The organism is Thiohalocapsa marina (assembly GCF_008632335.1).
Classification (GTDB): Bacteria; Pseudomonadota; Gammaproteobacteria; order Chromatiales; family Chromatiaceae; genus Thiohalocapsa; species Thiohalocapsa marina.
In genome coordinates, this window is record NZ_VWXX01000029.1 from 1 (window position 1) to 49,729 (window position 49,729).

The 49,729-nt window shown below is 66.3% G+C and carries 50 protein-coding genes; 17 read left to right on the top strand and 33 right to left on the bottom strand.

All coding sequences use genetic code 11. From position 1 onward, the window contains the following. Positions 1 to 983: 983 nt before the first annotated feature. From F2Q65_RS14730 to F2Q65_RS14820, 19 genes are all read right to left on the bottom strand, one after another. A complete protein-coding gene (locus tag F2Q65_RS14730; RefSeq protein ID WP_170265750.1) occupies positions 984 to 2,381 on the bottom strand; it encodes an endonuclease/exonuclease/phosphatase family protein in 1,398 nt (465 codons plus the stop codon). A gap of 61 nt (positions 2,382 to 2,442) precedes the next feature. Then, positions 2,443 to 3,054 carry an NAD(P)-dependent oxidoreductase gene (locus tag F2Q65_RS14735; protein ID WP_150094174.1) on the bottom strand — a complete coding sequence of 204 codons (612 nt, stop codon included), beginning with the start codon at positions 3,052 to 3,054 and terminating at the stop codon, positions 2,443 to 2,445. A gap of 54 nt (positions 3,055 to 3,108) precedes the next feature. Then, complete coding sequence (locus F2Q65_RS14740) at positions 3,109 to 3,513, bottom strand: helix-turn-helix domain-containing protein (RefSeq protein WP_246156258.1); 405 nt, start codon at positions 3,511 to 3,513, stop codon at positions 3,109 to 3,111. Positions 3,514 to 3,554: 41 nt separating this feature from the next. Beyond that, on the bottom strand, positions 3,555 to 3,833 hold the full coding sequence (locus F2Q65_RS14745; protein ID WP_150094175.1) for a hypothetical protein: 279 nt from the start codon (positions 3,831 to 3,833) through the stop codon (positions 3,555 to 3,557). 993 nt (positions 3,834 to 4,826) lie between these two features. Continuing rightward, positions 4,827 to 5,234 carry a tRNA (N6-threonylcarbamoyladenosine(37)-N6)-methyltransferase TrmO gene (gene tsaA, locus F2Q65_RS14750; protein WP_150094176.1) on the bottom strand — a complete coding sequence of 136 codons (408 nt, stop codon included), beginning with the start codon at positions 5,232 to 5,234 and terminating at the stop codon, positions 4,827 to 4,829. 1,117 nt (positions 5,235 to 6,351) lie between these two features. Continuing rightward, on the bottom strand, positions 6,352 to 6,669 hold the full coding sequence (locus F2Q65_RS14755) for a YebG family protein (protein WP_150094177.1): 318 nt from the start codon (positions 6,667 to 6,669) through the stop codon (positions 6,352 to 6,354). 201 nt (positions 6,670 to 6,870) lie between these two features. Then, complete coding sequence (locus F2Q65_RS14760; protein WP_150094178.1) at positions 6,871 to 7,077, bottom strand: hypothetical protein; 207 nt, start codon at positions 7,075 to 7,077, stop codon at positions 6,871 to 6,873. A 1-nt stretch (position 7,078) separates the two neighbouring features. Continuing rightward, positions 7,079 to 7,651 (bottom strand): JAB domain-containing protein, encoded by a 573-nt coding sequence (locus tag F2Q65_RS14765; protein WP_150094179.1) that lies wholly within the window; start codon positions 7,649 to 7,651, stop codon positions 7,079 to 7,081. Between the two features lie 130 nt (positions 7,652 to 7,781). Then, positions 7,782 to 8,870 carry a DUF7146 domain-containing protein gene (locus F2Q65_RS14770; protein ID WP_150094180.1) on the bottom strand — a complete coding sequence of 363 codons (1,089 nt, stop codon included), beginning with the start codon at positions 8,868 to 8,870 and terminating at the stop codon, positions 7,782 to 7,784. 143 nt (positions 8,871 to 9,013) lie between these two features. Continuing rightward, positions 9,014 to 9,247 (bottom strand): hypothetical protein, encoded by a 234-nt coding sequence (locus F2Q65_RS14775; protein WP_150094181.1) that lies wholly within the window; start codon positions 9,245 to 9,247, stop codon positions 9,014 to 9,016. 505 nt (positions 9,248 to 9,752) lie between these two features. Continuing rightward, a complete protein-coding gene (locus F2Q65_RS14780; RefSeq protein WP_150094182.1) occupies positions 9,753 to 11,678 on the bottom strand; it encodes a VWA domain-containing protein in 1,926 nt (641 codons plus the stop codon). Positions 11,679 to 11,812: 134 nt separating this feature from the next. Next, positions 11,813 to 12,985, bottom strand: a complete 1,173-nt coding sequence (locus tag F2Q65_RS14785) for a DUF3150 domain-containing protein (protein ID WP_211354051.1) — start codon at positions 12,983 to 12,985, stop codon at positions 11,813 to 11,815. An 80-nt stretch (positions 12,986 to 13,065) separates the two neighbouring features. Beyond that, positions 13,066 to 13,455, bottom strand: coding sequence for a hypothetical protein (locus F2Q65_RS14790; RefSeq protein WP_150094183.1), 390 nt, complete (start codon positions 13,453 to 13,455; stop codon positions 13,066 to 13,068). Next, a complete protein-coding gene (locus F2Q65_RS14795; RefSeq protein WP_150094184.1) occupies positions 13,452 to 14,423 on the bottom strand; it encodes an AAA family ATPase in 972 nt (323 codons plus the stop codon). Before F2Q65_RS14795 ends, F2Q65_RS14790 begins: the two co-directional genes overlap by 4 nt. 269 nt (positions 14,424 to 14,692) lie before the next feature. Then, positions 14,693 to 15,706 (bottom strand): YqaJ viral recombinase family nuclease, encoded by a 1,014-nt coding sequence (locus F2Q65_RS14800; protein WP_150094185.1) that lies wholly within the window; start codon positions 15,704 to 15,706, stop codon positions 14,693 to 14,695. A gap of 109 nt (positions 15,707 to 15,815) precedes the next feature. Further along, positions 15,816 to 16,817 carry a recombinase RecT gene (locus tag F2Q65_RS14805; RefSeq protein ID WP_150094186.1) on the bottom strand — a complete coding sequence of 334 codons (1,002 nt, stop codon included), beginning with the start codon at positions 16,815 to 16,817 and terminating at the stop codon, positions 15,816 to 15,818. A gap of 83 nt (positions 16,818 to 16,900) precedes the next feature. Beyond that, a complete protein-coding gene (locus F2Q65_RS14810; protein WP_150094187.1) occupies positions 16,901 to 17,089 on the bottom strand; it encodes a hypothetical protein in 189 nt (62 codons plus the stop codon). A 7-nt stretch (positions 17,090 to 17,096) separates the two neighbouring features. Further along, entirely contained in the window at positions 17,097 to 17,495 is a 399-nt protein-coding gene (locus F2Q65_RS14815) for a single-stranded DNA-binding protein (RefSeq protein ID WP_150094188.1), read from the bottom strand. 68 nt (positions 17,496 to 17,563) lie between these two features. Further along, positions 17,564 to 17,785, bottom strand: coding sequence for a hypothetical protein (locus F2Q65_RS14820; RefSeq protein ID WP_150094189.1), 222 nt, complete (start codon positions 17,783 to 17,785; stop codon positions 17,564 to 17,566). A gap of 545 nt (positions 17,786 to 18,330) precedes the next feature. On the opposite strand from F2Q65_RS14820, the gene traF reads away from it, so the two are divergent. From traF to F2Q65_RS14845, 5 genes are all read left to right on the top strand, one after another. Continuing rightward, complete coding sequence (gene traF / locus F2Q65_RS14825; RefSeq protein WP_150094190.1) at positions 18,331 to 19,308, top strand: conjugal transfer protein TraF; 978 nt, start codon at positions 18,331 to 18,333, stop codon at positions 19,306 to 19,308. After that, entirely contained in the window at positions 19,308 to 20,738 is a 1,431-nt protein-coding gene (locus F2Q65_RS14830) for a conjugal transfer protein TraH (RefSeq protein WP_150094191.1), read from the top strand. The genes traF and F2Q65_RS14830 overlap by 1 nt, the downstream gene beginning before the upstream one ends. 18 nt (positions 20,739 to 20,756) lie before the next feature. Next, complete coding sequence (locus F2Q65_RS14835; RefSeq protein WP_150094192.1) at positions 20,757 to 24,488, top strand: conjugal transfer protein TraG N-terminal domain-containing protein; 3,732 nt, start codon at positions 20,757 to 20,759, stop codon at positions 24,486 to 24,488. A gap of 460 nt (positions 24,489 to 24,948) precedes the next feature. Next, positions 24,949 to 25,419, top strand: a complete 471-nt coding sequence (locus F2Q65_RS14840) for a PIN domain-containing protein (RefSeq protein ID WP_150094193.1) — start codon at positions 24,949 to 24,951, stop codon at positions 25,417 to 25,419. Then, entirely contained in the window at positions 25,409 to 25,630 is a 222-nt protein-coding gene (locus F2Q65_RS14845) for a hypothetical protein (protein ID WP_150094194.1), read from the top strand. The genes F2Q65_RS14840 and F2Q65_RS14845 overlap by 11 nt, the downstream gene beginning before the upstream one ends. A 188-nt stretch (positions 25,631 to 25,818) precedes the next feature. On the opposite strand, the gene F2Q65_RS14850 is transcribed toward F2Q65_RS14845, so the two are convergent. Further along, entirely contained in the window at positions 25,819 to 26,271 is a 453-nt protein-coding gene (locus tag F2Q65_RS14850; RefSeq protein ID WP_170265754.1) for a hypothetical protein, read from the bottom strand. Positions 26,272 to 26,480: 209 nt separating this feature from the next. On the opposite strand from F2Q65_RS14850, the gene F2Q65_RS14855 reads away from it, so the two are divergent. From F2Q65_RS14855 to F2Q65_RS14880, 6 genes are all read left to right on the top strand, one after another. Beyond that, complete coding sequence (locus F2Q65_RS14855) at positions 26,481 to 27,032, top strand: hypothetical protein (protein WP_150094196.1); 552 nt, start codon at positions 26,481 to 26,483, stop codon at positions 27,030 to 27,032. A gap of 135 nt (positions 27,033 to 27,167) precedes the next feature. Further along, positions 27,168 to 27,605 carry a thermonuclease family protein gene (locus F2Q65_RS14860; protein WP_211354052.1) on the top strand — a complete coding sequence of 146 codons (438 nt, stop codon included), beginning with the start codon at positions 27,168 to 27,170 and terminating at the stop codon, positions 27,603 to 27,605. Positions 27,606 to 27,643: 38 nt separating this feature from the next. Next, positions 27,644 to 27,898 (top strand): hypothetical protein, encoded by a 255-nt coding sequence (locus F2Q65_RS14865; protein WP_150094197.1) that lies wholly within the window; start codon positions 27,644 to 27,646, stop codon positions 27,896 to 27,898. Positions 27,899 to 28,124: 226 nt separating this feature from the next. Further along, positions 28,125 to 28,475, top strand: coding sequence for a hypothetical protein (locus F2Q65_RS14870; RefSeq protein ID WP_150094198.1), 351 nt, complete (start codon positions 28,125 to 28,127; stop codon positions 28,473 to 28,475). A 37-nt stretch (positions 28,476 to 28,512) separates the two neighbouring features. Next, positions 28,513 to 29,661: an AcrVA2 family anti-CRISPR protein gene (locus tag F2Q65_RS14875; RefSeq protein WP_150094199.1), complete on the top strand. Its 1,149-nt coding sequence runs from the start codon at positions 28,513 to 28,515 to the stop codon at positions 29,659 to 29,661. Positions 29,662 to 30,073: 412 nt separating this feature from the next. Beyond that, positions 30,074 to 32,440 (top strand): DUF4268 domain-containing protein, encoded by a 2,367-nt coding sequence (locus tag F2Q65_RS14880; RefSeq protein WP_150094200.1) that lies wholly within the window; start codon positions 30,074 to 30,076, stop codon positions 32,438 to 32,440. Between the two features lie 403 nt (positions 32,441 to 32,843). Here the strand turns inward: F2Q65_RS14880 and F2Q65_RS14885 are convergent, their stop codons facing one another. From F2Q65_RS14885 to F2Q65_RS14895, 3 genes are all read right to left on the bottom strand, one after another. Next, the gene (locus tag F2Q65_RS14885) at positions 32,844 to 33,776 is read right to left on the bottom strand and encodes a hypothetical protein (protein WP_150094201.1); all 933 of its coding nucleotides are present in this window, start codon (positions 33,774 to 33,776) and stop codon (positions 32,844 to 32,846) included. A 177-nt stretch (positions 33,777 to 33,953) separates the two neighbouring features. Continuing rightward, positions 33,954 to 35,177: an endonuclease/exonuclease/phosphatase family protein gene (locus F2Q65_RS14890; RefSeq protein WP_150094202.1), complete on the bottom strand. Its 1,224-nt coding sequence runs from the start codon at positions 35,175 to 35,177 to the stop codon at positions 33,954 to 33,956. 726 nt (positions 35,178 to 35,903) lie between these two features. Next, complete coding sequence (locus F2Q65_RS14895; protein WP_150094203.1) at positions 35,904 to 36,227, bottom strand: hypothetical protein; 324 nt, start codon at positions 36,225 to 36,227, stop codon at positions 35,904 to 35,906. Between the two features lie 45 nt (positions 36,228 to 36,272). Here F2Q65_RS14895 and F2Q65_RS14900 point away from each other — a divergent pair, with 45 nt between their 5' ends. Next, a complete protein-coding gene (locus F2Q65_RS14900; protein WP_150094204.1) occupies positions 36,273 to 36,821 on the top strand; it encodes a hypothetical protein in 549 nt (182 codons plus the stop codon). A 56-nt stretch (positions 36,822 to 36,877) separates the two neighbouring features. On the opposite strand, the gene F2Q65_RS14905 is transcribed toward F2Q65_RS14900, so the two are convergent. Together F2Q65_RS14905 and F2Q65_RS14910 are read right to left on the bottom strand one after the other, a co-directional pair. Beyond that, positions 36,878 to 37,225, bottom strand: a complete 348-nt coding sequence (locus F2Q65_RS14905) for a PHP domain-containing protein (RefSeq protein ID WP_150094205.1) — start codon at positions 37,223 to 37,225, stop codon at positions 36,878 to 36,880. Then, the gene (locus tag F2Q65_RS14910) at positions 37,206 to 37,475 is read right to left on the bottom strand and encodes a Y-family DNA polymerase (protein WP_246156259.1); all 270 of its coding nucleotides are present in this window, start codon (positions 37,473 to 37,475) and stop codon (positions 37,206 to 37,208) included. Before F2Q65_RS14910 ends, F2Q65_RS14905 begins: the two co-directional genes overlap by 20 nt. Before the next feature lie 473 nt (positions 37,476 to 37,948). On the opposite strand from F2Q65_RS14910, the gene F2Q65_RS14915 reads away from it, so the two are divergent. Then, positions 37,949 to 38,698 carry a uroporphyrinogen-III synthase gene (locus tag F2Q65_RS14915; protein WP_150094206.1) on the top strand — a complete coding sequence of 250 codons (750 nt, stop codon included), beginning with the start codon at positions 37,949 to 37,951 and terminating at the stop codon, positions 38,696 to 38,698. 50 nt (positions 38,699 to 38,748) lie between these two features. Here F2Q65_RS14915 and F2Q65_RS14920 read toward each other — a convergent pair whose 3' ends face one another. The 4 genes from F2Q65_RS14920 to F2Q65_RS14935 form a co-directional block, all read right to left on the bottom strand. Further along, a complete protein-coding gene (locus F2Q65_RS14920; RefSeq protein WP_170265758.1) occupies positions 38,749 to 39,321 on the bottom strand; it encodes a FlhC family transcriptional regulator in 573 nt (190 codons plus the stop codon). 14 nt (positions 39,322 to 39,335) lie between these two features. Next, on the bottom strand, positions 39,336 to 39,650 hold the full coding sequence (locus F2Q65_RS14925) for a hypothetical protein (RefSeq protein ID WP_150094208.1): 315 nt from the start codon (positions 39,648 to 39,650) through the stop codon (positions 39,336 to 39,338). A 134-nt stretch (positions 39,651 to 39,784) separates the two neighbouring features. Then, positions 39,785 to 40,069 (bottom strand): hypothetical protein, encoded by a 285-nt coding sequence (locus F2Q65_RS14930; protein ID WP_150094209.1) that lies wholly within the window; start codon positions 40,067 to 40,069, stop codon positions 39,785 to 39,787. Then, positions 40,056 to 41,042: a ParM/StbA family protein gene (locus F2Q65_RS14935; RefSeq protein ID WP_150094210.1), complete on the bottom strand. Its 987-nt coding sequence runs from the start codon at positions 41,040 to 41,042 to the stop codon at positions 40,056 to 40,058. The genes F2Q65_RS14930 and F2Q65_RS14935 overlap by 14 nt, the downstream gene beginning before the upstream one ends. A gap of 364 nt (positions 41,043 to 41,406) precedes the next feature. Between F2Q65_RS14935 and mobH the strand changes: the two genes are divergently transcribed. The 3 genes from mobH to F2Q65_RS14950 are packed head-to-tail and all read left to right on the top strand — an operon-like array spanning position 41,407 to position 45,465. Next, positions 41,407 to 42,948: a MobH family relaxase gene (gene mobH, locus F2Q65_RS19715; RefSeq protein ID WP_246156260.1), complete on the top strand. Its 1,542-nt coding sequence runs from the start codon at positions 41,407 to 41,409 to the stop codon at positions 42,946 to 42,948. Beyond that, entirely contained in the window at positions 42,948 to 44,813 is a 1,866-nt protein-coding gene (traD, locus tag F2Q65_RS14945) for a conjugative transfer system coupling protein TraD (RefSeq protein WP_150094211.1), read from the top strand. Before mobH ends, traD begins: the two co-directional genes overlap by 1 nt. Continuing rightward, positions 44,770 to 45,465, top strand: a complete 696-nt coding sequence (locus F2Q65_RS14950; RefSeq protein ID WP_246156261.1) for an IncC plasmid conjugative DNA transfer DtrJ family protein — start codon at positions 44,770 to 44,772, stop codon at positions 45,463 to 45,465. Before traD ends, F2Q65_RS14950 begins: the two co-directional genes overlap by 44 nt. A 194-nt stretch (positions 45,466 to 45,659) precedes the next feature. Here F2Q65_RS14950 and F2Q65_RS14955 read toward each other — a convergent pair whose 3' ends face one another. The 4 genes from F2Q65_RS14955 to F2Q65_RS14970 form a co-directional block, all read right to left on the bottom strand. Continuing rightward, entirely contained in the window at positions 45,660 to 46,727 is a 1,068-nt protein-coding gene (locus F2Q65_RS14955; protein WP_211354053.1) for an extracellular catalytic domain type 1 short-chain-length polyhydroxyalkanoate depolymerase, read from the bottom strand. A gap of 474 nt (positions 46,728 to 47,201) precedes the next feature. Continuing rightward, complete coding sequence (locus F2Q65_RS14960; protein ID WP_150094212.1) at positions 47,202 to 47,903, bottom strand: HugZ family pyridoxamine 5'-phosphate oxidase; 702 nt, start codon at positions 47,901 to 47,903, stop codon at positions 47,202 to 47,204. A gap of 637 nt (positions 47,904 to 48,540) precedes the next feature. Then, the gene (locus F2Q65_RS14965) at positions 48,541 to 48,867 is read right to left on the bottom strand and encodes a type II toxin-antitoxin system RelE/ParE family toxin (protein WP_150094213.1); all 327 of its coding nucleotides are present in this window, start codon (positions 48,865 to 48,867) and stop codon (positions 48,541 to 48,543) included. Continuing rightward, the gene (locus F2Q65_RS14970; protein ID WP_150094214.1) at positions 48,860 to 49,141 is read right to left on the bottom strand and encodes a type II toxin-antitoxin system Phd/YefM family antitoxin; all 282 of its coding nucleotides are present in this window, start codon (positions 49,139 to 49,141) and stop codon (positions 48,860 to 48,862) included. Before F2Q65_RS14970 ends, F2Q65_RS14965 begins: the two co-directional genes overlap by 8 nt. A 298-nt stretch (positions 49,142 to 49,439) precedes the next feature. Here F2Q65_RS14970 and F2Q65_RS14975 point away from each other — a divergent pair. Further along, positions 49,440 to 49,729 (top strand): helix-turn-helix domain-containing protein (locus tag F2Q65_RS14975; protein ID WP_150094221.1); only part of this gene is annotated, 290 nt, incomplete at its 3' end.

Sequence of the window (49,729 nt, forward strand, 5' to 3'; positions counted from 1 at the left end):
TCGTCAGTGGAGGACCTGCAGGCCAAAATCGCCGACTTCATCGAGCATTTCAATAAGACAATGGCCAAGCCGTTTCGTTGGACCTACCAGGGTAAGCCTCTCAAGGCTTGAGGCATTCAAACGGTCTCAGGATTTCAAAACGAATGCACTAGTGCCCCTTTAGGGCAGCCTGGGGTCGTAGCCACGTCCACGCTCGTGGCAAGGCGCATCCGACGGAGTCACGCCATAGCGGCGCGCGTCGTAGGACCAGGTGTGGCCACCACCCCGCGCCCGCCCGGCGCGGCACCCGCCACCACCGGCCGACCGCGCCACGCTTGTCGGTAGCGTGGCTCGACGAGGTGAAAACAACCGCTCGCAGCGAGGGGGGTCAGGGAATGGTATCTAAGCTGTACATAAAAACAGCCCATTAGCTCGCTGCCACACGGATGCCAACATGGCCGTCGAGTCACAGGATACCGAGCGGTTCCCGTACTGCCGCCGCTGTCCCGAGCAGACCGCCTCTCTATCAAGTCGTCCAACAGCACCTGGATGCCTGCCTCGCGCTGGCGGCCCAAGACTGCTGGCACGCTCACCGAGCAGGTGCGCCTACGGGCGCTGCGCTGATTCGCCTGCGGTGGGCTAATCGAGCCGCGTGACGTCCGCGATATGCTCGCCGACCCCGACCGCACAAGTGTCCGCTAAACGAGCGGTTGCGGTTCTTCACCGACGCCAGCCGGGGTTCCGGACCTGGGACGGAGGAGACGGGGCGACCTGCAAACCCAATGTCCGCTTTCTCCCCGCGGCACTTGTCCGCAGCTTCGCAGCGTTACCAAATCCTGGTGCTTCAACCGCTCGTCGTCCCGGTGTATCTGAATCATCCTACCGCCGGCGTCTGGTGCAGGTAGGTCAGGTCATTGACCTGCCGCAGCACGAACTCCGCGACATCGGCCCGGCTGATGCGCCCGCCCTTGTTGAAGGACCGGCGCGGCGCCGCCGCACGCGGATCAGTGTGCGTCGATTTCCGTGATCAGGGCAAAAAGCTGATGTTCGATGAACTTGCCCAAGTCCGCCCTCAGCGCCGGACTGGCGTTTTCTCCTAGCTGTTGAGCAAACGCCCGGATTGACGCAATGTCCCGTGAATCAAAAGACGGCGTGACTCCGCGCGCGGCGCTTTCCAGGTCCGGCTGCAGCATTCGGATCAACTTGAGTGCCCTCCAGGTCAACCCGGGCCGGGTAAGCAGTTGGGCGCGCACTTCATCGCTGTGGCGGTAATAGGTGTCGACGAGCTGGCGACCAACGGGCGATGTCGACAGGACATCATCACGTACCACCCGCAGCAGATCGATCCAGCTGGCCCGGTTGGGCTGCTGCGCGAGCGCTGTTTCGGCCGCACAGTCACTCGTCGAGGTTGGTATGGTCAGGTCGGCAAAGACCGGCAGGTGATCAGAGGCAGTCTCGCACACCACGGGTTCCAGTGGGGCACCCCACAGCGGTAGGCCGCCCGCGAGCCCTTCGTCGGCGCAGTCGTAGACCTGGGCCAGAGGCTCCAACGCGCGAATGCTGTCATCGGCCAGCACATAGTCGATCCGTCGTCCGGACTCCGGGCGCGTGGCATCGCTACCGTCGAGTTGCGTGGCTTCAAGGATGGACCCGTGCGGCGCAAGCCAGGCGAATGGGTCGTTCAGAAGGCCCTCATCGGCCAACATCGCCTCGATGTCGGCCCCTGTATCGAAGTCCCCGGGCAGGTCGTCCGGGATGCTGGTGAACACCTCCGGTGTCATTGGGCCGTCGCCAACATCGGCGTTGAGGTCGCCCAGCATCACGAGCGGCGCATCCGGCGCCTGGGGGTCACCCGCTGCTTGACCCATGCGATAGGATTCGATGGCGCGTCGATACTCGTCGGTGTTGGAACTGCCGGATTTGAGATGACTGACGATCATACGCAGTCGGTCGCCGTCGCCTGTGAGCTCCAGCTCGACCTCCAGGATGTAGCGCGTCAGGTCGTTGGCGAGCGGATCGCCGGAGAGTTCGGCCGAGGACCAGTCCTCACTCCAGGTGATAGGAAAGTCTGACAGAAAGGCTGTGCGTTGGCTCCCAAAGGGACCATAGGGGGCGACCACGGAGTAGGTATACCCCAGGTCGAAGGCCAGATCGCCCAGGTAGTCGACGTCATCGGCGCTGACCACTTCCTGGACGGCAACCACGTTGGCGTTGATGCGCGCGAGCACGGCGGCCGTGGCGTCGTATTCCTCGGAGCCCGGCGCCCCAACGGTTTCGACGTTCCAGGTTACGACACGGACGGCTTGGTCGGCGAGGGCATAAGCGGAGACTAGGCCGATCAGCAGGCTGATGAGCACTGCCCGGCGGAGCCGCTTCAGGGAAGGAAGACTTGTTCTGAGCATGAGACCCTCCGAAGGGCATGGGGGCGGGCAATGCATTGCCCGGCTTTTCGTGTTGGCCGCCTCAGCTCACCGCCGGCGTCTGGTGCAGGTAGGTCAGGTCATTGACCTGCCGCAGCACGAACGCGGCGACATCGGCCCGGCTGATGCGCCCGCCCTTGATCCCGCGGTCGAGTCCATGCCGGTAGCGCCCGGTGCGCGGGCCATTGGTCAGGCCGACGGGCCGGACGATGGTCCAGTCCAGATCGCTCGCCTTGATCAGTCGCTCCTGCTCTTCCTTGGCCTGCATGATCGGCTTCAGGGTCAGGTCCATGATGAGCCGAAGTAGCGGATTGAGCTGACCGCGGCTGTCACCCACCCCGAGCGAGGTGACGGCAACCAGGCGGCGCACGTGGTGCGCGTGCATGGCCTTCAGGATCTGCTCGGTACCCACCGCCTCGATCGGCGTTGCGTTGCCGTGGGAGCCGAGCACGCAGATGACGGCGTCCGCGCTCTCGATGCAGCGCGCGGTCGCCTCAGCATCGCGCACGTCCCCGAGATGCAGCACCAATCGCGGGTGCTCCGCGAGCTTACTCGGATCACGCACCAGGGCGCTGACCTGGTGGCCCTGGGCCAGGGCCTGCTCGACCACCTCGCGGCCGGTGCCGCCGGTTCCGCCAAAGACTGCGATCAGCATCAGTGTTCCCCCTTGGTTCCGCGCAATGACACGGCCGGTCCAGTTCCCGCCGCGCTAGCCCCGCAGCTTCGCCCGCGCCCGCCGCTTCCGCCGCGTGGTGTCCTCCATGCTCCCCAGCGCCACATACTCCGCCACCGCCAGCACGACATCCTGCCCGCGCGCATCGGTCGCCCTGTACGTCTCCAGCAGCCGCTCCTCGGTCTCCGCCAGGACCAGCTTCGGTTGATCTTCATCCAGGCACAGCAAGTACGCCGCCGTCACGTCCCCCAGGGCCTCCGCAAGGCTCACTGCGGACTCCACGCTCAGCCGCCTCAGCCCCTGCTCGTAGTCGCTGATTTGGACGTTGTCCACCTGGCCGCCGGTCAAGGCCGCCAGCTGCTTCTGGTTGAGCCCGTGTGCCTCCCGCGCGGCACGCAGACGCTCGGCAATCGCTGCATTCAGTTGCCCTCGTTCGACCACTCAGTCGTCTCCGGTAAGGTTCCGGTCACGCGCCCGCGGGCTCAATGCCGCGGCCAGGGGTTCGCCGGCCCGCGATGCTCGCGCAACTGCCGCTCCAGCGCCGGCCAACCGCGCAGCGCATCAGCGAGCGCCTCCGCCACCGTTCGCGCATCCGCCGACGCCGCCCAGGCCGACACGAAACCCCCGAGCCACCAGCGCTGCGCGACCGCATCGCCGAGGGGCGGGTACAGCAGCCCATCCGCGCATGCGGACAGGTAGGCCGCCTCGCCAGCCTCGAACCAGTCGAGCCCGGGCATGGCCTCGGAGACGCTTTGACGCATGTCCACGTATCCCGTCGGAACACAGCAATTCAGGTAGACTATCACCAGATGGGCGCGCTGAGTAGTCGCAGTGTTATTCGAGCGCGCACGGTGTACCGCGGCGGGGCGAACGCAGCCGCGCGCTGCGCCGGCGGCCCGGTCGCGGCCTGTTAATCTGCACCATGGCCATGTGCCGGAGATGATGAGGATCGCCGATCCGCCCCTTGCGCCTCAGCTCGATAACCACAGCGTCGTCGCGTTCTGCGAGGCCTGCGGCTACTCCGCGGTCTTGGAGTGCGCACGCATCCCTGAGGGGATCGGCACGCGGGCGCTGACGGCGCGGCTTCGCTGCACGAAGTGCGGTGCCCGCAAGGCCACCATCCGCATCTCTATACCGGCGCGGGCGGCTTCCAGTATGGCCCGCATTGACCGCGCGAACAGACCCGAACAGAACGGGTCAGACGACGGAGACGATTCTCAGAGCGGTGTCCCCGGCCGCGGCATCCCGGCGGCTTTGGCGCGAGACGCCATACCACCGAAGAATTTTCACAACCAGCTTTCAGCCGTTGTGAAAATCGCAGTGTCGGCCCTTCCCGTGCAGTGTCGACCGCACCGCGCGACATCGAACGCATCGCCCGGTTCTCCTCACGGAGGGATAGCAACAACACCGTCGCGGAGAGATGCAACGGAGAGAGAGGATGCCTTGTGGTCGCAGTCGGCACCGACGACCGCCAAGACTCATCGGACAACGCGGCTGGCATCGTCCGCATCAGGAGAGTGAGGACCAGAGCGCCGGGGGATTTGCAGGCGTTTGGTGATCGCTGACCTTGACGAAGGTTGCCCGGGTGAGGGACGTCTGGACATCGAACCTCTATATCGGCGCGTGCGTCGGGAACAGTGGATAAGGTCAACTGAACGATCGCCGATCGGCCCGGAAAGGGGCTGCCAGCTCCTTACCTGAGCAGCCAGAAGGCGGGGCGCCCGCGCGGTCAATGCCGGGCGTCTTCGAGGCGGCTAGGGCTTGATGTCGAGCACCGGCGTGTCGGGGAAGGCGTCGATGGCGTCGATCTCGATGCGGTTGCCGTCGACCGAGAGCACCCGACAGCGGCTCATGGCGATCAGATTGGGACGCACGGGCGCGCGCGTGGCGAAGACGCCGCGCAGCGGATTCTCGGGATTGCCGCGGGGGTGCACCTGCAGGATGGCGCGCTGCTGTGGGGTATCGTTGCGGTCAAACCAGTACAGGACCCAAATTGCATCGAGCGCTTCGACGCCGAGCAAGGCGGGCTGGTATCGCTCGTCGACCTCGATGAGGGTCCGGTCGTCGTCTTTTCGGATCCAGCCGATGGGCCGGATCGCGTAGACGACATCCGCTGCCCCCTCGGCAAGGCTCGCGGGACCTGGTAATGCTGCAAGGCCCATGACAAGCGCTGCATGGAAGAAGCCAATCACGCGACGCTGCGCCCGCGTGCGCCAAAGACCAATCGATCGACCTGACGACCTGTCGTTCCATGTCCGGCGTCGCCATGCCTTCATCGTGCATCTGTCCGCCATGTGCTGCCACACCGGTTCTGTTGTGGAGGTCCTGCTATACAAGCCTTCCGGGGACTTGCAGTGTCTAGGTGGTGAGAGCGCTGCCCCAAGGGCGAGGTTATCGCGAAACACCGCGCGTTCCGAGTGCAGGGACCGGGGAGATGATGCTCAAGTGTCGTCGTGAAGCCCGGTATCGACCGTGCGCCCGGACGTGATTGCAACGAATGTAGCCAATGTAGCCAGCCCTGGCGGGAAAACGTGAAATCGCGCCGCAACCACAACCCCTGGCTACATTGGCTACATTGGCTACAAACCTGTGGATAAGTACGCCCTTGGATGCGAACGGTGGTGCAGGTCGCTGATTTTCGGTCAGCATCGCTCGGAAGCGGCCTCTCCTTTGAGCTGGCTACAAATGGCTACAGTGGCTACAAACGATCAAGCGGCTCACGCACGCGTGCTCAGTCGTGCGCCATCGTCCATCAGGAAGGGTCGAGAAGAGGGCAGGGCCTGCAGTGATTCGCTACCGGCTGGACGTCGCACTCGAGGGCAGGCCCGGCGAGCCGGTCGGTTGTAGCCACTGTAGCCAATTGTAGCCAGGACCATCTGAGCGGCGATGCGCCAAAGCCCAGTCCCTCCGATAGGGCGAAATCAACTGCTTACCTCGGTCTTGGATGCGCTTGGACGACGACTGTAGCCAATGTAGCCAATGTAGCCAGGGGGTGTGGTTCCGGCGCGATTTCGCGTTTTACCGCAGATGCTGGCTACATTGGCTACAAACCTGTGGATAAGGACGCCTTCGGACATGATGGGTGTGGTGGGCTGCCAGTTCGGGGCATCATGTCGCGCACCAGGTCCGCCTGGAGGGCTGGCGACAGTCGGCGATGGTGGTCATGCCGTACCCGGCAACCGCTCGATTGGCCCAGACCAGCGCCATCAATCCGCCGCTGGCCGAGCGACAGCAAAGCCAACAGTCGTGTCGTTCCGGCCGGGACGAGCGCGCGATCGATCAGCCCGCGCTGTCCGCGGCACTCTTGATCGGCGTGACGGTCCCCCGTCCGCTCTCCGGCGGCGGCTCGGCAGCACCCTCCGGCGGCTTGCCCTTGAGGATCAGCTCCACGTCGCGCGCATGGCGGGCCAGATGCAGCGTCAGCTCCTCCAACTCGGTATCGGGCAGGTTCGGCAGCACCGAGCCTTCGCGCAGCCACTGCGCGAGGCGCTCGGCGTTCTCCAGCATGCGGTCATAGGCATCGGCGGCCTTCTTGTCGGCGGTGCGCAAACGTTCGACTCCTCGGCTGTCCTTGACGATGTATTCGATCTCGATCATGGTGGCAGTGTCCCCATGGAAAGGCACGTGAGGGGCGAGTATAGCCTGGACGGCCGATGCATCCGGTGATCCCCACCAGCGACTTACAGGCGCCGTGCTATTGCGTCGCACCTTCCTGTTCGCCAGAACGACGAAAGGCCACACCCGGCGAACCGGATGTGGCCTCGTGCGTGCGGTGTTCTGCAGACGATACTCAGTCGCTCACGCGGCCGAATCGAACGCCTCCAGTCCAAAGGGACCGAGCCGCCAATGGCGATCCTCCTCGGCATCGCGATCGCAGAGCACCGCCGTGTGCCGCTCGGGGTCCACCGACACGACGCTCAGCGCACTGTCGTTGGTCCAGTCGATACCAGCGAGAAAGCCCTGCAGGCGCTCCAGGGAATCGGACGTGATCTGTAGGGTTGCCATGTCAGATCCGACCCTCCTTGGCCAGTGACACCGCGCCATCGCGGCCCACCACCAGATGGTCCAGCACGCGGATATCGAACAGCATCAGGACCTCGCTCAGCCGTTTAGTGATCGCCACATCCGCTGTGCTCGGCGTCGGGTCACCACTTGGATGATTGTGTACTATCAAGCACGCTGCAGCGTTGCGTCGCAACGCCTCCTGCGCAACCACGCGCGGATGCACGCTGCAGCCATCAAGGGTGCCCTGGAACAGTTCCACCATCTCAATCAATCGATGGCGTGTGTCCAGGAAGGCGCACAGGAAGATCTCCCGCGGCTCGCGCGCCAGGCGCAGGCGAAAATACTGCAGACTCGTCGTGGGATCGGACATGACCGTATAGCTGACCCTGGGCTCCAGAACCTGCAGGGCGAGTTGGATCACGCTGTCCTGCTCGCGATCGCTCAGGTCAGCTGCCGCCAAGGCTGCAAAGCGGTCGGCGACCTTGGTCGTGTCGCCCACGTTGGCGTCCAGCACGCCGGGCTCGCACAGATCGGAACGGATCGGGTCGGCTTGGAACAGATCGGATTGGCGCATGGGATGTGCCTCCAGGACAGCGGGCACACGCCGCTCCCGCACGGGGAGAGGTGTCCCCGCGGGGTGAATGAAACGCCGCCAACCGCGGCGGCAAGTTATTGACGATCAGGGTTGTCGAATCACGATGCACTCAGGCCGCGATGGCCTGACAAAACGGGTTTCGCTGCAGCCAGACATCGGCCCAGTCGATCCCCTTGGCATCGGCCGGGATCGGTGCAGCGGGCAGGGCAATGCGGACCAGGCAACGATCCGCGAGCCGGTCACGCAGCGCCTCGGCGGCCGTGAGACCCGCCCCAGAGCGATCCTTGTCGGCCCAGAGTGTGAGCCGCTCGATCCGCGCAGGTGGCTGAAAGCGTGCCAGCAGCGTCGCCGAGGAACAGGCCCAGACCGGCTCCCCGGTCATCGCCTGCACGGCGAGTGCCGTCTCGATCCCCTCGGCGACACCCAGCGTCGTTTCCGCCCGGCAGAGCCGGATCGCGCCACCGGCGAGGGTGGCCGTGCCCGCATGCGGCATCAGCTTCTTCGGTGCGACCACCGGCGCCTTGCCGGCACCATCCGCCCGCAGATAGGTGCGATGCAGCGACACCGCCCGGCCATCGGCGGAGCAGACCCGCGCCAGCATGGCCGGAAAACGCCCCAGGCACTGTGGTTTGCCATGGACATCCCAAGACCAGTAGGGCAGGGCCGGATGCAGCCGGATCACACGCGCATCGAGCCCAGCGGCGTCCAGGCCACGTCCAGCCAGATAGCACCGCAATGGCGCGGCGTGTGGATGCTGGGGTGGCAGCGCCTCCGCCCAGAGTCGATGCAGTGCGATCGTTGCCTTGCCGGGATCGATTGAATGCGTCAATCGCTGCGCAGGTCGTGCAGTGATCGGCACGGGCACAAGCCGTCCGCCGGTCAGTCCAAACACGCCGGCCGTCTGCCGCAGCGCCTCGGGAAACGACCAGCCGAACAGCCACTGCAGCAGGGCCAGCCCATCGGGAAAGGCCCCGCAGGTGGCGCAGATACCGCCGCCGGTGGCATCGACATCGGCGAACAGCCGAAAGCCGTCGCCGCGATGGGAGCCAGGGCGTGGGCCATGCACTGGGCAGGGCACATGCCGACCCGGCTGTTGCAGGGCCGGTCCCAGCACATCGCCGGCCAGTGCCGAGAGCACCGCGAGCCAACCGGTTTGGCGGATAGCGGAACGGACATCCGCCGCTTGGATAGGTGACATCACAGACTCCTCTGTCGCATCCAAGTGGACCGTCGTCAGAACAGTCCCACTCAGACCAAGGAATGGCAGTGTGAAAGGGCGCCCGGAGCAGGGACCATGCTCGCGATGGAGCACAGCCACTGCAGCGGGCGTTGTGCGTCGGCTCAGGCCAATGCAGGCAGCGGACGGGCAAACCGTCTGCGCCGCGCAAGCACCTGACGGGTGCGGGTCTCGTCGATGAGCAGCCGGTAGACGGCCTTCACCAGCGAGCGGCTCTCGCGATCCGATGGCGAGGCCATCAGCTCGAAGATCACGGCCTTGGCGTCGGCCAGTTCGGCATCACTGGCGGTGTCGAGGAAGGTGTCGAGGGTGTTCCAGAACTCACGATTCAGGCGCATGGTGTGTCTCCCAAAGTAAACGGGGAGACACATCCCCGGCGGGGAGGTGATCTCCCCTTGGGGTGGTTGAAAGCCGCGCGCAGGCGGCAGGGTGAAAGGACGCGATTGACAAGCCCCGAACGGGGTGGCGACGCAGGGCGTCTTCGGTCGCCGGGTGCGTGATCGGCCGTAGGCGGATCACAGGGAAACTGAGCCCTTTCCACGACTGCCGCCTGTCGGGCGCGACAGTCGTGGAAAAGACTCGGAGCGTCGCCGTGCGCAGTGCGCAACTGCCGACAGCCGAAACGACGTCGAAGTGAGCTTGCACCGGCGCCCTGTCGCTCGCGACCGAGAAAGCTCGGCCAGTGCCCGAGGTGTCGTGTCTCATCAGCGACTGCGCAGCAGGTCAGTTGGCAGGCGCCGTAAGCTGGGCAGGTTATCGGCCCCAGATATCCGACCCCGATATCCGACCAGCAACCCCGCGGAACAGCTCCACGGGATCGCCGGCCGGGTTGGGTCAAGACGCTCAGGCCGCGAGCAACAGCTGCTGCGCCGCGCCGAACAGGGCGCGCTTGAGCTCGGTCACCTCGCTGACGCGCAGTGCCACTGGAAACAGCCACGAGACATCCACATCGATGCCGATGCCGACCGTCTCCAGGTCTGCCGCCCGGCACAGACGCAGGATCTCCCTCGTCGAATCGACCTGGTCCGGCTTGCCATCGGTGAGCACCAGGATCACCCGACGGGTCTGCGGGCGCGCGAGCAGATCGGCGGCGGCGAACCAGAGCGCGCCGGCCATCGGCGTGCTGCCACGCGGCACCTGCAGGAAGGCCCCGGCGCGCGCCCGCGGGCGCTCGCCATGGCGCACCATCAGCGTGAGCGCATCCGCATGGCCGGCCTCATTGGGAAAGGCCGACACCGCCAGCGACACGCCATGGATGCCATCGAGCGCGAGCGCCAAGGCCAGGGCTGCCTCCTGTGCGAGCATGCTGCGGGTCTTCAGTGCGCCGTCAGTGCTCCCGCCGGTGCTCCCGTGGACCGTCGCCCCCATGGAGCCGGACAGATCGAGCAGCAGGTGGAGGGCGGTATTCACCGCGACGCGCTCGCGCTTGCGCGCAAACAGCCGCGGGTCACCCAGTGCGGCCCGATACAGCCGCTTCGGCAGCAGCCGCGGGCCATCACGCCGCGGCTGCGGGCGGTCCAGGCGCGAGGCCTGCACCCGGCCATGCAAGCGCGCTGTCAGCGCGCGCGAGGTCTGCTGCACCGCCGCGAGCAGGTGCATGCCCGAGCGGGCATTGCCCGCGAAGGGCTCACCGCGCGGCAGCACGCACTGGCTGGTGCCAGCGCCGGCGTTTGAAAGCAGGTCGCGCACGGTGCCGAACAGATCACCGGGCAGGTCCGCGGAGGTTGCCGACAGCGCTTGGCGCAATGCCTCCTGCTGGGCGCCCGTCACCGGGCCTTGGTCAGGCGCGGACGGGTCCGTTGCCGAAGCCGCCGAGGTCCCCTGATCCTGGGAACGTGCGGAATGTGCCTGGTCAGGAGTCCCCTGTTCAGGCTGGGCCTGTCCGCCCGAGGTGGCAGCGGCATCACCGCCACCGGTGGCTCCGGCACCGGCGTGCTGACCGTCGGTCCGCGCCATGCGATCGGTGCCAGCGTCGTCGGTCTGCTCAGGGTCCGTCCCGGCACGCGCGTCGCTCCCGCTCGGTGCGCCCTGCGCCTGCGTTGTCTGACCGCCAGCGTCCGCCTGGTCAGCAGCATCGGTGTCGGTCGGCGGATCGCCGCCCGCCTGTTGCGGCGCGGACTGCGGCTCATCCGGTAACGGTTGCTCGGCCTCCAGCAATGCACGGATGCGTCGTGTCAGCGCGACCGCCGCCTGCGTACTGTCAAGCCGGCCGACCTCCGTCAGCAGCCCCTGCAGCCGGTGCACGTTCGGTGCGGGAAACACTGCACGCAGCACCGTCTCGGCGCGTTGTGCTTCAGCGGCCAGCGCCGCATAGCCCAGCACCCGATGACGCAGTGCAAGCAGCAGATAGCTGCTCAGGACGGTCCCCGGATGGGCGTTGGCATCCGGGGCGCTCAGCCCGCCCTGCGCCAGGAGATGCGCGCAGACCGCCTGCAGCGTCTCGCGGGTGCCCGGATAGGGGCCGGCCATGGCCTGCTCGATGCGCACATCCTCCAGGATGTTCAGGATCTGCGCGCTCAGCGCATCACCGGCGGCCGCGGCAGCGTAGACGGCGAAGTCGGTATGGCGCACATGCGCCGCCTCATGCGCCAGATAGCCCCAGGCCACCGGCAGCAGCGCGGAGTCGGCGGGCAGGCTCGGCACGACGATGGTCTGCCCATCGGTGCAGGCCGAGGTGCCGCCGACACGCACGGCGACGCCGAACTTGCGTCCCAGCGCAGCCGCCACGATCGGCATGGCCCGATGCAGGGTCGAGGGTAAGGTCTTCATCATGCGTCTCCCAGAGATGGAACGAGTGCAAAACGGGGGACAGCACGCCCCAAGGGGACGCACTGCCCCCCAGGGGGTTGTGGGAAAAGGCCGTCAGCGCCCCGGCGGGGTCCACTGACGGCGGTTCGATGGCGTCAGAACCAGAAGTCCTGCACGCCGATGGGCTCGGGTGGTCCCGAAGGCGCTGTCGCGGTGACAGGCGCCGCAGCCGACGGCTCGTCGAACAGATCATCGAAGTCGGTGACCGGCTCGGCCGCGTGCGGGTCCATCGCCAGGGCTGTGTCAGCGTCAGGTCGATGCGCATCGCCCGGATCGGCGCCACCGTCGGTCGACGCGTCAGTGTCGGCCTCGGCGTCAGCGTCGGCCACGGCAGCGCGTTGCCCAGCGGCGAGCGCCTGGGCATCGGGCATCAGCTCGCTCAGGGCGAGGATGCCGGCACCGTGCCGCGCCATGGCCTGCGCATCGCCGACCAGGCGCATCAGCGCCCAGCCTTCGAGAAACAGGCTGCCGCCGATCGGACCGCTCTGCGGTAGCCGCCTGAGCCAGTCGCGCAGCGCCCGCACCACCGGATCGATCCGATAGTCCGCGAAGCTCAGCGCATTGAGCTTGTCGTAGATGCGCCGGAAGGTTCCGACCGCCCGCTGCGACAACCCATCGCGCCCCAGGAACGATTGCTCCAGGCTGCGCGCGACCTGCTCGACCTCCGAGAAGATGGTCTCGCCGACCGCGGCCAGATCCTCTGCCAGCGTGTCCTCGGCAACCATCTCCGCAGTCTCGATCCTGAGGGCCAGCACGCGAAAGCGCAGTTGCCCGCGCACCACCTCGACCGGATCGATGGCGTTGCGAATCGCCTGCTCCCAGGTGGGATAAGCCGCGCACCAGGCATCGATGTGGCGGTCGTAGTCGGCGAGGAAGTCCTCGGCCGCCGTGCGCGCCTCGGCAGTGATGGCCGTGGCCTCGGCCAGCACCGCGGCGGCATGGGTGTTGGGCACCAGATAGCCGCTCAGAAACCGCGTGCCGACCGCCAGCAACAGCCGCTCGATGTGACGGCGCTTGCGGTGAAACACCCGCAGCGCATCCGGGTCGCAGACCTTCTTGCTCCCCAGCGAGACCAAGCCGTCGGGCGGCAGGGCGGCGCCCATGCGCAGGTCCTCCGGGCGCAGCTTCTTGCGCCCCGACCAGATGTGATAGTCGATCAGAAACAGCGTCATGGCGTTGGTCAGACGCAGTCGCTGTGCGGGTTGCTCCGGATGCATGCCGGAATCCATCTCGGTCCCTGCCAGGGACTCGGTCGTGTCAGTTGTCATCGGAGACTCCTCGCGGAGCGGCACTGGGACGCCAGGCGGCAGGCCAGACGTCGCGGCACCGACCCGTCGGTTGGGATTGCTCAGAACCAGAAGTCGTCCCGGCCGGCGGCGATGCCGGACAGATCGACCGGTGGGAGAGGCGTTGTCGGGGGCGCGTTGGCCGCCGCGCTGAAGTGCGGCGTCTGCTGTCGGCTTGAGGCGTCCTGCGGGCGCACAAACGGCTGAAGCACCCCCTCGTGCAGCACGGCATCGCCGAGGAGCCGATAGCCCTTGTGCTGCTTCTGCAATGCACGGCGCTCGATCAGCGGACCCTCGCGGGGCGGATAGACCCGCCGCTGCGCACGTGTGCCGCTGCGGCCCCAGGCCACCTCGACGCCGCCCGTGGGCAGGCGTCGCCAGGCCCAGTCCTTGGCGCTGCCATCGGCATGGGTGAAGCGATACAGGGTCCAGCGCGGAGCCTCGGCGCTCATGCCGGCGCACCCCACAAGGCCCCGAGCACATCGGCGGCGATGCGGTGGATTGCCGCGCGCTCCTCCGCCGCAGCGCGGGCCGTGAGTGCCTGATCGAGCGCATAGGCGAGCGGATTCGGCGCGCCCTTGAAGGTCACCGTCAGTCGCGCCCAGCGCACCAGCGCACGCGTGGAGAGCGTCAGCGTCAGCTCCCCGCCCGCGGGCTGGGCCATGCCGTCGGGCGACTGCTCGCCGAGAAACAGCCGCCGCACCTCGTTGGCGACGACGATCAGCTTCTCGGCGATCTCCCGTGGCAGCTCCGGCACCAGCGCATCGAGCAGCGACTGCTCCACCGCCGCCTCCGGATAGCTCACCGTGAGCACGCGAAAGCGGTCGAGAAAGGCCAGGTTCTGCCGCAGCACGCCCTGATAGAGGCCCGTCGCATCGCCGGCGCCGGCACTGTTGCCGGTGGCGATGACACGGAACTTGGGGTGCGCTCGGATCAGCTCGCCGCCGTTCTGGGCGATCGTCAGCGGCGCGCCCTCGACGATGTCGTTGAGGCCGGCCAGCTCGGCGGGGTCCATCAGATCGATCTCGTTGAGGATCAACAGATGGCCCTCGCGTGCGGCCACGGCGAGCGGGCCATGCACGAAGACCGTGCCGCCCGCGATCAGCTGAAAGCCGCCGAGCAGGTCACCGAGCTCCATGCGCCCGTGACAGCTCACCTCCTGCACCGGCCAGTGCAGCCGGGCGGCGATCTGGCGCACCAGCGAGGTCTTGCCGCAGCCGGTTGGGCCGGTCAGCAACAGGCCGTCGCCTTCGGCGGCGCGCAGAAAGGCCAGCACGGCATTGAGCCCCTGGCGAAACACATAGGGCTGCGTCACCGGCACCTGCGGATGGCCGGTGTCGGCGAAACCCTCGATGCTGAGCCCACGCGGGGCCTTGACGTCGAAGGTGCTCGCCACATCGAAGCGTTGGGTGGTGGACATGCGTCGCGCTCCTCTCAAACAGGGGAGACGCCGATCCCCCGCGGGGAGTGCATCTCCCCAGGGGGTTGAATGAAGGCAGCCAAAAACTGCCGGGTGAAAGGTCGGGTCTTGTCAGGCGCTCCGACGGGCGCACGGGGAAACCGTTGCGGTCTGCCGCAGGAGACCGAGGCTCATAAAGACTCGCTCCCCTGAGGCAGACCGCCTGCCCGGAGGCAGGACGGCCTGTTTGGGTCTCAGGTTTTTAGGGTTCAGGGTTCAGCGCACAGGCGTCAGAAAAAGAAATCCGTCTCTGCCGCCTGGCTCACCGCCCGTTGCACCGCCTGCGCATCGAAGGCGATGGTCGCCTTGTCCGCTTCGGCCTGCACCGTCACGCGTACCCGCTCGCTCGGCGCACGCCGATAGCGCTCTAGCGTCTCGCCATCGAGCCCCGGCAGCTGCGCCTTGAGCAGGGTCGGGTAATCGACACTGCCGTTGGCGCAGAAGCGCGTGATGCGCAGCCCCGCCGATTCGGCGATCAGCGCATCGCCCATCATGGCGATCAGCGCGGTCTGGATCGCATCCATGTCCGCCTTGCACGCCTTGCGCTCGGCGTCGATACGCCGGGCCTCGGCCCAGGCAGCGCGATAACGCCCGGCCAGCACCGCCCAGTCCTCGGTGAGTTGCGGCGGCGGGATGAACAGATCCCGCTGCGAGTCGCGCGGCGGTTCGTCCTTGCGCGTGATGGCCTCCCAGAAGGTCAGCCCCGCATCGACGATGAGGCGGATCGTCTCGGGATCGCGGGCGATCTCGAAGACCGTGTTGTGCTCACCGTTCTGGTGAAACACCAGATAGCCCTTCTCCGCATCGGCCACATAGAGCTGATGCTGCACTTGCGGCGCATAGAGCTGGAAGGCCTTGGCGTCACGCCCCAGGGCGCAGACCTCGCGATAGGTCTTTTCCGATGGCACCTTCAGCTCCACCGGCTCGCCGGCATCGTTGATGCCGTCAAAGGAGGCGCGCAGCACCGGTTCCTGATCGGACTCGGCGCACAGCGGCATGAGCATGGTGTCATAGGCCTGCTTGAACCACTGCCGGGCCGCATCCTCCAGCGCGATACCGCGTTGCACCTGTGGGTTCCTGGACAGATCGGCCGGGCGGGCGAGCCCAGTACGCTCGGCCCAGAGTCGCCAGGGTGTCTTGTACGGCGAGCGCCCCAGGATGATCGGCGCCTCGGAGGCTGTGATGCCTTGTGCGCGCCAAGTCAGCCAGTCCGCACTGCGCTGGGCCACATCGATGATCTTCATACGGGACTCCTCATGACAGCGGGACGCCCGGACCCCGGCGGGGCGACGGGCGCCCCAGGGTGGGGGAAGGATCGGACAGCGACTGTCCGATCCGCTTGGGTGGCCGGCCTCAGGCCGCCTGTTTCTGCTCGGTGTCGGTCTCAGGCGGAGTCGTCCCCTGCGCCCGGCTCAGCGCGGCGAGCGCATAGGCCAGATCGGCCCCGGTGCAGCGCTCGCGCAGATACTGCTCGGCCTGCTTCCAGGCCGCGTTGTCGGCCGCGCGCGCGATGACCTTGTCGATGCGTTGGCGCATGGCCGCATCCAGGCTGGCGGCATCGGGTGCGCTGGTGGGCGCCGCTGCCGGCTCGGATGCGCCGGCAATGGGCGTCTGCCGTTTATCCGTGGCTGTCTCGCTCGGCGTGGCAACCACGCTTACGACTGGCGTCGTGACCTGAGCGGGCAGCGCGGCATCGGCCTCGATGACCTTGCCCTCCATCTCCTCGGCGGTGTAGGTCGCCTCCTCGGGAAAGGCCGCCCGTAAAGAGGCCGCCTTGGCGCACTTCATGAGCTGCCCGCGCGGGCGCTTGACCCACATGTCGGTGGGCAGCTCCGAATAGCTGCCGCCCAGGCGCGCATAGGCCTCCAGCCAGAACACCGGCTCGGTGAACGGGCAGCGCTGTCCGCCGACCAGGCGATACACCGTCACCTCGCACCACTCGGGAAAGCTGACGGTGAGTTCCAGGTCCTGCCAGCTGCCATCGCGGCGCACGCGCCCGACGAAGCTGCGCTCACAGACTGGTCCGAAGCGCGGGGCGTCGAGCCCGGCCCACTGGCCGGTGCGCGCCGCGGTGGTCTGCACCTCGGCGATGCCGGGCCAGACCGTCTCCACCTCGCGGCCGATGGCCTTGGAGTACATCGACACCACATGTACCGGGCGCTTCATCACATCCAGATTGCGCGCCGCGCAGTAGTGCAGGGCGAGCACGATGCCCTCGGCGGTCTTCGCCGCGGGGAAGATCGAGTCGGTCAGCACCTTCCAGGTGCTCGGGGTCAGGTTCAGCGCGGGGTCCACCGCCGGCATCGGGATGCGCGGCTGATCGGTGGCGGCGATGGGCTTGCTGGGACGGGCCATGACAGGTCTCCTTATGATCGCAAGCGGGTACCGGCCCCGCGGGGGACCGGTACCCGACGGGGTGAATGAGCAAACGTCGTGACTCAGCGCGCCGCGCGCTCCAGACGCAGGGCGATGCGCTCCAGGCGTTGCGCGCGGATCAGATCCAGGTGCGTGCCGGCGGGATCGCTGCGGGTGCCGCGGCTGCGCATGCGCCGGGCGCGACGCTTGAGGGTGCGTGCCATCGCACGCGCCTCGCGCCGCGCCCAGACCGCGGCCGGGTCACAGGCCACGGGGGCCTCAAAACGGCAGGGCATCGTCGAACGGTGCCACATCAGCGGCGCCGTCGGCGGTCTTGGCCGTGCCGTTGAGGCCTTTGCCACCGAGCATCTTCATGCGCTCGGCGACGATCTCGGTGGAGACGCGCTCCTGGCCGGACTGATCCTGCCACTGGCGCGTCTGCAGGCGACCTTCGAGGTACACCAGCGCACCCTTGGTCAGGTATTGGCCGGCGATCTCCGCCGGGCGGCCGAACAGCACCACGCGGTGCCATTCGGTGCGCTCCTGGCGCTGGCCGGACTGGTCGAGCCAGCGCTCGCTGGTGGCGACCGAGAGGTTGGCGACGGCGCTGCCGTCCTTGGTCTGGCGCAGCTCCGGATCGCGTCCGAGGTGGCCGATGAGTTGGGTCTTGTTCAGCATGACAGGGTCTCCTGTGAAGGGGAAACGCAGGCCGGTGGTGGATGGCCACCGGCGCTGCTAGACAACGCTCAGGCGCGCTCACGCCGCGAACGGCGCAGAAACGCGGGCGTCTCGTAGGCGCCATAGGTATCCGGCGGCAGCGGTGCGGCGACTGGACGGTGCAGACGGTCTGCAACGCGCCAGATCAGCACCTTCAGGCGCCGGCGCAGACGGCGCACGAGGCGCACGCCCTCAGCAAGGCTGCGAGTGACACGCGCGGAGCGAGCGGACGGGATGAACGGCATGGACATGGGGCTCTCCTGACGCGGGAGACACACCGACCCCGGCGGGGAGGCGTGCTCCCCAAGGGGGTGGAGGATGACCGCCGGTCCATGGAGGACCGGGCGGGTGGGGGGACGCGATTGCAGACCCCGAGGGGCGAGACTCGTGGCGTCTTCGGTCTCAAGTGCTCGCTGCCAGGGCAGCGAACGAACAACAGGTCCCGGACGAGGCGGCTCACGCATGGCGGTTCCCCGGCGGCCGGTTAAAAAGGTCCGGGCCGAAGCCCGGACAAGGTCAACCTACGTTAGGAGTTGCGTGTCGGGCACGGGCGTAAGGGCACCCGACGCGCAGGGTCATTGTCCGGGGAGGCCACCGGTACCGCAGCAGTGAAAGATGACCGAAAACGGCCACTTTCCCGGCTTAAGCGCGGTTTCTCGGCGGGGGCGGGAAAGCGCGGCGCAGCGGGCACTCTTTCGGCGTCGCCGACGCACGTGCGGGGCTGGATCATGCGCGCATGAACAGTGCGCCTCTGAAGCAGCGATCCAAACGCGCGTCGTCGTGGGCAACCCGGATAATGGTCCTGGCCCTGGTGGCGCCTCCGTGGGCTTGGGCGGGCGAGGGCGTGCGCTTCTACGAGCGCAGCGCCGAGGGCTGGTTCTGGTATGCCGAGGCGCCCCCGGAGCCCGAACCGGAGCCCGAACCGGAGCCAGAGCCTGAGCCAGTGCCAGCCCCGACCCCGGCGCCTTTGGCCGAGGTGCCATCACCGCCGCCACCGGATGCCGGGACGGCAAGTGGCCCGACACCGCTGTCCGCCGCCTGGCTGCGGGCGAACCTGGAGCGCTACCGCGACAGCGCCATCGACGACCCCTCACCGCGCAACGTCGCGCTCTATCTCTATCTGCAGCGCCTGACCATCGACAAGGCCGAGCGCTTTGCCGAGGCCACCCAGCGCGCGGTCTGGGCCGATCCGCTGCTCGATGAGACCACGCGCCGCCCGCTCGCCACCTTCGCCGCCAACCTGGTCAACCGCGAGGCGGGCGAGGCGCTGGAATTGGCGCTGGCGGAAACCGCCCAGGTCGCCGGGCTCTGGTTCCTCTACCGCTCGGATTGTCCCTACTGCGAGGCCCAGGCACCGCTGCTGCAGCTGCTTGCCGCACGCTATGGATTTTCCATCCAGGCCATCGCCCTCGACGGTCGCCCGTTGCCCGGCGGGTTCTTCCCCGAGTTCCGTGTGGATCAGGGCCAGGCCAAGGCGCTGGGCGTGGTCTCCACCCCGGCGCTCTTTTTGGCCCGCCCGCCCGATGGCGTGGTCCCGCTCGCCCAGGGCGTGCTGTCGCTTGCGGAGCTCAAGTCCCGCCTCGTCCATGCGGCCGTGGAGGCGGGCTGGATCGATGCGCAGTGGCGCGCGCGCACACGTGCGCAGGTGGCCGACCTGCGCATGGACGCCACGGGCTTGGATGCAGCCGCCCTGAGCGAGGACCCCGACGCCCTGCTCGAGCATCTGCGCGGCCTGATCGCCGCACCCGCTCCCCTGCTCCCAGGAGGTCCCTGATGCGTTTTGCCTCTATCCCTGCACTGGCGGTGCTGCTCGCCCTGTCGACCGGCCTTGGCGTCGCACCGCCCGCCCGCGCCGACCTCGCCGAGGAACTCGACACCATGTTCGACGGCCTGCTCAATGTCACCGAGCCCACCGCGCACATGGGCCAGCGCCGCGGCGTGCTCGCGGGTGGCTCGGTCTATGCCCGCAACCGGGTCATGAACGCCAACCTCATCAACATCGTCCCGCCGAGCTTCGAGGCCGGCTGTGGTGGCATCGACCTGTTCGCCGGCAGCTTCAGCTTCATCTCCCGCGAGCAGCTCACGCAGCTGTTTCGTGCCATCGCCTCGAATGCCGCGAGCTATGCCTTCAAGCTCGCGCTCGATTCCATGTGCCAGAACTGCGGCCAGGTCATGGACTCGCTGCAGAAGAAGGTGCAGGCCATCAACAGCCTCTTCGCCAACTCCTGTCAGCTCGGCCAGGGCCTGGTCAACGACGTGGTCGATGCCTTCGACACCCAGCACAAGATCAAGCACTCCGAGGCCTCGCTGGTGCGCGGACTCGGCGACGTCTTCGAGACCTGGTCGAGCGTCACGGGCACCGATCCGATCGAGCAGGTGCAGCAGAGCGCGCCGGAGTATGCGCGCGAGGTGCTGCAGGGCAACCTGGTCTGGCGCGCGCTGAAGGGGGAGGGTGTGGCGGGCTGGTTCAGCCATGGCGACGATGCGCTGCTGGAGACGCTGCTGTCGGTCACCGGCAGCCTCATCGTCGGCCCGCCCGAGCCAAGCCCGGACGGGCAGGGCAGCAACAACCGCATCACCCCGCTGCCGGCGATTCTCAGCATCCGTGAGCTGCTGCACGGCAGCACCGCCACCTCCGAGGTGCGGGTGTATCGCTGCGCGCCGAGCCGTGATGTCAACGACTGCCTGCGCCCGACGATACAGACGCTGCAGTTGCAGGGCATGATCGAGCGCGTGCGTGTGCTGCTGGTGGGCGATGCCAACCGCACCGGGCTGATCGCCAAGTTCCGCCTGGGTACGGATGACTTCTCCGCCGATGAGAAGGCGTTCATGCAGTCCGCGCCGAACGGCCTGGGCGGGGCGGTGGCGAACCTTGCGCGCATCGATGAGGGCACCGCGGTGCTCTTTGCCGAGCGCGCCGCGCCGGTCATGGCGCTGGAGCTGGTGCAGCTCTTGCTGCACGACATGGCCCGCGCGGTCGCAATCGCCAGCGCCCTGGAGGCCAACGCCTATGCCCGTCCCCTGCGCGAGCAGATCCAGGACGCCCGCGAGGACCTGCGCGCCGAATACACCGTGGTCAGCGCCCAGTACGGCAGCTCCCAGGAGCAGCTCGCCTACTACAGCGACCTGATCCAGTCGGCCAAGGCCACGCCCTATATCAGCGTCGAGCAGGCCGGCGGCGGCAAGCTCACGCCCGCGCAGTAAGGCCGAAGGAGCGCGTCCATGTTCGAGATCCACTCCATCGGCGATGCCGCCTTCCTGACCCAGATCCTCAATGCCGTCGCCGCCCTCACGGGCACCGGCAACTTCCGCCAGCTCGTGGCCGTGGGCCTGGTGGTCGGCGTGATCCTCGGGTTGTTCCAGGGCATCGTCAACAACACCCTCTATTTCGGGCGCTTCTTCATTGCGCTGCTGGTCTATCTGCTCGCCTTCGGCGCCTCGGTGTCGGTGACGGTGGAGGATGCCTACACCGGCTCGGTGCGCGTGGTGGACAACGTGCCCATCGGCCCCGCGGCGGTCGGTTCGGCCATGTCCAACGTCGGCTATGGCGTCACGCGGCTCATGGAGCAGGCCTTCGCCACCCCGGCCATGACCGGGCAGGGATTCGCCGATGCCCTGCAGACCCTGACCGCGGTGCGCAAGGCGACCCTGTCGCGGGCCTCGCTGGGGGCGGCGAACGCGCCGACACCGGGCACCGATGTGGAGCGCGCCATGGTGAACTATGTGGCCGACTGCGTGCTCGCGGATGTGGATACCCACCGGCGCACGCTGGACGATGTGCTGCAGGCACCGGATATCACCACGGCGCTCGCGAGCGACAATCTGGCCTTCACGACTGAGCTCTTTGATGCCGGCCAGCCCCTGATGCTGCCCTGTGATGAGGCCTGGCGGCGGTTGGCGGACTATCTCCCCGCGAGCTTCGTGCCGGCGCTGAAACAGACCCTGGCCGCGCGCTTCGGCGTGGCCACGATCGCGGATGTGGAGACCAAGCTGCAGGCGGCCCTCGATGCCCTGGCCGGCGCCGGGCGCGATGCGCAGCAGTACATGCTCATGTCCACGGCCTTGGGCTGGCTGGAGAAGGGCATCGTGCTCACCCACGAGAACCGCCTGCAGTGGTCGGCGGCGACCACGGTGCAGCAGGCCATCGCCCAGCGCAATGCGCAGTGGTCGGCGGAGCAGGCGTTGTTCATGAACATCGTGCGTCCCATGATGACCTTCTTCGAGGGCTTTCTTTATGCCGTGGCCCCCCTCATGGCCTTTGCCGTGGCGCTCGGTCCCGTGGGCATCAGCCTCGCCGGCAAGTGGCTGCTGTTCGCGCTCTGGACCCAGCTCTGGCTGCCGGTGCTCGCCATCGTCAATCTCTACCTGATGATGGCCGCGGGGCGGGACCTCTCGGCGCTGGAGGTGAGCGCCCAGCTCGATCCCTTCTCCTTCTACGGCCTGCTGCAGATGGACCTGGTGCTGCAGGACTATCTGGCCACGGGCGGCATGCTCGCGGCGGCCACGCCGGCGATTGCGCTGATGCTGATCTACGGCAGCGCGGTGACCGCCACGCATCTGGCCGGGCGGCTGCGCGGCAGCGATCATATCGACGAGCAGGCGCTGGCACCCAAGGTGCTCTCGAGCGCGCCGGTGCTCGGCGTCAGCTCGGGCTTTCAGCACACCCCCTATGGCGGCACCGCGGCCGTGGGGTCGGAGTCAGTGCTGCCGCGCTTCGACATGGGCACCCAGGCCGCGCGCGAGAGCGCGCTCACCGATCAGGCGCTGGCGCAGTCCTCGCAGCAGTTCGTGCGCTCGCTCGGTCAGTTGGCGAGCCGCTCGGCGGGGCGCAATCAGGAATCCTTCGAACAGCGCTCGCTCGGCACCGATTACTCGGCCAGCACGAGCGAGACCGATCGCACGCTCTACAGTGCGGGCAGCAGTCTGGCGCAGAAGTACTCGGACTCCGGATTGTCGAGCAATCAGCTCACCGGTCTACTGACAACGGGCCTCGGATTCGGCGGTGCGGGCAAGTCGCGCAGTTGGATCGAGGGTGAGCTCTCCGGGCGGCTACAGAGCCAATACCAGGTCAATGAACAGCTCTCGCGCCAGATCGCCGACGACATCGCACACAAGGTCAGCAGCGACACCAGCTTCCAGTCGAGCCTTGCCAGCGCGGTCAGCCAGGACGAGCGCCAGGGCGTGCGCAGCGTCTTCACCCAAGGCCTGAGCAGCCAGGACAGCGCCCAGCTGCAGCAGAGCGCGAGCGATGTGGTGCAGGACAGCCGCAGCCATCAGCGTGCCGAGCGCCTGTCGCAATCGGCCGCCGCCTCGGGCAGCTACCGCGCCGCCGAGGTCGGCCAGCGGTTGGCCAGTGATCCCGCCTTGGCCCAGCGTGCCTATGGTGCCATCGACCGGCTGAACCTGACCGGAGACCATGAGCGCGTGACGAGCTGGTACAACGCCATGGGCGTCTTCGCCAATCCGGAGCAGGCCCGCGCTGCGGCGGCCATGCATCTGCTGGCCGGCTATGCGCGCCCGGAGCGGGAACTGACGGCGGACGAGCGACTGCAGGCGCGTGAGGCAGCCTTCGGCCTCCTCGGCGAGGCCTTTGCGGGACCCGGCGGCAGTGGGGCCGATCCCGCGGCTGGAGCGGCACTGCATGGCGGGGCAGGGGGCTTCGGCGAGACACGGGCGGCGGTGGGCGCGGCGGGGCTGTATGACCCAAGCGGCGAGACGGCGAGTCTGCGCACCCAGGCACAGGGGGACTTTGCCGATCGCAGCACGGCCACGACGGGGACCGGCGCGGTCGAGCGCCTCCACGACGGCGGCCAGACCCGGGTTGAGCAACAGCGCCTCGCCAACGCGCAGCGCCTGGCCGGGCAGCGCGCCGCGCACTGGCAGCGGCAGATCATCGCCGAGGCCAACCGCCAGCGCTCGCCCGCGGAGCTCGGCACCGACGGGATCGCCGGCGGGGTGGAGAACCTGCTGCGTCGCGGCCTGATCCAGGGCGAGCGGGCCACCGAGGCCTTCGAGGGCTTCGTCAGTGCCCTGCGCCGCGGCGAGGACCTGCCCGAGGCGACACATGCGGCCGCCGTGCGCTTTGGAGACGCCATCGGTGATCTGGCGACCTATCAGCTGCAGACCCTGCCACCGGGGGCCTTGACCGAGGCACAGGAGACCTTCTATCGCGGGCAGATGAACAATGCCCTGATCGCGCACGGCCCGCTCGGTTTTCTGCTGCTCACGAGCCCGGCGCAGCAGGCGGCCCATGACCAGCTCATGGAGACGCACGGCCCGGTGCTCGGGCGCGCCATCGCCGAGCAGCTGACGCAGGCCGCGCACAGCCTCGACAACAGCAAGCTCACCGGACTCATCGCCTACAATCGGGCACAGGCCGAGCTGGCGGGGTTGGACCAAGCCAGTGCGTCGCCCACGTCCAGTCCCGCGCCTGCTGGGCCAGGGCGTCTGATCCACGAGAGTGTCTCCGGCGGCAGCCAGGGCCAGGTGCTGGACCTGATCGCCGCCCCGGAATCGCGTGGCAACTACAACGCCCTCTACCGAGACGCCGATCAGCAAGCGGTGCAGCTCAGCGAGCTGACCTTAAACGAGGTACGCACGCTGCAGGAACAGCTGGTCGCCGAGCGCGGCGGCTCGCCCGTGGGGCGCTACCAGATCATCGACGACACCTTGGAGGGGCTGATGCAGCGCCTGGGCCTCACGGGCGAGGAGCGCTTCACGCCGGCGCTGCAGGATCGCATGGGGCTCGTGCTCGCGCGCGATGCCGGACTCGATGCCTGGCAGGCCGGCGGGCTCTCCAACGAGCGCTTCGCGCACAACCTCTCGCGCATCTGGGCCGGACTGCCGGCGGATGCGAGCGAACACAGCTACTACGAAGGCGTGGCGGGCAATCGCGCCCAGATTGGCTGGGAGCAGGTGCTTGCGTCGCTGGAGACGGCCCGACCGCGGGGTTGAGTCTCCAGGCGAAGCACGACACCGGTCAGACCCTGGCAATGTCGATCAGTTTGGCTACGGGTCGACCATGTTCGGATGCCACAGCCCTCCAGTAGCGTCGCAAGCAGCGCTGCTAGATCATCCCGGCGGGTCACGCGTCGAGGAAACGGTGTACAAGCGTCAGGCAAGCGCTGTGAGTCTTGTACAGGCTTCGTCGCCCCGTGTGGACCACGGAGCCCGATGGATATACCCTTTCTGCGCATAACCGCATGCAGAGATCGGTTTCGGCCAATAGCTTTAAAGCGCTGCCTCGGGGCGAGAACGTTTTTCGCACAAGGCCCATGGAGATGCGCGGCTACGACAGCCTGCGCCATGTTGAGCATTCGCGCTTCGGCAGGCGCGTCCCAATCGCAGGGGTTGGATGGAAACCCCAAAGGTCGATTCAGTGACTTGAGAGGCCTAGAGAGACGACAGCGAACATATGACTCAGGACAACCGTTTGCAGCGTCGGGTTTATCTCGATCTGTGTTGCTTCAATCGTCCTTACGACGATCAGCGTTTTTCGCGCATTCATTTGGAAACCGAGGCGAAGCTGTTGATACAAGAGCGCATTCGGGAGGGGCTGAATGAGTTGGTGTGGTCGTCGGTGCTTGACTACGAGAACGCCCAGAATCCCTTTCCGGAAAGGCGCTACGCGATTCAGCAGTGGCGATGGCTTGCCAAGCAACGGGTCGTGGCTGATGTGAGGGTGCGTGAGAAGGCTAAACGGCTAATCGAATATGGGATTAAGGACTATGATGCCCTGCATGTGGCATCGGCCATCATAGGCGGTGCGCAACTTTTTGTGACCACGGATGATCGACTGTTGAATCGGCTTCGAAAACAAAATGACATTGTCGCATTGCTGCCCGGCGACGCTTTGGCCCTGTTGGAGAATTGGTATGAAAACTGATGCAGAAATTCGACAGCAGGGAATGCAGGCGTTGATTCAAGCGCTTGGCCTCGTTGATGCCGAGCGCTTTCTGGCCGCGTTTGGACAAGGTCGGTTTGATTACACTGAATGGCGTCGTGCCTCCTTGCAGTGGAATGACTCGCTAGACGCGTTGGCCGATGCGGCGAACGCGTATTCCGACCGAATCGAAGCCGATCAACAAACAGTCTGAAGCAGTGGGGCCGATACGAATGGAATGATACCCGCTGCACATGCTCAAGCATTGTAGGCAGATGCTTTCACACCATTACCGCACCCCAAAGATTCGATTCCAGTACTGACCTGGCGCGTGGTCAGCCCTGCCGAGGTGGGGGCGTCACAGGCGCCGAGCGAGTCTCAAGACAGTTCTCCGGCGGACCATCAGTCCCAGGGTTCACCATCGGAGAAGGTTGTCGGCATCGAGTCATCGATGCGGTCAATGGTCTGCGGTGAGAGCCGGCTGCTGAGCCCGTCGTCCGGGTTGAACGGGCCGAGCCAGTCCGACCGGGTTGACCAACGCGGTGGAGACGATGGTCGGTGGCTGACGGGACGGCTTGTGTCCCGATTCACCCGTCGGCGAGACTGCCGCACAGGCGATGGCTCTGAAAGGTCCTGCAGAACGACCACCATCACGCGGATGATGACGATGAAGAAGAGCCAAGTGACAATCGCCTCGAAGGCCAGGCTATTCGGAAACAGGATCAGCAGCACAAACGCCAGCGCAAAGCCAAAAATGAGAATGAGCCAAAACCAGGGAGTAGGGGGAGGCGATGATAGTCGTTCTTTTGGATTAGGCATCGGCAATTCCACTGAGTGATGTTCGTTGTTCATCATGAACATTGAACGACATTTGAACCGTCGTCCCGTAGCACAGCATAGCAGACGCAATTGCCCTCTGTTCATCCTTCGTGCATCGTCGCTCTCCCACGGCATCATGAACTCTGAATCGGTTTCGGTTAGCTGTATGAAGCGCGCGCTGACGTGAAAAGTCGTCTCTTGTGAATTCAAATTCAAAGCCCGGATGTTGACCGGTCGAATGGCCTATGGCAGCAACGATTCATCAAAAACTCGCTTCCATCGTCGAGGAGATCGATCGCAAGGGCTTTGCGGAGCTCACTCGTCTCACGGTCCTGAAGAAGTGGTTCGACAGGCCCGGGCGGCTTATCGCCTTCGCCCTCTGGATCGCCGAGCAGGCTGCCGCTGAGGACGTCCCGGCATCTGACCCGGCAGCGGCCTTGTTGGCGGACGCACGCGCGCTGCTCGCGGACGTTCAGGCGCGCGGCGCGCTCACCCCAATGGCGATGCGGGCGTTGCATGGACGGCTCAAGGCCTTCCAGGACGAGCACACGAATCTGCGGTGGGACTCAGTCCGCGTGGTCAAATCGAAGGCCTTGCTGCTGATCGAGGAGGCGCTGACGATCTGTCTCTGGCATCCGCACGACGGGCGCCTTGGCTACAAGCTCGCGGCCTACTACTGCGAGTACTACGGATCGGGGTATGGCAGCAACCTCAACGGCCCGTCGCGGGCGCGCGTGCAGGCCATCGCCGAGCTCGTCGCCCAACGACAAGTGGATGAGGTGGCCTTCGCGCAATGACGGCGACGCTCGCCCCCGCTTGCGCCAACCGTGCCTGCCCCGTAGACTCATGACACACGTCAGCGGCGCCAGGACGGACGCCAGCACCCGCTGAAGGAATCAAGCACAACCAACAGTCGATTGCCGGAGGAGAAGTTGGCCATTCATACGCCTGGACGCCTGCGTCTGGCGCTGATCGCCGCAGTGATCGCCGCGCCCGCCCTGCAGGCCGAGACCCTCCTCGGCCGCGCCACCCATGTGCGTGATGGCGACACCATCGAAGTGCAGGGGGTTGCGATCCGTCTGCAGGGCGTCGCCGCACCCGAGCTCAGGGAAAAATGGGGCCGCGCATCGAAAGAAGCGATGCAGCGGATCGTCTCGGGTCAGCGTCTGCGCTGCGAACTGACGGGCGAGCGCACGCACGACCGCAAGGTTGGTGTCTGTTTTCTCGATGACGGGACCGATATCGGCGCCGAATTGATCAGCCAGGGGCTGGCACGTGACTGCCCGCGCTTTTCCGATGGTCGGTATGCCGATGTCGAGGTGACGCAATCGCGGACGCTGCCATTCCCCGGCTACTGTCGTCGAAGGTGATGATGAGGGACCCGCTCGGGTTCGTTGCTGCGATTGGGATGGCCGACGCCCTGATCGACGACGCGACCAAGGAACAGCTCGCAGAAGCGGCCCGGTTGCTCGCCGTTGCCGTGGGGTACTACGAACGGCGCTGCGGTGAAGTTCAACCGGATCTGCTGCAGAAGCTGCTTCGCTCAGGAGACCTGGACGAAGAGACCCTGTCCATAGTAACCGCTGGTATGCAGAACCTGGTCTCGGCGCTGGCGGAGGTGACGGGGAAGGTAGATGTCTTTGAAGAGGAGGTGAGGCACTGAGCGCACGCCATCGTCATCGAGTGGTCGAGATCGAAAAGGGGCGCGGTCAGGAGCAATGCGCTGAGCACGTCGGTGCTCGCGTGAATGAGAGGGCGAACGGGCTGTAGGTGCTGCCTGCGACCGCAGGTCATCAGCCAGCGCCTCCCCGCAGCCTTAACATGCCCCAGCTGAAGTGCCATCCCTTGGCCTCTTCGCGCCGTTAACCAACACGATGAGCAGGACTACGATGTTCATGATCACCGCACCGTACCGGCGTTGCATCCCGGTCCTCCTCGCTGCAGCGCTCGCCAACCCGGTCTTCGCCGCCGAGCCCGTCCTCAAGCTGACCAGCAGTTGTCCGAGCGGTTACCGCACCGACGGGACCTCGGGCTATTGCGTCCCGTTCAATCCCGCCGATACCAGGATCGTGGTCAGAAAGCTGACGACCTCCTGCCCGAGCGGCTACTTCACCGACGGCACCTCGGGATATTGTCGCGGCACCGACAACGCCCGAGCGGTCGTCCCCAAGACGGGCAACAGTTGTCCAAACGGATATCGCACCGACGCGACCAGCGGCTATTGCACGGCCACCCGTTGAGCAGCGAGCACCTCATCGATTTTACGGAGCGCCCCTGATGGAGCGTCTGCAGGATCCGAAAATCCTCGCCCTGCCGCACCCCGTGCGCATGGATGCGGCCCTGGGGCACGCGTTCGATACCGAGGTGTTCGCCAACCTGGGTCTCCTGGAGGACCTGCGTCCGTCTCTCACGGACGAGAGCGTCACCACCGAATGGCTCATCAACGCCTTGCCCGGGCTCAACGCCCTGGCCCTGGTGCATCTGGGCATGCCCGCCAGCGTCAACATGGGCACCTTCATCCTGATGCTGACGCGCGCGCGACTGCGCGCCCATGGCGATCCCATCCTGGCGGTGACGCCGGCCCTGCAGGCCCTGTTGGCCGAGACGGATCTCGTGAGCGGCTTGCCGGCACGCTTCTTCCGATGCCCGCATCCGCTCGCCTACATCGCCTTTCCCCGTCCCAGCGATCTCCGCGTGCCCAATCAGGTGTCGGGACTCCATGAGCTCGAAGGGGTCTATGTGGGCACCTACAGCGTGCCGCCGCATCACGCCCTGCACCACAAAGATGGGCGCAATCGGGCGCTGCAACTCGACCCCGATAAGCCGACGCGGGTGGTGGAACTGGTCCTGACCGGCTCGCCTGTCGGCAAGAAGAATGCCCTCGATGATGCCTCGCAGGATCTGGTGCTCTTCATCCAGGACGAGGACGAGTGCCTGAGCACGCTGCTGGAGCGGCATCTGACCTACTTCCAGCGCCCGGAGATCTATGAGGTCCCCGGCATGCGTCCCGCCAACCCAGAGGAGGTGCAACTGGTCAGGCCCATGGTCCTGGCGCTCGCCAAGGTGCTGCTCTATCTGAATCTCGCCGATGCCGAGCAAGCGCGGATCGATGAGCGCGATGCACTTGAGCGCAAGTACCGCAGATACGGCAAGCTGACGGCCGCGCGGCGGGCGAAGCTCGAGGCCACCTACAACCGGACGCTGCTCGGCCCGAACAGCGTCCCCGACGCCGGGGCGGGAGCTACACTGCACGCCCGTGATGAAGCCAAAAACCGCATTCGCCCGCATTGGAAGCGCGGACACTTCAAGCGCATCCGCTTCGGCGAGCGGCTGAGCCAGAGTCGGCTGCAGTGGATTCAGCCCTACCTGGTGCATAAGGCGGAGGTCTTCGCCACGGTGAAGACCAGGGCGTCGGCAGAGCGGTGATAGACCCTCAGGCGACGATCACGTCCCCGTGTCGCCGACATCCCTGCCGACAGCCAGCCATCAATTGTCGGTCTCGGCGAATGACTGTCCTGCTAACCAGGGCAGAAACATAGGTAAGGCATCGCGATCAACGGTGCAAGACGGCATGAGCTCGGCATACCGATGGTGGCGGGGGCGTCCAATCCCACCACGTACCTGCTGTTCCCGAAGCATCGGAGCACGCACGTGGAGGATGACGGCCAGCTGACCTTATCCGTTCCGCCCCTGATGGCGATGGATCGCTACCGCAGAAGGCGGCTGACAACCGAGTTGCCTCGACTGAGGTGGAGATGAGCACGCATCGCACGTTACGCATTGCAGTGATGGAAGACCTCCTCATGGTCCGCGCCCCCATCGACGAGGAAACCGCCGCATGAATAGCTACACCAGCGAGCCCCTCAGGGCCATCGATGGCCGCGCCCGCACCATCCGAGAGTTGCTGGACAAGGCCAAGTACGCAATCGACTTCTACCAGCGCGAATACGCCTGGCAGGAGCGCCAGGTTCGTGAGTTGATCGACGATCTCACCGGCAAGTTCCTCGACTACTACGAGGACGGTCACGCTCGACACGAGGTGGAGCGCTACGGGCACTACTTCCTCGGTTCGGTGGTACTGAGCCACAAGCGTGGCCAGCGTTTCGTCGTCGATGGCCAGCAGCGTCTGACCACACTGTCCCTGCTGCTGATCTACCTGCACAACCTGCAGGCGGATCGCGACGAGCAGGTCGATGTCCGCACCCTGATCTACTCGGAGAAGTTCGGCCGAAAGAGCTTCAACCTCGACGTGCCCGACCGCGCGGAGGTCATGCAGACGCTGTTGGAGGGACGCATGCCGGAGCTGACCGGTGAGGGCGAATCGGTGCGTAACGTCGCCGCGCGCTATGCCAATATCGTCGATCACTTTCCGGGGGAGATCGCCGCCGAGCCGCTGCCCTACTTCATCGACTGGCTACTGGAGAACGTCCACCTGGTCGCCATCGAGGCGTACTCGGATGAGGATGCCTACACCATCTTCGAGACCATGAACGACCGCGGGCTCTCGCTGAGCCTGCCGGAAATGCTCAAGGGCTACGTGCTCGCCAACATCACCCACGAGGACGACCAACGCGCCGTCAACGCCACCTGGAAGGCGAAGATGCAGGCCCTGCGGGAGGTCGGTGACGAGGAGGACGTGGACTTCTTCAAGGACTGGCTGCGCGCCCGCCACGCCCAGACCATCCGGCCCGGTAAGAGGGGCGCGGAGAACAAGGACTTCGAGCGCATCGGCTCGGAGTTCCACCGCTGGGTGCGGGATCAGAAGGACCAACTCGGTCTGGCGGACGAGAAAGGGTTCATCCGCTTCGTCAAGGGTGACCTTGACTTCTATGCCCGGCGTTACGGTGAAATCCGCCGCGCTGCCGGTACGCTGACGCCGGGCTGGGAGTCGATCCGCTACAACGCCGAGCGCGGGTTCACCTTGCAGACCCAGGCGATACTCGCCCCCCTGGCGCCAGACGACCCGCCGGAGGCGGTGCGGCGCAAGGTCGCTCTGGTCGCCGACTTTCTGGACATTTGGCTCGCCCGGCGCGTCTGGAGCTTCCGCACCATCGCCTACTCGTCGGTGCGCTACACCCTGTTCCAACTCACCAAAGAGCTGCGCCACCGCAATGTGGCGGCACTTTCTGAATACCTTCGCGACCAACTCGACGCGCAGCCTGAGAGCTTTGCCGGGGAGCCCCGTTTCCGGCTGCATCAGCAGAACTACCGCCAGGTGCGCCACATCCTGGTGCGGCTGACCCACTGGGTCGACAGCCAGTGCGGCGTCGCCTCTCACTTCGAGGATCTGATCTCCGAGGGCCGCGGACGCCCCTTCGAGATCGAGCACATCTGGGCGGACCAGTACGAGCGGTTTACGCAGTGGTTCCCGCACCCCTCGGATTTCGAGACCGAGCGCAACCGCATCGGCGGCCTGGTGCTGCTGCAGCGCGGCATCAACCAGAGCCTGGGGGATGCCGTCTACGAGCAGAAGCGCGACGCCTACGCGACCCACAGCGCGAACCTGCTCGCCCGCAGCCTGCACCCGCTCGCGTACCAGAACAACCCAGCCTTCTCCGCCCTGATTGATCGGACGGGGCTGCCGTTTCGCGCCTACGATGCCTTCGGCCCCGACGAGCAGCAGGAACGCCTGGAGCTGTATATCCGCATCGCCGAGTGGGTTTGGAATCCGTCGCGTTTGGACCTTGATGGCGAAAAGCCGCCAGAACCGTTGCCTATCGGAGTGCCTGTAGATCGAGATGACGATGCGGGTAATCAAGCGCTTATGGGTCGTCACAAGGCGCGGCTCGCGTTCTGGACCCAACTTCTTGATGCGGCAAAAGTCCGCTCGGACCTGCATGCCCGCATATCGCCCGGAAAGCAAAGCTGGCTCTGCGCCAAACGCGACGGCGTCTCCTGGTGCTACGCGGTCCAAGAGGACCAGACGAGCGCTGCGCTCTATCTGGAGTTTCCAGAAGCGAGTGAGAACAAGGCCGTATTTGATGCACTCCTGGATAGGAAACAGCAGATCGAGACCAAGCTCGGTGAGCCGCTCAATTGGTATCGCCTGGACGACAAGAAAAGCTGCTGGATTGGGGTTAATTATCCGGGCGGCTGGCGCGTCGAGAGTACCTGGGCGGCCGCCATCGAGCAGAGTGTTGAGGCGATGTGTAGGCTGTACTCAATCCTGGCCCCGCTCGTTCGCGAACTTCGGACTGAGCGCTGATGCGATCACTTGTCAGCAGCTCAATCCGGGAGCGCACGGATGTGCATCCATCAGTGTAACCAGCACATCCTCAACGCCAGGCCCATTGCAAAAGGATCAAGACCAAGAGAGGGATTGAGGGAATCAGATTCGGTTTTGCAGTATTTTGAAAATTGTGTACATTTTGCGCTCTTAGGTTTAGTGTGGGCAAGCAGTTCAGCCCCATTGCTTTAGAGTAAGTCCTTTGCAGCCACCGGAATCTTGAATGGGGAGGCAGGTCGTTGGTTCAGCTCGCCTGCGACGAGGTAAACGATGGTGATCAAATGCCGGGGGTGGGGAGTGCCATCGTCGTGCGCCCTGACCTTGGCTGCCTCCCGGGTGTGCATTTTCCGCTGGGCCTGCGGAATCACCATCGTCATCACCCTCACTGGCAGACGCGAGGATCAGCACTTGCGGTCCCGCAGACGGGCACCTGTACCTGGCGATTCAACGCCAGGCGAAGGTACTCCAGCGACGGCAAGTGACAGTAACGGACACCCCATTTTCGCGGCTCGCAGGCGCTGCCTAAGAAGCCTTGATGTCCTCCCGTGGCATTGCAGAAGGCGATGAAGTTGTCATAAGGCGGCGGGGCTGGCACGTCGTCCGGGTGGGGCGAGATGTACAGGGCGCTCGCCTTGATATGGAGGGGTCCGCCAAGAAAGGCGCGGTAGAGCACGGGATACGGGGAGTCAGGAAATCCCTCAGTCCATTGTGCGCCGCTGGCGAAGAGCGCGTCCTCGTCGAGCACCACCTGACGGCGGACCAAGCGCTGTTGCCAGCGCGGTAGACCGGTCAGTAACGTCTCGAGTGAGGCGGCGTTGATCGCTTGGCAGGGTTCGTCAATGACCCAGAGCGTGGGGTCAGTCGCTTGCAGGTAGGCTGCGTTCTTCATCTTGCAGGAGAGGATCCGCGGATAGACGCGATGGGTGCGTCCGTGCTCGCCGTACAGGATGTGCTGCATGCTGCTGAGTGGCAAATCGGGCGCCACCGGTGGGTCATAAGTGAGTGGAGTGGCGCCTTCGACAACAGAGTAGGGAGTGGCGCTGGAACCGACGAAAGCATCCCATTGATGGTAAATCAGGTTGCTGACGCTAACCTCGCTTGAGGTGATGATGCGCTGAGCCTCGCCGCAGAAACCGTTGACGGCAGCGATGGATTCGTCGCTTGACTGACCATCAAGGGCGCGAAGTGCTGGGAGCGGCTTGTGAAAAGGCTCGGCTTGCCAGACATCCCCGGTTTGAGCCAATGCACTGTCGAGAAACGAGAGCAGAACTAGAGCGACGGCAAACAGCGTCTGTGGCGCGCGAATGGACGACATGGGCGATGAGACTGCGTTGCTGGATGATGGATGGCTGCAATGAGCGCCGGTTGACTCCTCAATGGTAACCCTGTTGCACCGTGACACCGACACGATGGCAATGCAGCACGTCCTGTCATTTCAGACGTCATAGCGCATGCCGATGCGGACGCGTGCAGGTCGGTTTGAGTCTCGTCGTCAGAATGCCGTTCGGGATGTGCTATCGCGCGTGATTCCCGCGCGCAGCGTCGCCCCTGCAGCCACTGCGACGCCCGGTTGCATGCTGATCCGCACGCTGGCCTGCACCGTGACGGCCGCCTCCGAGGCGATGACCAGATTCGGCCCGAGCGTGATCGACGGGCAGACATACTGCGCTGATGTCGAAAGCGTCCGATTGGCCAGCACCAACTCGCCGCTCGGCGGACAGACGTCCGGATCGGCATAGGTCGGCACCGTGAGATCCGCGAACACCGGCAGATGATCTGATGCCGCCGGGCACACCGTAGCCTCGAGTGGGTCGCCCACGAGCGGCAGACCGAGCATCAGGGACTCGTCGGCGCAGTCGTAGACCTGCGCGCCCAGGGCTGCGATGTTCGCGCTGGCGAAGAGGTAGTCGAGGCGTCGCCCGGAGTCCGGGCGCGTGGCATAGTTGTCATCGACCTGCTTGGCATCGAGCATGGCCGCCCAGTCGGTGACGGGGGTGAAGGGATCGTTGATCAGGCCGGTGCTGCTCAACAGCGTCTCGATGTCCGCGCCGGTGTCGAAGGCCTCGGGCAGGTCGGTGGGGATCTCCGTGAAGGCCGTCGGGGTCAGCGGCAGATCGCGGATGTCTTCGTTGACGTCGCCCGTGACGATGTAGGGCTCGGTTCCATCCTCGATGTTGAGGACGACCTGACCGATCCGCGTCGACTCGATGGCACGGCGGTACTCGTCGGTGTTGGTGGCGCCGGATTTCCAGTGGTTGACGATGACGCTCAGCCGATCGTCGGCGCCGGTCACATCCACCGTCGCCGCGAGGATATAGCGCGTCAGGTCATTGGCATCGGGGTCGCCGGAGAGGTCCGCCGCCGACCAGGCCCCGCTCGTCGTGATTGGAAAATCCGAGAGCACGGCCGCGCGCAGCGACCCGAACGGCCCCGCGGGGGCGACCGTGACATTGGCATACCCGAGATCGACGGCGAGTTGCGCGACATAGGTCGTATCCGCCGCGCTGGCCACTTCCTGGATGGCGACGATGTCGGCGCCGAGGCGCGCGAGCACCGAATTGGCCGCCGCGTACTGGTCACTGCCGGGCTCGCCGATGGTCTCCACGTTCCAGGTGGCGAGGCGCACCGGCTGATCGGCCGCGGCGAGCGTTGCGGCGCAGGCCAGCAGGCAGCCGAGATTCTGGCGACCTTTCCGCTTTCGCTTAGGCTTGATCATGTTGCGTTCTCCCGCGGCGGGTGCCGCAGCGTTCGTGCCCGGTTCCCGATCGCCTGGTCGTCAACGTCCGCCGTCGTGGCGACCTCCACATCTTGACTTACGTGTATTCTTGCTCGACGCTTCGGCACTATACCGCCGTCAGTCATAACACGGATTGCGCTACGTCAATTCCAGTGGTGGTGAAGCTCGTGGCGATGGCCCCCGGGCTGCAGGTCACTGTTTGGTAAACCGTGTTCGTCATGGGTGGCCAGCTGTCGAAATCGTGGGCGCAGCGGCATACGGTCGATTGAGATCGTCCCCTCGGATCGTTACCCGAGTTCAGAGGAAGAATGACCGGCATCAGGGTAAGTCGGCAATGACCGCGTCCGCTTATGGTTCCTTTGCTGTCGACTCGCCACAGAGCGCCAACGGTCGTAGCTCGGACATTACCGTCAAGACTGGTGAAGTCACGAGTGATCGCTGACTGCTCGCCACGCGGTCGTGCAGTTGGCTAGAAAGAAATGTCGACGCGTGATGGGCATCAAAGCTTTGGCTGCGGCCTTGAGAGGGGGCGCGCGGTCGAAAAGGGGTGAGGGCTGCTGCTCGCCACAGTCCTCGGGTGCAGGCTGCGGTGCGTTGGCTGGCAGGATGTTGGCCTGCGAGCGAAGGGCAGAGCCGAATCGCCGCTACTGCAGCCGGCGATCGCTCGATCTCCTCGGCTTGAGCAGACGGGCGGCCGAATCGCCCCTACATGGACTCCAAAATGTGGCCGTTGAGGGCCCACTCCAATTCTTCAGCGGCGAGTTGCATGCGCTGCGCAGGATACGCCCGACGTGCACCTGCGTTGCAAGGCTCGCGGTCGCAAGCAGTAAGGTTGAGCCCAGGCAGGAGCAGTCGAGCCAGGAACAGGACGTTGTCGCCTTCGGTGCGGTGGCGGCCGGGCGGGGATTGATGGGTGTCTTGGACCTGCTGGCGTGAAGGAGTCACCATCGGTGGCGCGGCGGTGGCCGTCGAAGGACCGCCGAGATAGGGCGCCAGCGGATCGCCGGTGCCGAAGCGATGCAACTCCATCGAGGAAATCAGGTGCGCCTCATCAGAACAGTCTGGACAGCAGTGATGGTCGCCTGGCTTGTCGGTGCAACAGCGGCGCAAGCCGCGGAGACCTGGACGCTGACCGCGTTCGACGACGACATCAATGCCGCGACGGTGCGGATCGCCGCTGTCCGTAATGCACAAGCCTACGGCTTCAAGATCTATGCGCCGAGCCACGAGGACAGGATCTGGGCCACCTTCCTGCTACCACCGGATGGCCCGGAGACTTTCGATCAGGGGCTGGACCTGCATTGGCAGGTGTCTGGATCCGAGGAATGGTCGCTCATGGCAGTGACGGACGGCGTTGCCAGCCGCATCGGTGCCGATCCAGCCGAGCTGCGCCATGCTGGCCCCAGGTACGTCTCGCTCGTGATCGGGCATGCGCGCGAGCTTCACCGAGCGGATACCCCGTTGCGCAGCCTGCTGGCGGGAGAGACGCTGACCGTGCGCTACAGCGCCAAGGAGACGGGCGAGCGCCAAATGCGCTTCTCGCTGGAGGGGGCGGATGTGGCGATCGCGGAAGTCATGGCGCTGTTTGTGCCCGCCGAAGAGGCACACGCACCGCGGCCTTGACCCTGGTTTGCAGCGCGGCTGCAACAGTTCGCCGCCGCAACGCCTGCTAAACGGCCTCAGTCTGCGAACACGAGCGTCTCGTGAATGTCCAAGGCTGCGGCCACATGGCGCGCAACGGTCTGATTCAGCCAGTTCGGCTGATGGGCATCGGAGCCGATGACGAAGCGAAAGCGCTTGCGGAAGGGGCCGTAGAACTGCCGCCAGTCGCAGCGCCAGACATAGCGGTTGTTGATCTCCACCAGGCACTCGGGTGGGACCCGCTTAAGATCGGTCCCCAGGGCGTTCGGGTGCGCGACGATCACCGGGCGGTCAGCGGCGAGCAACCGCTCCAGTGCCCGGTAGTCCGCTGCGCGGTCATAGCAGTGGAAGATACGATAGTCACAGTCAGCGTCCAGGGCCGACACCCATGTATGCCCGTTGACGGTCGGAGGCCAGCTTCGCGATGAGCCGGTTCGGCCCCAGACCCACCGAGGCGGTCAGACCGACGGCCTCGCGGATCACCGCCTTGGCGCGACGGCCGATCACCTCGGGCGGTCCGATCAGCCGCTCCAGGCCTGAGCAGTCCAGATAGGCCTCATCGATGGAGACCGGCTCCACTACGGGCCGACCGGGCTGCTCGACCGCCGCATAGAAGGCGTCGAGATCGATGTGCATGAGCTGGCGGGGCATCGGCGGCGGAGCGGTGATCTCGGATCGGCAGTCGCGAAAGCCGCCAGTGTAGCCAGGTCCATCGGGGTTATGCTGCCCCAGTGCACTTGCCGTCCGAGGCGGCGACATCCGCTTTGATCCCGCGGGCGGACGCGCTTGGACGATGACTGTAGCCAATGTAGCCAGCCCTGGCGGGCAAACGTGAAATCGCGCCGCAACCACAACCCCTGGCTACATTGGCTACATTGGCTACAAACCCGTGGATCAGGACGCCCTTGGACGCGAGCGGTGAGGCAAGTTGTTGATTCTGTGTCGGGCATCCCACGCCCGCGGGCTCCCTGTCGAGCTGGCTACAAATGGCTACAAATGGCTACAAAGACGCGCTGTCCTGCGCATCGCCATCCGCTATGGTGGCGTATGTCTGATCCAGCGCCGACCAGGCTGTCACCGAAGACCGCGTCAGCGAGCCCCCATCGACCATGAAGACCGTTCTCGTCACCCGAACCCGGCACCAGGCGCAGCCCCTCATGACGGCACTGGAGCAGGCGGGCCTTGCGCCCATCCTCTTCCCCACCATCGAGATCAGCTGCCTGAACGACTGGGCACCGCCGGACCTCAAGCGCGTTGCCGGCGTCTTCTTCACCAGCGTCAATGCCGTCCAGTGTCTCTGCGAGCGCCTGCGCCGCGACGCGCCAGCGGTCCTCGCCGAGCTGCGCCAGAGCCGCGTCTGGGCCGTCGGGCGGGCCACCGCCGAGGCCCTGGCCGGCTATGGCGTCGGCACCGAGCCGCTGCCGACGGTGGCTGATGCGGTGCATCTGATGGCCTCCATCGACCCCGGGCGGATCATCGACCAGGACCTGTTGTTCGTGCGCGGCAGTCGCTCGCTCGGCACCATTCCGAGCGTCATTTCAGAGCGGGGAGGGCGTTGCACGGAATTGACCGTCTACGAGAACCGCAAGCCCGCGCTTGCCGATGCCGAGCGCATCCGCAGACTGCTCGATAGCGGCGGCATCGACTGCCTGTCGTTTACCAGCCCATCCACGGTGGAGCATTTCTTCGCCGCCATGGGCAGCCATCAGATCCCGGAAGGCGTGCGCATCGCCGCCATCGGCACGACTACGGCCGCGGCGCTCTCGGGCTTGGGACTGCGGGCCGACATCATGCCGGCGGTATTCGACGGGCCGAGCCTGGCCCAAGCGATCGCCGAGGCGCTTGCCCCGGCGTTGTGAGGGTGTCTCTCGGTGTCGCAGGCGTCGTTAAGCCTGCGCCTCAGGAGCAATCAGCCCGATCCAGGCGTGCGGATGACGGTTCCGCGACGTCGCCCCAGCGCCCTCACCGACAGCCCGGCGCAGCGATACAGTGCGCAGAGCGGACAGTCCTGATCGAAGCGCCCGTTGCGGGTGATCAGATAGTCGATCTCGCAGGTGGGGCAGTGGTGAAGCTCGGCATCGCCATTGCGCAGGTCGCGCGCCAGGGTCCAGCAGCGCGTCATGTCCAGGCTGTTCTCGGCCCCGAGCAAGGCGTGCAGGGCATCATGTGCGCGGATCACGGCCTGAATCGGCCGGGCCTGACGCGCGTTCGCCGGGTCCTGCTCACCCGCAGCCGGCAACTGCCGAAACCGCCGATAGGCCGTTGCGAACAACGAGGCCTGCAGCTGCAGGGAGCGGGTCGTGATCACCGTCGCCCCGGCGGCGGGTAACTGTCCCGAAGGGGCCGGCGCCCCATGCACCTCGCGATAGAGCGCGCGCAGCGCATCGCGTGGAATGTCAGTCTCCTGATGCACGATGGACAGGCGCGTGCGCCGCGCGATCAGCGCCAGGGCCAGCTGCACCCGGGCGTGCCCGTGAAGCATCGACCCCAGGCGCATCAGGCCGCCCCCGGGCGGTCATCGAGGCCAAGCGCGCTCAGTTGGCGCAGCAGCAGATGCAGCTGCGGCAGTGGCTGCGTGGGCGCCGCCGTGCAGGCCGCGAGCAGTCGCAGCGACTCCGTCGGCAGCCGCGGCTGAAACACCGCCCCCGGCATGCGCGCCAGACGCTCGATGGCCTCGCTGTCGGCGCTCGCCAGCCAGGCCGCGAGCGTCTCATCCAGACCGAACAGCGCCTGGGCCAGTGCCGGCTCAGCCCGCAGCCAGTCGCGCACCGTATGCAGATAGCTGCGGTTGAGCCGGTGAATCGACTCCACGAGCGACTCGGGCCGGATCCTCGGTGGCATGCGCATCGTCATCGTTGTTCTCGTCTCCATGCTGATCCGGGCGCAGTCCGGTCGCGCTGCCCGGCTTCGGTAAGATTGGGCACCAGTCTGCACCCGCTCTGATCTCAGTCCGTCAGGCTCAGCGCCCCAAGCAGGCCCGCGCGCTGGGCCTCGAGCTGCGGGTCGGCCCGGTCAGGCGCGCCCTCGGGCAGCGCCTGGGGCAGAATGGCGCCGCCCCTGACGCCGGCCTCCGTCACAGGCCTTCCCTGTGCCACCAGCCCCAGCAGTGTCAGCTGCCGCAGCCGCTCGGCGCGCCGCCGCGGCGGCAGGGGCGCGAGCACGGCAAACAGCTCCGGATGCAGCTGCGCGCTCAGGCACACCTGGATGCGCAGGGTCTCAGCGGCAGCCATAGTGGAAATACCCCCGTGCGTTGGCCCCCACCGGATCTGGCGGCAGCTGCAGCGGCACCGCCGGAAACACCCGGCGCACCGCTGGCTCGAACAGCGCCGCCCCGCCCCCGGTCAGGAGCAGCAGATCGACATTGGTCTGCTCATGGCGCAGATCCCGGCGCAGCGCCTCCAGCGCCACTGCGCCGACCTCGCGGGCCGCGAGCTGTAGGTAAGGTGCGAGCGCCACCCAGTCGCCGTGCAACAGGATCGCCGGGCGCCCCTGCGCCAGCGCCTGCTCGATGGCCGCCACCGGCGCCTTGCCGGCGCGCTGACCGCGCAGGCGCTCGGCCGCCGCATCGATGAGCACGCTCATGGCCTCCAGGCTGGTGCCCGAGGCGGTGCGGCGCAGGTCGCCGTTGACCAGCACCGCCCAGTCCACCGAGAAAAACCCCACATCGATCACCAGCACCGTGCCGGCACCGATGCGCTCCAGCGTCGGCGCATCCGCGCGCATCAGCAGCTCCACGAAGGCCCCCACCGGCTGGGCGATGACGCGCACCTCGGCGATCTCCACCGCACCGTCGGTCAGGGCATGGCGGCCCTGCAGCCGCGCGCGCAACCGCTCGCGCTGGGCAGGTTCCATGGCCTGTGCCACGGGCAGTCCAGTCACCAGCCGGTCGATCCGCTGCGCGCCGATCACCTGCAGCGCTGCGAGCAGCAGCGCCTGATAGGTGTCGCTCGTCACGTAGTCCTCATGCAGCGCGCGCTGCCAGCCGGAGACCCGCGCCGGGGCCACCCCGGCGATCCAGTGCTGTCCGTGCACCGACACCGCGATACCGTCCGGCGAGCGGCTGTTGCCGGACTCCAGACGCTGCGCCACATGCAGCTGCGGCGCCGCCACCGCCGGCAGCACCTGCGTCCGCGGCGTGCTGCCGCAGGCACCCGCGGCAAGCTTCAGGTTGCTGTAACCGATATCGAGACCAACAACGAACATGCGGCGTCCTGATCGAGGGTGACAACTGCATGCGAGCAGGCCTTTGGGGCGCTCAGCCCCGAGGCCCTCCTCGCGTGCCCGATGCCGTCGGGTGCCCTGCAACCCCTTCCAGACCGGCTGCAGCGCCCCTGAACGACGCCGGGCAGCATGCCGCTCCCGCCGTTAGGGCGAAACCGATCAAGATGCCCAAAAAACAGCGTCTTTCGCGGCTGCGGCCACCTTGGCCCTGCAGTAGGCTGTGCCGCCGCTGGCCAATGCCGCGCCCGGCTCGCCCTGTCTGGTGCCCTCTCAGGTGCCCTGTTTGGTTCCGGGGCGTCTCGGGCCAGGCCACGGGTCTGTCAACGCACCACCGCCGAGCGAGCCCATGCACCTCCTGCGCCGTCTTCGTTCCCTTGCCATCCCTGCACCCACTGGCCAGGTGGCACCGGCACCGATGCCGACACCCGGGCCGACGCCGATGCCGACACCCGGGCCGCCACAGGTCCCGGGCCTTGTACCGGTGCCAACGTCTCCACCCCCATCCCCCGCCGCGCCCGACGAGCCCATTCCCCGCTATCCGCCGCGTCCGCCGGGTCTGCCCCTGCCGCCGCTGGAGCAGCTGGTGGCGACGCAGCAGACGTTGATCGCCCGGCTGCGACGCGAGCTGACCCTGGGCAACGATGAAGACGGCACCGATCGTTGGGCGGCCTATGTCGCGCCCGTGATCCAGCGTTACGCCGCCTGCGTGCACCTGATCCCCGCGAGCGCGAGCGCTCACCATCATGCGGCCGGCGGGCTCTATCGGCATGGCCTGGAGGCCGCCTTCCATGCCGCGCGCGCCAGCCGCGCGGTCATGGTCGGGCTGGACCGCCCGCGCGCCGAGCAGCGGCGCCTGGAACCGCGCCTGCGCACGGCCGCCGCCCTCGGCGGTCTGCTGCAGGCCGCCGGGACGGTCTTTCATGCCGTCGTCATCACCGACCCGGAGGCGCGCAGCACCTGGTCGCCGGTCACGGAGGACCTCAACGACTGGGCGGCACGCGAGGGCATCGCACGCTATGTCGTGCGCTGGCGCTTGCCGGGTCCTCAGGTCGAGCGAGACGGTCAGCAGCTGTTCAACCTGATCGCCCTGAAGCGTATTCTGACGACCGACGTCGAGCGCTGGCTCTATGACCCCGATCCCGACATCTACAACGGCTTCATCGCCGCGGTGACCGGCGTGCCCTACGACAGCGTGCTCGTGGAGCTCGTGCGCCAGGCCAGGCTTCACAGCATCGAGCAGGATCTGCGTGCACACCATGGCCAGCCCGGAGACGAGCCCCCGCCGCGACAGCCTGTTGTCACGGCGACCGATGAGGGGGCAGGGCAGGTGAGCACGGCGCCCAACAACGTTGCAGACATAGGCTCAGAACCCGGCTCAGAACGCTGCACTGACTCAGGCCCTGTCTCTGCAGCCCCAGCACCAGACGCGGAACCAGAGCCGGAACCAGATCCGGAACACCAACAACCGTCGACCCCGGCGCGCCCGCCACACTCAGCGCCACGCCGACCAGCCAAGCAACCGCCGCCTGCGACGCCTCCGAGGACCGACAGCGCTGCACGTCTGCTCGCGCTGCTGCGCACGCGCACGGCACCGACAGCCGCGCCACCCTCTGAGGCCGACCACCTCACCTGGCGTGACGGTCTGCTCTGGCTGCGCTATCCGCAGTGGTTCACGGCCGCCGGCTGGGACCCTGCCGAAGCCGCACAGGCACTGAGCGCCGACGGTCTGATCGAGCCCGATCCGAAGACCCCGATGCGCCGGGTCCGTGAGTATGACGGGCAGCGCTGGCTGGTGCTCACGGCCGAGCTCTCGGCGCAGGCCCACGGGCAGCTCCCGAAGACGCTGACGCCCAAAGCGAACCAAGCCACCCCGGCGGCGGCGTCCTGATGGACCGCTACCACACCCCCTGGCGCTCCAACTTCGAGGCCGTCGCGGTCGCCCTCTGGCTCCTGCTCGGCGCCTTCGCCTATGCCAGCGCCGGGCATTGGCAGCTGCACAGTGCCGCGTTTCAGACCTTCGCCCTCGGTGCGCTCGCGATGGCCCTGACCTGGCTGCCGGGGGCGCTGCGCATGCGCGCGATCCGCGCCGGGCTCGCCGGCCGGGCGCTCGCCTTCGTCACCGCCGGGCAACTGGCGGAGACCATGCACCGCGTCCAGGGCCAGCTCTGGCTCGGGCGCGGCTTCGAGTGGGAGCGCGAGCAGGCGCAGCTGGCGCATGACCTGCTCCGCGTCGGTCCGTCGCGGCTGACCGCGCTCTCCCCAACCCAGATCGGCGCCTATTGGCTGCATGGCCTGGCCCCGCGCGAGGACGACTTGGCCGTGCCGCTCTCCACCATCGAGGGCCACATGCTGGTAGTCGGCACCACCGGCGCGGGCAAGACGCGGCTGTTCGATCTGCTGATCACGCAGGCGGTGCTGCGCGGCGAGGCGGTGCTGATCATCGATCCCAAGGGCGATCGGGAGCTGCGCGACAACGCCCGGCGCGCCTGTGTGCTCGCCGGGCGGCCGGAGAAGTTCGCCGCCTTCCATCCCGCCTTCCCCGAGCAGTCCTGCCGCATCGACCCCATGGCCAGCTTCGGCCGGCATACGGAGCTCGCCAGCCGTATCGCCGCCCTGGTGCCCTCGGAGACCGGCGCCGATCCGTTCAAGGCCTTCGGCCAGATGGCCATGAGCCACATCATCGCCGGGCTCCTGCTGGTGGAGGAGCGGCCGAACCTGGTGAAGCTGCGGCATTATCTGGAAGGTGGCGTGGATGCCCTGGTCGAGCGGGCGCTTGCGACCTACTGCGCCCGGGTCGATGCGGGCTTCGACCGCGATGCCCTGGTCAGTCGCGCACGCGACGGCCAGGGCCGGGTGCAGACCCTGATCCGCCACTACCGCAGCCGTATCGCCCCGCGCCACCCCTCCTCGGTCATCGACGGCCTGGTGAACATGCACGAGCACGAGCGGGTGCATTTCTCCAAGATGGTCGCGAGCCTGATGCCGGTGCTGGTGATGCTCACCTCGGGGCCGCTCGGGCCGCTGCTCTCACCGGATGCGCAGGACCCGGACGATGGGCGCGACCTCATGCGCATGACCGATCTGATCAACGACGGCTATGTGGCCTATATCGGGCTCGATTCGCTCTCCGACGGCATGGTCGGCAGCGCCATCGGCTCGCTGTTGATCGCCGAGCTGACCGCCATCGCCGGCGACCGCTACAACTATGGCGTCAACAACCAGCCCGTGAGCGTCTTCATCGACGAGGCCGCCGAGGTCATGAACGACCCCTTCGTGCAGCTGCTCAACAAGGGCCGCGGGGCCAAGCTGAGGGTCACCGTGGCGACCCAGAGCTTCGCCGATTTCGCCGCGCGCACCGGCAGCCGCGACAAGGCGACCCAGGTGCTGGCGAATCTGAACAACCTCATTGCGCTGCGCGTGCTCGATGCCGAGACCCAGACCTACATCACCGACAGTCTGCCGAAGATCCGCCTGAAGACGGTCATGCGCACCCAGGCGAGCAGCACCCAGTCGGACAATCCGCTGCTCTACAGCGGCAACGCCGGCGAGCGGCTGATCGAGGAGGAGGGCGAGCTGCTGCCGCCGGCGCTGCTCGGGCATCTGCCGAACCTGGAGTACATCGGCCGTCTGGCCGGCGGGCGCACGATCAAGGGCCGGCTGCCGATCCTGGTGGCGCCAGAGCATCTCTCGGAGGCGGCGACATCGAAGCATGCCAGCCCGGCTGCAGCGGGTGCGCTCACCCATGGCCGCTGAGCGCCAACCCCAGTCGAGCTGGCTCTGGACCACCAGCGTCACCCTCGGGCTGCTGCTGATGGAATTCATCCTGCTCTCGGCCCTGGTGCCGACGGACTGGTCCAACCGGGTGCGCGATCAGGAGGTCCGCTGGATCAGCGCGGAGCTGGGCCTGGAGAGCGCCACGGCCATCTTCGCAACCGCCCAGGGCTGGTACGGTGCGCTCTTTCTCAACACCGGCCTGGTCGATGCCAGTTACCGCCTCCTGCTGCCGGACGAGGCCGCCGTGCGTCACACGCCGGAACTGGGCAAGCTCGCCGAGAACCCGATCTGGCCCTGGATGAAAGGAAGGCTCGATGTGGTCTGGTATTCGCTCTACATGGCCATCCAGCGCCTGGTGGTGCTACTCGCCTGGTGGCCGTTTCTCGCCTTCGCCCTGGTCGGGGCGATCGGCGACGGGCTGCTGCGCCGGCGCATCCGCCAGGCCGGGTTCGACTATCCGAGTCCGCTCGCGCATCGCCTCGCCGTGCGCGGGATGCTCGGGCTCGGGTTCGTCGTCTCACTTGGGTTGTTCGCGCCCGTACCATTGCCGCCGCTGGCGGTACCGGTGCTCGCCGTCGCGCTGGCAGCCGCCTTGTCCCTGATGCTGACGCAGACGCAGAAGCGCCTTTGACCGCGCCGGCATGGCGCCAGCGGCGTCTCTTTGGCTCAGAAAGGCATGACGGTCGCTGTCACCCGACCATGCACCCGGTGGCGCGTCAGACCGACTGTTTAGGCAGGGCAGGGCACCGCAATGACCACGCTCGATCCCTGGCGCCAGTCCGGCGCCACCATCACATCGAAACAGGCCTGTCGCGTGTTTGGAGATCAATCGTGCACGCAGCTGGCCATGTTTCGCTGCTGGTGCAAGCTGAAGAACCGCAACATCTCGCGGCTGGCGTCAGGCCCGCGCGGCTCGGTGTAGGAGCCGGCTGGGCTGCCGCCCGACCAAGCGTGACCGACGCCGTGCAGGATCCAATGCTCGATCAGCGGCGTGTCCCGCCCGTCAAGGTATTGGATCTGACTGAAACCGATTCCCCACGCGCTCCGCCCGTGGTTGGTTTGCGTGCGGAGTCTGGCGCCACCCTTGATCTGCTCGATGATGCGCCTCGCGTTGGCGGGATGGACGCAGGTGTCGCGGTCGCCGTGGAAGATAATGGTCGGCATCAATGGGGCTCGGTTATCCTGTGTCCGTCTATTCGGTCGTGGCTGGTCGGGCTGATGTGGCCCACCTGCGCGCATGAGCTCAAGGGCCGAGGGAAGGTCATTGGCAATGCCTTGGGGCACCCCCGAATGGATACCGATCGCGGCGAACAGCTCGGGGTACGCGAGTCCCATGATGAGCGCCTCGGCACCTCCGGCCGAGAGGCCCGCGACATAGACCCGCGTCGGGTCGATAGGATAGTCGCGAAGGATATCGCGGATGGCGCCGGCGATCAGCGCGGGCTCGCCATCGTCACGGACCTGATCCCCGGGGCGGAACCAGTTCCAGCATTGGGTCGCGTTGGCTGAGGTCGACTGCTCTGGATAGGCAACCAGGAAGGACTGCGCCTCAGCAAGCGCGTTCATTCCCGTTCCCGCCGCAAAGTCGTCAGCCGATTGGGTGCAGCCATGCAGCATCACGACGAGCGGGCGGGGGACTTCAGGAGCGCCACTCGGACGATAGAGTTTGTAGTCGAGCTGGCCCGTCGCGCTGCGGTAACAGTGTGTCTCGAAGCGCGCGCCCGGCGGCGGTACGAACGCCCGTGGCGTGCCGGACGCTCCTGCCGAAGACTCCGGCGGACCGCCCCCGTGCCACGCCTTGAGCCGATCAAACAGTCCGAACAGGCTTGCTGGCAGGCCCTCATGGGCACGCCGGATCATTGCGGATAGATCGATCTTGGGCCAGCGGGTCATGATTGGGTCAAGCTTCAGAAGGTGAGAGGTTCAGGACTCGGGCGTTCTGAACCCATCGGTTGCGGAATGTGTCGGTGGGGCCCTATGAGCGGGGCTTGCGTGACGTCGAGCTCAGACGGCAATGATGCGACACCCTTTACCTTGATCGCCATCGAACGATTGGATGCGGTGCAGACCGCTTTGCGCACGCAGCGGTGATGACCTGGATACGAATAAGTGGACGCCGCACAGTGGCCGCTATGGAGCAAATGCCCTCGTCACCGGAAGCTCATGGGACCGCTGGCGATGACCGGATCGCCCCAGAAGGCGACCTCGCCGCCCTCGGGACTGAGCGGAAGAATTTGTGGCACCCGCTGCGGACATTCAGGAGCCGTGTAGCTGCCGCGCTGATTCCGCAAAGGCCACGCCACCGGAGACCTTGGTGCCCGCAAAAAGCTGTTCCGGCGACTCCCCGGCTCTGCGCGGCGGGGCGCTCTAGCGCACCTGCCGGGCCATCTCGACCAGCATCTCACGTGCCGCCGCGGCGGAGCTGATCGTCCGTGGCAGCGCAATGCGGTGGAGACGGCCATCGACCCGCAGGTCGATTCCCTCGGCATCGATTCCCAGCATCTCAACGGCGTCGACGCTGGTTGCCATTGCACCAAGGTAGCTGCGCAGCTTATCCCGATGGTCCCGGTTCATATGATCGACGATCTGCGCCTGCGCCTCGCGGCTCAGCGGGTTGGGACGCAGGATGCGGTCGAGCCCGAACCAGCGCGCAGTCGCGAAACCACCGTTCCAGTGGAAGCGCATCGGGGTGAATCGGTAGAAGCGGAAGCCGAGCTGCTCGAAGTACATCCGGGTCCGCGGAAAATAGGCGAAGTAGCGTTCCGCATCTTCGTCCGGCTCGATGCGGTGCATGTTGCCAACCGCACTGAGGCGGCCGCGCTGCTGGACATCACTGTCGCCAGCCTCGGCGACCAGGAGGCCGCAGCGCGGATCGGCGTCGAGGTTCTTCGTGTGCTGAGACAGGTGGCTCAGCAAAAACAGCGGCAGACCGCCCTGGCCGAGGACATAGGGGACAACGGATCCGAAGGGGTAACCCGGAGATTCCAGCGAAAGGGTGGATAGGACACATTCAAAGGCGCTTGCCAGGAGGTGGCGCGCCGCATGTGCCTGTTCTTCGCTATTGCTCATCGGCGCAGTTTAACCATTCGGGATCCGGTCTGTGGCGGTCTCAGGCGAGCGATGCGATCAATGCCGCGGCCTGGGGTCGCATCACCGCATGAGCCTGTGTTGCGCCTGTCAGCGGCCGAAGGTCATGCGCAGCGCCCTGGCTACCGTGATGAGCATCACCAGCTATTGGCTGACGACTTGCTGATAGGTGCACCTTGGCTAGCGGTGTACTCGACTGCACTGAATTAGCGCCAACGGCTCGGGAAAGAGCCGCCCGCACCTAAAGCAGACATGAAACCAGCATCCCTCATTGGCCGGATTGTCCCAGGAGCAGACCTTGCGGACCTAGGGCTAAGCGTCAGGATTACCGCCAACTGCAGACAGTCAAGATACGTCGTCCATAGTTTCGTGGTCTGATCTACCTAAGATCGTCCATTGGTACCGAGATGTCTAAAGGATCAATCAGTCGCTGGTTTCCGAGGCAAGCTGCTCACTGACATCCTTAGAGTCGATCATATCGGTGCGGATGAAACAATGGAGCGTCCGCCCGCGCACTCGTTCAAGGCCGCACTTCGCTATCATCCGTTCCTATTGGGGCTGATCGCTCCCATGAGGTCCAGTCAAGTGGAGAGCCCAGAACCGAAGGTTCCGGGGACGCTTAGTCCTCTGGAGACGGCGACAGGTCCGAAGGTGGCAGCCGCAGCAACCGCTCACTACGCCAGACGCGTACAATGCGGGCCCGCCCCGGGTCGAGGCGGTAAACGATCCGAAATGGCGGATGGACCAGCTCACGCAGGAAAGTCTGGCCAAACTCAGGAACGATACGCCCAATCTCGGGATGGTCCGACAAGGGCTCGATGTGCTCAAGGACCTCCAAAATGAGTCGCGCACCGACATCTGCAGCACCCTGCTCCTCGTACCATTCCCGGATGCCCTCTAAATCACCGAGCGCTGATTCGGCAAGCGTGACGCGAATCTCAGCCATCCGCTTTGGACAAGCCGAGCCGGGACTTCGCCTCGGCAAGCGATACTTCCCGACCGGCATCTAGGTCGGCGAGGCCGGCGACGATTGCCCGCATAAAATCGCGCTCGTCTGCGTCTCGCTCAAAGTCAGCCACCGATTGAACAACCGCAACCCCGCGACCCCGGCTGGTCAGTAGCACGGGACGATGAACCTCGGCTGCCTGGCGCACGACACGCCCTGGATTGACCTTGAGGTCGGTCAAGGGCACCACGTCTTCTGAAAACTTCACGCGCATGGGCTTTGCTCTCCAGACTTCTGTGGACCATAAAATAGCACCTGTTTGCGGACCTTCCAACGAAAACCACAAGGGCAATCCACAGGCATTTTTTCGCATGCGCAAGAATCGGGGGCTTCTGGCCGCCACGGGTTGGCCGCGGATTGTCACTCGCGGAGAAGAGCGCTTCGATCAAGAGCCTGCCATGTCTTGGCCAATCCGGTCATCCCTCGCGACAACTGCGGCTACCCGCTCGTGCCCTACCTGAGGGGTTGAGCGCCAGCACAGCGCGCCGCAGCGCCTGATCAGGCGGTTGAGGATGATCCTCCAGGGCGCGGCAGGGGTCGACGTGCGTCAAAGCGCCGCGCACCTGGGTCTGAGCCGCTCGACGGTGCAGCGCTGGCGTGCGCGTTGGCGCGCGACGGACGGTCAGCCGCTGCATGAGCGGCTCGCGGATGCGCCGCGTTCGGGCGCACCGGCGACCTTCACGGCACAGCAGATCTGCTCGATCATCGCCCTGGCCTGCGAGCCGCCGAGTGCGTACAACCTGGTGCAGACGCATTGGACGCAAGCCGCTCTGGCGCATGTGGCCGTGCAGGAGGGGCTGGT

Bases quoted from the DNA above. Each gene is read 5' to 3' on its own strand.
- F2Q65_RS14730 (WP_170265750.1), bottom strand. From the start codon at position 2,381: ATGCTCAGAACAAGTCTTCCTTCCCTGAAGCGGCTCCGCCGGGCAGTG.
- F2Q65_RS14735 (WP_150094174.1), bottom strand. From the start codon at position 3,054: ATGCTGATCGCAGTCTTTGGCGGAACCGGCGGCACCGGCCGCGAGGTG.
- F2Q65_RS14745 (WP_150094175.1), bottom strand. From the start codon at position 3,833: ATGCGTCAAAGCGTCTCCGAGGCCATGCCCGGGCTCGACTGGTTCGAG.
- tsaA (WP_150094176.1), bottom strand. From the start codon at position 5,234: ATGGGCCTTGCAGCATTACCAGGTCCCGCGAGCCTTGCCGAGGGGGCA.
- F2Q65_RS14755 (WP_150094177.1), bottom strand. From the start codon at position 6,669: ATGATCGAGATCGAATACATCGTCAAGGACAGCCGAGGAGTCGAACGT.
- F2Q65_RS14760 (WP_150094178.1), bottom strand. From the start codon at position 7,077: ATGGCAACCCTACAGATCACGTCCGATTCCCTGGAGCGCCTGCAGGGC.
- F2Q65_RS14765 (WP_150094179.1), bottom strand. From the start codon at position 7,651: ATGCGCCAATCCGATCTGTTCCAAGCCGACCCGATCCGTTCCGATCTG.
- F2Q65_RS14770 (WP_150094180.1), bottom strand. From the start codon at position 8,870: ATGTCACCTATCCAAGCGGCGGATGTCCGTTCCGCTATCCGCCAAACC.
- F2Q65_RS14775 (WP_150094181.1), bottom strand. From the start codon at position 9,247: ATGCGCCTGAATCGTGAGTTCTGGAACACCCTCGACACCTTCCTCGAC.
- F2Q65_RS14780 (WP_150094182.1), bottom strand. From the start codon at position 11,678: ATGAAGACCTTACCCTCGACCCTGCATCGGGCCATGCCGATCGTGGCG.
- F2Q65_RS14785 (WP_211354051.1), bottom strand. From the start codon at position 12,985: ATGACAACTGACACGACCGAGTCCCTGGCAGGGACCGAGATGGATTCC.
- F2Q65_RS14790 (WP_150094183.1), bottom strand. From the start codon at position 13,455: ATGAGCGCCGAGGCTCCGCGCTGGACCCTGTATCGCTTCACCCATGCC.
- F2Q65_RS14795 (WP_150094184.1), bottom strand. From the start codon at position 14,423: ATGTCCACCACCCAACGCTTCGATGTGGCGAGCACCTTCGACGTCAAG.
- F2Q65_RS14800 (WP_150094185.1), bottom strand. From the start codon at position 15,706: ATGAAGATCATCGATGTGGCCCAGCGCAGTGCGGACTGGCTGACTTGG.
- F2Q65_RS14805 (WP_150094186.1), bottom strand. From the start codon at position 16,817: ATGGCCCGTCCCAGCAAGCCCATCGCCGCCACCGATCAGCCGCGCATC.
- F2Q65_RS14815 (WP_150094188.1), bottom strand. From the start codon at position 17,495: ATGCTGAACAAGACCCAACTCATCGGCCACCTCGGACGCGATCCGGAG.
- F2Q65_RS14820 (WP_150094189.1), bottom strand. From the start codon at position 17,785: ATGTCCATGCCGTTCATCCCGTCCGCTCGCTCCGCGCGTGTCACTCGC.
- traF (WP_150094190.1), top strand. From the start codon at position 18,331: ATGGTCCTGGCCCTGGTGGCGCCTCCGTGGGCTTGGGCGGGCGAGGGC.
- F2Q65_RS14830 (WP_150094191.1), top strand. From the start codon at position 19,308: ATGCGTTTTGCCTCTATCCCTGCACTGGCGGTGCTGCTCGCCCTGTCG.
- F2Q65_RS14835 (WP_150094192.1), top strand. From the start codon at position 20,757: ATGTTCGAGATCCACTCCATCGGCGATGCCGCCTTCCTGACCCAGATC.
- F2Q65_RS14840 (WP_150094193.1), top strand. From the start codon at position 24,949: ATGACTCAGGACAACCGTTTGCAGCGTCGGGTTTATCTCGATCTGTGT.
- F2Q65_RS14845 (WP_150094194.1), top strand. From the start codon at position 25,409: ATGAAAACTGATGCAGAAATTCGACAGCAGGGAATGCAGGCGTTGATT.
- F2Q65_RS14850 (WP_170265754.1), bottom strand. From the start codon at position 26,271: ATGATGAACAACGAACATCACTCAGTGGAATTGCCGATGCCTAATCCA.
- F2Q65_RS14855 (WP_150094196.1), top strand. From the start codon at position 26,481: ATGGCAGCAACGATTCATCAAAAACTCGCTTCCATCGTCGAGGAGATC.
- F2Q65_RS14865 (WP_150094197.1), top strand. From the start codon at position 27,644: ATGGCCGACGCCCTGATCGACGACGCGACCAAGGAACAGCTCGCAGAA.
- F2Q65_RS14870 (WP_150094198.1), top strand. From the start codon at position 28,125: ATGTTCATGATCACCGCACCGTACCGGCGTTGCATCCCGGTCCTCCTC.
- F2Q65_RS14875 (WP_150094199.1), top strand. From the start codon at position 28,513: ATGGAGCGTCTGCAGGATCCGAAAATCCTCGCCCTGCCGCACCCCGTG.
- F2Q65_RS14880 (WP_150094200.1), top strand. From the start codon at position 30,074: ATGAATAGCTACACCAGCGAGCCCCTCAGGGCCATCGATGGCCGCGCC.
- F2Q65_RS14885 (WP_150094201.1), bottom strand. From the start codon at position 33,776: ATGTCGTCCATTCGCGCGCCACAGACGCTGTTTGCCGTCGCTCTAGTT.
- F2Q65_RS14890 (WP_150094202.1), bottom strand. From the start codon at position 35,177: ATGATCAAGCCTAAGCGAAAGCGGAAAGGTCGCCAGAATCTCGGCTGC.
- F2Q65_RS14895 (WP_150094203.1), bottom strand. From the start codon at position 36,227: ATGGAGTTGCATCGCTTCGGCACCGGCGATCCGCTGGCGCCCTATCTC.
- F2Q65_RS14900 (WP_150094204.1), top strand. From the start codon at position 36,273: ATGGTCGCCTGGCTTGTCGGTGCAACAGCGGCGCAAGCCGCGGAGACC.
- F2Q65_RS14910 (WP_246156259.1), bottom strand. From the start codon at position 37,475: ATGCACATCGATCTCGACGCCTTCTATGCGGCGGTCGAGCAGCCCGGT.
- F2Q65_RS14915 (WP_150094206.1), top strand. From the start codon at position 37,949: ATGAAGACCGTTCTCGTCACCCGAACCCGGCACCAGGCGCAGCCCCTC.
- F2Q65_RS14920 (WP_170265758.1), bottom strand. From the start codon at position 39,321: ATGCTTCACGGGCACGCCCGGGTGCAGCTGGCCCTGGCGCTGATCGCG.
- F2Q65_RS14930 (WP_150094209.1), bottom strand. From the start codon at position 40,069: ATGGCTGCCGCTGAGACCCTGCGCATCCAGGTGTGCCTGAGCGCGCAG.
- F2Q65_RS14935 (WP_150094210.1), bottom strand. From the start codon at position 41,042: ATGTTCGTTGTTGGTCTCGATATCGGTTACAGCAACCTGAAGCTTGCC.
- mobH (WP_246156260.1), top strand. From the start codon at position 41,407: ATGCACCTCCTGCGCCGTCTTCGTTCCCTTGCCATCCCTGCACCCACT.
- traD (WP_150094211.1), top strand. From the start codon at position 42,948: ATGGACCGCTACCACACCCCCTGGCGCTCCAACTTCGAGGCCGTCGCG.
- F2Q65_RS14950 (WP_246156261.1), top strand. From the start codon at position 44,770: ATGCCAGCCCGGCTGCAGCGGGTGCGCTCACCCATGGCCGCTGAGCGC.
- F2Q65_RS14955 (WP_211354053.1), bottom strand. From the start codon at position 46,727: ATGACCCGCTGGCCCAAGATCGATCTATCCGCAATGATCCGGCGTGCC.
- F2Q65_RS14960 (WP_150094212.1), bottom strand. From the start codon at position 47,903: ATGAGCAATAGCGAAGAACAGGCACATGCGGCGCGCCACCTCCTGGCA.
- F2Q65_RS14965 (WP_150094213.1), bottom strand. From the start codon at position 48,867: ATGGCTGAGATTCGCGTCACGCTTGCCGAATCAGCGCTCGGTGATTTA.
- F2Q65_RS14970 (WP_150094214.1), bottom strand. From the start codon at position 49,141: ATGCGCGTGAAGTTTTCAGAAGACGTGGTGCCCTTGACCGACCTCAAG.